General features: G+C 29.7%; 54 protein-coding genes, 2 tRNA genes, 1 rRNA gene and 1 pseudogene (1 of these 58 running past the window's edge). 15 read left to right on the top strand and 43 right to left on the bottom strand.

Going from position 1 to position 57,671, the window contains the following annotated elements:
• Positions 1-2,342 carry the 5' portion of a pyruvate, phosphate dikinase gene (ppdK, locus tag B5F09_RS07495; RefSeq protein WP_087300157.1) on the bottom strand. It extends 325 nt beyond the left edge of the window, so the window shows 2,342 of its 2,667 coding nt (coding positions 1-2,342); it begins with the start codon at positions 2,340-2,342; the stop codon falls past the left edge of the window.
• A 130-nt stretch (positions 2,343-2,472) separates the two neighbouring features.
• Complete coding sequence (locus B5F09_RS07490; RefSeq protein ID WP_087373317.1) at positions 2,473-4,074, bottom strand: DEAD/DEAH box helicase; 1,602 nt, start codon at positions 4,072-4,074, stop codon at positions 2,473-2,475.
• A 130-nt stretch (positions 4,075-4,204) separates the two neighbouring features.
• Here B5F09_RS07490 and B5F09_RS07485 point away from each other — a divergent pair, with 130 nt between their 5' ends.
• Positions 4,205-4,585, top strand: a complete 381-nt coding sequence (locus B5F09_RS07485; RefSeq protein ID WP_087300161.1) for a PH domain-containing protein — start codon at positions 4,205-4,207, stop codon at positions 4,583-4,585.
• Positions 4,586-4,687: 102 nt separating this feature from the next.
• Here the strand turns inward: B5F09_RS07485 and B5F09_RS07480 are convergent, their stop codons facing one another.
• From B5F09_RS07480 to B5F09_RS07470, 3 genes are all read right to left on the bottom strand, one after another.
• Positions 4,688-5,512, bottom strand: coding sequence for a hypothetical protein (locus tag B5F09_RS07480; protein WP_087373314.1), 825 nt, complete (start codon positions 5,510-5,512; stop codon positions 4,688-4,690).
• A gap of 10 nt (positions 5,513-5,522) precedes the next feature.
• Entirely contained in the window at positions 5,523-6,314 is a 792-nt protein-coding gene (locus B5F09_RS07475; RefSeq protein ID WP_087373312.1) for a 3'-5' exonuclease, read from the bottom strand.
• 180 nt (positions 6,315-6,494) lie between these two features.
• Positions 6,495-7,769 carry a serine dehydratase subunit alpha family protein gene (locus B5F09_RS07470; RefSeq protein ID WP_087300166.1) on the bottom strand — a complete coding sequence of 425 codons (1,275 nt, stop codon included), beginning with the start codon at positions 7,767-7,769 and terminating at the stop codon, positions 6,495-6,497.
• Between the two features lie 146 nt (positions 7,770-7,915).
• On the opposite strand from B5F09_RS07470, the gene asnA reads away from it, so the two are divergent.
• The 3 genes from asnA (at position 7,916) to B5F09_RS07455 (ending at position 12,280) form a co-directional block, all read left to right on the top strand.
• Positions 7,916-8,923 carry an aspartate--ammonia ligase gene (gene asnA, locus B5F09_RS07465; protein ID WP_087300168.1) on the top strand — a complete coding sequence of 336 codons (1,008 nt, stop codon included), beginning with the start codon at positions 7,916-7,918 and terminating at the stop codon, positions 8,921-8,923.
• A 228-nt stretch (positions 8,924-9,151) separates the two neighbouring features.
• Positions 9,152-11,191 carry a polyphosphate kinase 1 gene (gene ppk1, locus B5F09_RS07460; protein WP_087373310.1) on the top strand — a complete coding sequence of 680 codons (2,040 nt, stop codon included), beginning with the start codon at positions 9,152-9,154 and terminating at the stop codon, positions 11,189-11,191.
• A gap of 21 nt (positions 11,192-11,212) precedes the next feature.
• Entirely contained in the window at positions 11,213-12,280 is a 1,068-nt protein-coding gene (locus B5F09_RS07455; RefSeq protein WP_087373308.1) for a 6-phosphofructokinase, read from the top strand.
• Positions 12,281-12,316: 36 nt separating this feature from the next.
• Here B5F09_RS07455 and B5F09_RS07450 read toward each other — a convergent pair whose 3' ends face one another.
• Complete coding sequence (locus B5F09_RS07450) at positions 12,317-12,598, bottom strand: thioredoxin family protein (protein WP_087300172.1); 282 nt, start codon at positions 12,596-12,598, stop codon at positions 12,317-12,319.
• 142 nt (positions 12,599-12,740) lie between these two features.
• Here B5F09_RS07450 and B5F09_RS07445 point away from each other — a divergent pair, with 142 nt between their 5' ends.
• The 3 genes and pseudogenes from B5F09_RS07445 (at position 12,741) to B5F09_RS07435 (ending at position 14,646) form a co-directional block, all read left to right on the top strand.
• Positions 12,741-13,571, top strand: coding sequence for an alpha/beta hydrolase family protein (locus B5F09_RS07445; RefSeq protein ID WP_087373306.1), 831 nt, complete (start codon positions 12,741-12,743; stop codon positions 13,569-13,571).
• Between the two features lie 155 nt (positions 13,572-13,726).
• Positions 13,727-14,104: pseudogene (locus tag B5F09_RS07440) on the top strand (GNAT family N-acetyltransferase); the annotation flags it as partial.
• A 65-nt stretch (positions 14,105-14,169) separates the two neighbouring features.
• A complete protein-coding gene (locus B5F09_RS07435; protein WP_087373303.1) occupies positions 14,170-14,646 on the top strand; it encodes a flavodoxin in 477 nt (158 codons plus the stop codon).
• A 9-nt stretch (positions 14,647-14,655) separates the two neighbouring features.
• Here the strand turns inward: B5F09_RS07435 and B5F09_RS07430 are convergent, their stop codons facing one another.
• From B5F09_RS07430 to B5F09_RS07310, 25 genes are all read right to left on the bottom strand, one after another.
• Positions 14,656-16,266 carry an amidohydrolase gene (locus tag B5F09_RS07430; RefSeq protein WP_087373299.1) on the bottom strand — a complete coding sequence of 537 codons (1,611 nt, stop codon included), beginning with the start codon at positions 16,264-16,266 and terminating at the stop codon, positions 14,656-14,658.
• A gap of 74 nt (positions 16,267-16,340) precedes the next feature.
• A complete protein-coding gene (murI, locus tag B5F09_RS07425) occupies positions 16,341-17,117 on the bottom strand; it encodes a glutamate racemase (protein WP_204215259.1) in 777 nt (258 codons plus the stop codon).
• A 72-nt stretch (positions 17,118-17,189) separates the two neighbouring features.
• Positions 17,190-17,882: a DUF5714 domain-containing protein gene (locus B5F09_RS07420; RefSeq protein WP_087300180.1), complete on the bottom strand. Its 693-nt coding sequence runs from the start codon at positions 17,880-17,882 to the stop codon at positions 17,190-17,192.
• Positions 17,883-17,910: 28 nt separating this feature from the next.
• Entirely contained in the window at positions 17,911-18,708 is a 798-nt protein-coding gene (gene ucpA / locus B5F09_RS07415) for an SDR family oxidoreductase UcpA (protein WP_087373295.1), read from the bottom strand.
• Between the two features lie 81 nt (positions 18,709-18,789).
• Positions 18,790-19,344, bottom strand: a complete 555-nt coding sequence (locus tag B5F09_RS07410) for a sugar O-acetyltransferase (RefSeq protein WP_087300184.1) — start codon at positions 19,342-19,344, stop codon at positions 18,790-18,792.
• A gap of 114 nt (positions 19,345-19,458) precedes the next feature.
• The gene (gene rlmD / locus B5F09_RS07405; protein WP_087373291.1) at positions 19,459-20,808 is read right to left on the bottom strand and encodes a 23S rRNA (uracil(1939)-C(5))-methyltransferase RlmD; all 1,350 of its coding nucleotides are present in this window, start codon (positions 20,806-20,808) and stop codon (positions 19,459-19,461) included.
• Positions 20,809-20,914: 106 nt separating this feature from the next.
• Positions 20,915-21,607, bottom strand: a complete 693-nt coding sequence (locus B5F09_RS07400; RefSeq protein WP_087373288.1) for a hypothetical protein — start codon at positions 21,605-21,607, stop codon at positions 20,915-20,917.
• A gap of 48 nt (positions 21,608-21,655) precedes the next feature.
• Positions 21,656-23,089 carry an Asp-tRNA(Asn)/Glu-tRNA(Gln) amidotransferase subunit GatB gene (gene gatB / locus B5F09_RS07395; RefSeq protein ID WP_087300190.1) on the bottom strand — a complete coding sequence of 478 codons (1,434 nt, stop codon included), beginning with the start codon at positions 23,087-23,089 and terminating at the stop codon, positions 21,656-21,658.
• A 6-nt stretch (positions 23,090-23,095) separates the two neighbouring features.
• Positions 23,096-24,544 (bottom strand): Asp-tRNA(Asn)/Glu-tRNA(Gln) amidotransferase subunit GatA, encoded by a 1,449-nt coding sequence (gatA, locus tag B5F09_RS07390; protein WP_087300192.1) that lies wholly within the window; start codon positions 24,542-24,544, stop codon positions 23,096-23,098.
• Positions 24,544-24,834 carry an Asp-tRNA(Asn)/Glu-tRNA(Gln) amidotransferase subunit GatC gene (gene gatC / locus B5F09_RS07385; protein WP_087373285.1) on the bottom strand — a complete coding sequence of 97 codons (291 nt, stop codon included), beginning with the start codon at positions 24,832-24,834 and terminating at the stop codon, positions 24,544-24,546. The genes gatA and gatC overlap by 1 nt, the downstream gene beginning before the upstream one ends.
• A gap of 9 nt (positions 24,835-24,843) precedes the next feature.
• Positions 24,844-25,956 carry a CamS family sex pheromone protein gene (locus B5F09_RS07380; protein ID WP_087373283.1) on the bottom strand — a complete coding sequence of 371 codons (1,113 nt, stop codon included), beginning with the start codon at positions 25,954-25,956 and terminating at the stop codon, positions 24,844-24,846.
• Positions 25,957-26,002: 46 nt separating this feature from the next.
• Complete coding sequence (gene ligA / locus B5F09_RS07375; RefSeq protein ID WP_087373281.1) at positions 26,003-27,997, bottom strand: NAD-dependent DNA ligase LigA; 1,995 nt, start codon at positions 27,995-27,997, stop codon at positions 26,003-26,005.
• A 118-nt stretch (positions 27,998-28,115) separates the two neighbouring features.
• Entirely contained in the window at positions 28,116-29,048 is a 933-nt protein-coding gene (locus tag B5F09_RS07370) for an HAD domain-containing protein (RefSeq protein ID WP_087373278.1), read from the bottom strand.
• A 48-nt stretch (positions 29,049-29,096) separates the two neighbouring features.
• A complete protein-coding gene (locus tag B5F09_RS07365; RefSeq protein WP_087373275.1) occupies positions 29,097-31,241 on the bottom strand; it encodes an ATP-dependent helicase in 2,145 nt (714 codons plus the stop codon).
• Positions 31,242-31,354: 113 nt separating this feature from the next.
• Positions 31,355-32,272 (bottom strand): dihydroorotate dehydrogenase, encoded by a 918-nt coding sequence (locus tag B5F09_RS07360; RefSeq protein WP_087300204.1) that lies wholly within the window; start codon positions 32,270-32,272, stop codon positions 31,355-31,357.
• Entirely contained in the window at positions 32,265-33,020 is a 756-nt protein-coding gene (locus tag B5F09_RS07355; protein ID WP_087373272.1) for a dihydroorotate dehydrogenase electron transfer subunit, read from the bottom strand. Before B5F09_RS07355 ends, B5F09_RS07360 begins: the two co-directional genes overlap by 8 nt.
• Before the next feature lie 9 nt (positions 33,021-33,029).
• Positions 33,030-34,298, bottom strand: coding sequence for a dihydroorotase (locus tag B5F09_RS07350; RefSeq protein WP_087300208.1), 1,269 nt, complete (start codon positions 34,296-34,298; stop codon positions 33,030-33,032).
• A complete protein-coding gene (locus tag B5F09_RS07345; RefSeq protein WP_087300210.1) occupies positions 34,291-35,163 on the bottom strand; it encodes an aspartate carbamoyltransferase catalytic subunit in 873 nt (290 codons plus the stop codon). The genes B5F09_RS07350 and B5F09_RS07345 overlap by 8 nt, the downstream gene beginning before the upstream one ends.
• A 161-nt stretch (positions 35,164-35,324) precedes the next feature.
• Entirely contained in the window at positions 35,325-35,807 is a 483-nt protein-coding gene (gene coaD / locus B5F09_RS07340) for a pantetheine-phosphate adenylyltransferase (protein WP_087300212.1), read from the bottom strand.
• Entirely contained in the window at positions 35,807-36,358 is a 552-nt protein-coding gene (gene rsmD, locus B5F09_RS07335) for a 16S rRNA (guanine(966)-N(2))-methyltransferase RsmD (protein ID WP_087373269.1), read from the bottom strand. The genes coaD and rsmD overlap by 1 nt, the downstream gene beginning before the upstream one ends.
• Positions 36,359-36,361: 3 nt before the next feature.
• Entirely contained in the window at positions 36,362-36,709 is a 348-nt protein-coding gene (locus tag B5F09_RS07330; RefSeq protein ID WP_087300216.1) for a YlbF family regulator, read from the bottom strand.
• 1 nt (position 36,710) lies between these two features.
• The gene (locus B5F09_RS07325; RefSeq protein WP_239404279.1) at positions 36,711-36,908 is read right to left on the bottom strand and encodes a YlbE-like family protein; all 198 of its coding nucleotides are present in this window, start codon (positions 36,906-36,908) and stop codon (positions 36,711-36,713) included.
• Positions 36,883-37,185 (bottom strand): spore coat protein YlbD, encoded by a 303-nt coding sequence (gene ylbD / locus B5F09_RS07320; protein ID WP_087300218.1) that lies wholly within the window; start codon positions 37,183-37,185, stop codon positions 36,883-36,885. Before ylbD ends, B5F09_RS07325 begins: the two co-directional genes overlap by 26 nt.
• A 26-nt stretch (positions 37,186-37,211) precedes the next feature.
• Positions 37,212-38,438 (bottom strand): FtsW/RodA/SpoVE family cell cycle protein, encoded by a 1,227-nt coding sequence (locus tag B5F09_RS07315; RefSeq protein WP_087300220.1) that lies wholly within the window; start codon positions 38,436-38,438, stop codon positions 37,212-37,214.
• 1 nt (position 38,439) lies between these two features.
• On the bottom strand, positions 38,440-38,706 hold the full coding sequence (locus B5F09_RS07310) for a UPF0223 family protein (RefSeq protein ID WP_087300222.1): 267 nt from the start codon (positions 38,704-38,706) through the stop codon (positions 38,440-38,442).
• A gap of 109 nt (positions 38,707-38,815) precedes the next feature.
• On the opposite strand from B5F09_RS07310, the gene B5F09_RS07305 reads away from it, so the two are divergent.
• Both B5F09_RS07305 and def read left to right on the top strand, forming a co-directional pair.
• Positions 38,816-39,043, top strand: coding sequence for a hypothetical protein (locus tag B5F09_RS07305; protein WP_087373267.1), 228 nt, complete (start codon positions 38,816-38,818; stop codon positions 39,041-39,043).
• Positions 39,044-39,105: 62 nt separating this feature from the next.
• The gene (gene def, locus B5F09_RS07300; RefSeq protein WP_087300226.1) at positions 39,106-39,675 is read left to right on the top strand and encodes a peptide deformylase; all 570 of its coding nucleotides are present in this window, start codon (positions 39,106-39,108) and stop codon (positions 39,673-39,675) included.
• A 33-nt stretch (positions 39,676-39,708) separates the two neighbouring features.
• Here the strand turns inward: def and B5F09_RS07295 are convergent, their stop codons facing one another.
• On the bottom strand, positions 39,709-40,992 hold the full coding sequence (locus B5F09_RS07295; RefSeq protein WP_087300228.1) for an O-acetylhomoserine aminocarboxypropyltransferase/cysteine synthase family protein: 1,284 nt from the start codon (positions 40,990-40,992) through the stop codon (positions 39,709-39,711).
• A 136-nt stretch (positions 40,993-41,128) separates the two neighbouring features.
• Positions 41,129-41,551: a hypothetical protein gene (locus tag B5F09_RS07290; protein ID WP_087373264.1), complete on the bottom strand. Its 423-nt coding sequence runs from the start codon at positions 41,549-41,551 to the stop codon at positions 41,129-41,131.
• 142 nt (positions 41,552-41,693) lie between these two features.
• Here B5F09_RS07290 and B5F09_RS07285 point away from each other — a divergent pair, with 142 nt between their 5' ends.
• A complete protein-coding gene (locus B5F09_RS07285; RefSeq protein ID WP_087300232.1) occupies positions 41,694-42,353 on the top strand; it encodes a hypothetical protein in 660 nt (219 codons plus the stop codon).
• A gap of 57 nt (positions 42,354-42,410) precedes the next feature.
• A complete protein-coding gene (locus tag B5F09_RS07280) occupies positions 42,411-43,649 on the top strand; it encodes a 6-phosphofructokinase (protein WP_087373262.1) in 1,239 nt (412 codons plus the stop codon).
• 20 nt (positions 43,650-43,669) lie between these two features.
• On the opposite strand, the gene B5F09_RS07275 is transcribed toward B5F09_RS07280, so the two are convergent.
• Complete coding sequence (locus tag B5F09_RS07275; protein WP_087373259.1) at positions 43,670-44,992, bottom strand: PLP-dependent aminotransferase family protein; 1,323 nt, start codon at positions 44,990-44,992, stop codon at positions 43,670-43,672.
• Positions 44,993-45,112: 120 nt separating this feature from the next.
• Between B5F09_RS07275 and cysK the strand changes: the two genes are divergently transcribed.
• Positions 45,113-46,027 carry a cysteine synthase A gene (cysK, locus tag B5F09_RS07270; protein WP_087373256.1) on the top strand — a complete coding sequence of 305 codons (915 nt, stop codon included), beginning with the start codon at positions 45,113-45,115 and terminating at the stop codon, positions 46,025-46,027.
• Positions 46,028-46,049: 22 nt separating this feature from the next.
• On the opposite strand, the gene B5F09_RS07265 is transcribed toward cysK, so the two are convergent.
• From B5F09_RS07265 to B5F09_RS07255, 3 genes are all read right to left on the bottom strand, one after another.
• A complete protein-coding gene (locus B5F09_RS07265; protein WP_087373253.1) occupies positions 46,050-46,787 on the bottom strand; it encodes a YiiX/YebB-like N1pC/P60 family cysteine hydrolase in 738 nt (245 codons plus the stop codon).
• A gap of 11 nt (positions 46,788-46,798) precedes the next feature.
• Positions 46,799-48,943: a Tex family protein gene (locus B5F09_RS07260; protein WP_087373250.1), complete on the bottom strand. Its 2,145-nt coding sequence runs from the start codon at positions 48,941-48,943 to the stop codon at positions 46,799-46,801.
• 66 nt (positions 48,944-49,009) lie between these two features.
• The gene (locus tag B5F09_RS07255; RefSeq protein ID WP_087373247.1) at positions 49,010-49,444 is read right to left on the bottom strand and encodes an NUDIX domain-containing protein; all 435 of its coding nucleotides are present in this window, start codon (positions 49,442-49,444) and stop codon (positions 49,010-49,012) included.
• A 100-nt stretch (positions 49,445-49,544) separates the two neighbouring features.
• Between B5F09_RS07255 and pepV the strand changes: the two genes are divergently transcribed.
• Together pepV and B5F09_RS07245 are read left to right on the top strand one after the other, a co-directional pair.
• The gene (gene pepV, locus B5F09_RS07250; protein ID WP_087373244.1) at positions 49,545-50,915 is read left to right on the top strand and encodes a dipeptidase PepV; all 1,371 of its coding nucleotides are present in this window, start codon (positions 49,545-49,547) and stop codon (positions 50,913-50,915) included.
• Between the two features lie 46 nt (positions 50,916-50,961).
• Positions 50,962-52,023: an HD domain-containing protein gene (locus B5F09_RS07245; protein WP_087373240.1), complete on the top strand. Its 1,062-nt coding sequence runs from the start codon at positions 50,962-50,964 to the stop codon at positions 52,021-52,023.
• A gap of 72 nt (positions 52,024-52,095) precedes the next feature.
• On the opposite strand, the gene B5F09_RS07240 is transcribed toward B5F09_RS07245, so the two are convergent.
• The 5 genes from B5F09_RS07240 to nagB all read right to left on the bottom strand — a co-directional run bounded on the left by B5F09_RS07240 (position 52,096) and on the right by nagB (position 55,423).
• Positions 52,096-52,169: transfer RNA gene (locus B5F09_RS07240), tRNA-Thr, on the bottom strand.
• Between the two features lies 1 nt (position 52,170).
• Positions 52,171-52,257 (bottom strand) — tRNA-Leu (locus tag B5F09_RS07235).
• A 69-nt stretch (positions 52,258-52,326) separates the two neighbouring features.
• The gene (gene metA / locus B5F09_RS07230) at positions 52,327-53,274 is read right to left on the bottom strand and encodes a homoserine O-succinyltransferase (RefSeq protein WP_087302327.1); all 948 of its coding nucleotides are present in this window, start codon (positions 53,272-53,274) and stop codon (positions 52,327-52,329) included.
• A gap of 56 nt (positions 53,275-53,330) precedes the next feature.
• Complete coding sequence (locus tag B5F09_RS07225) at positions 53,331-54,575, bottom strand: deoxyguanosinetriphosphate triphosphohydrolase family protein (protein ID WP_087373235.1); 1,245 nt, start codon at positions 54,573-54,575, stop codon at positions 53,331-53,333.
• A 116-nt stretch (positions 54,576-54,691) separates the two neighbouring features.
• A complete protein-coding gene (nagB, locus tag B5F09_RS07220) occupies positions 54,692-55,423 on the bottom strand; it encodes a glucosamine-6-phosphate deaminase (RefSeq protein WP_087373232.1) in 732 nt (243 codons plus the stop codon).
• Positions 55,424-55,636: 213 nt separating this feature from the next.
• Between nagB and ptsP the strand changes: the two genes are divergently transcribed.
• Complete coding sequence (ptsP, locus tag B5F09_RS07215) at positions 55,637-57,346, top strand: phosphoenolpyruvate--protein phosphotransferase (protein ID WP_087373228.1); 1,710 nt, start codon at positions 55,637-55,639, stop codon at positions 57,344-57,346.
• A gap of 233 nt (positions 57,347-57,579) precedes the next feature.
• Here the strand turns inward: ptsP and rrf are convergent.
• Positions 57,580-57,671 (bottom strand): 5S ribosomal RNA (rrf, locus tag B5F09_RS07210); the annotation flags it as partial.

Genomic DNA, 57,671 nt, shown 5'->3' with positions numbered 1-57,671 from the left:
TCATCACGAGAGAATCCAAATGTCATTTGAGTTAAGTCGTTTGTACCAAATGAGAAGAATTCTGCATGTTTAGCGATTTGATCAGCAGTTAAAGCAGCTCTAGGAATTTCAATCATAGTACCAATCTTATATTGGATATCAGAGTTTTTAGCTTCTTTAGCAGCTTCAATAGCTTTTACTACATTATTTTTAACATATACAATTTCAGCTTCACTACCAATTAATGGTAACATGATTTCTGGAACAATTGTACATCCTAATTCTCTTTCAACATCAATTGCAGCATCAACAATTGCTTTTACTTGCATATTGTAGATTTCTGGATAAGTTACTGCTAAACGAGATCCACGATGTCCTAACATTGGGTTCATTTCTTTTAATGAAGCACCTTTAATTTTAACTTCTTCTAAAGTCTTACCTAATTTATCAGCAACTGCTTGATATTCTTCATCAGTATGTGGTAAGAATTCATGAAGAGGTGGATCTAATAAACGTACTGTTACTGGTAAACCTACCATAGCACGGTAAATTCCTCTAAAGTCTTCTACTTGGAATTTATATAATTCATCTAATGCTTTAATTCTTTCTTCAACTGTATCAGATAGAATCATTTGTCTTACATATTCAATTCTATCTCCTTCAAAGAACATATGTTCTGTACGGCATAATCCAATACCTTCAGCACCAAATTTAATTGCTACTTCAGCATCTCTAGGACTATCAGCATTTGCACGAACTGCTAAAGTTTTAACTTCATCAGCCCAGCTCATTAATTCAGCAAAGTCACCAGTTAATTCTGATTCTTGTACTTCTAAGACACCTTCGTATACTTTACCAGTAGTACCATCTAATGATAATTCAGTTCCTTCTGGATAAGTTACACCATCAATTGTAAATGTTCTTGCATCATAATCAATTGATAATGCTTTAGCACCTACGATACAGCATTTACCCATACCACGAGCAACTACAGCTGCATGGCTAGTCATACCACCAGTAGAAGTTAAGATACCTTCGCAGTCAACCATACCTTGGATATCTTCTGGTGAAGTTTCATGTCTTACTAATAAAACATTTTCTCCAGCTTCTTTCATTTCATGAACTTTATCAGCTGTTAAATATACTTTACCTGATCCAGCACCTGGTGAAGCAGGTAAACCTTCTGCTAATTCTTTACCATTTTTCAAAGCTTCTTCAGTGAAGTTTGGATGTAATAATTGAGATACTTGATCAGCTTCAATTCTAGTTAAAGCTTCTTGTTTTGTAATTAATCCTTCATGTACTAAATCTACTGCAATTTTTAAAGCTGCTTGACCTGTACGTTTACCATTACGAGTTTGTAAAATGAATAATTTTCCATTTTCAACTGTAAATTCACAGTCTTGCATATCACGATAATGAGTTTCTAAGCCCTTAACAATTTTTACTAATTGAGCATAGATTTCTGGCATATCTTCTTCTAATTTAGCGATTTTTTGAGGTGTTCTAATACCAGCAACAACGTCTTCACCTTGTGCGTTAATTAAATATTCACCATAAATATGATTATCCCCATTAGCAGCATTACGAGTAAATAATACCCCAGTTCCTGAGTCATTACCCATATTACCAAATACCATTTGTTGAACGTTTACTGCAGTACCTAAATCATGAGAAATACCGTTTAAATTACGATAGATAATAGCACGTTCATTATTCCAAGATCTAAATACAGCTAGAACAGCCCCCATTAATTGTTCTTTAGCATCTTGTGGAAAATCTCTTCCTAATTCTGTTTTGAAAATTTCTTTATATTGAGGAATAATAATATTTTCAAAATCATCTGCAGTGATATCCAAATCACTTTCATATCCATTTTTAGTTTTTAATTCAGTTAATTTTTCTTCAAATTTTTCTTTGTCGATTTCACAAACGACATCACTGTACATTTGAATAAAACGACGATAACTGTCATAAGCAAATCTTCTATTGTTTGATTGTTTTGCTACTACTTCAACAGTTTGATCATTTAAACCTAGGTTAAGAATTGTATCCATCATACCTGGCATAGAGAATTTTGCCCCAGAACGTACAGAAACTAATAATGGGTTTTCCATATCTCCTAATTTTTTACCAGCTAATTTTTCAAGTCTTTCTAAGCATTCATCAATTTGTTTTTTCATTTCATCATTGATGATTTGTCCATCAGCATAATATTCATTACATGCTTCTGTTGTAACAGTGAAACCTTGAGGTACAGGTAATCCTAAATTAACCATAGCAGCTAAGTTAGCACCTTTACCACCAAGAAGGTCACGCATCATTTCGTTCCCTTCACTAAACATATAAACATATTTTTTCATCTAATCTAATCCTCCTTAGAATTAATCCATGAGTATATTATACACATCTTATTCAATCGGTTCAAGTGTAAGCGGTTTAAAAATTATTTTTTCCAAAAAAAAGATTGCGCTTTCACACAATCTTTCTATCTTACTTTTGGTTTGCAATTTCTATTTCAATTCGACGATTATTGATCTTTTGACGATTACATTTTTTTAACACCTTACTAATTACCTGTTCATTAATATCGACAAAAGTAAATTTTCTTTTAATATCAATATCACCAATATCATCTTTTCTAATTCCAGCTTTAGAAACAAAGAAATTAATAATATTACTTGCTTTAATGCGATCCATACTACCAGCAGTTATAAAAATTCTTACATAACCATCTTCATTTCTTTGCCGTTGTTTTTTAGAATTAGTTATCTCTTGAATTTCATCACGTTTATAATCATATCCTAATTGTTGACGATATAACATATGTAATAATGCTGCAGCAAAATCTGGTAATAATGTTGGATCTAATTCATTGATAATTGATTTAAATTTCTTATGATTTCCAGCTAAAATTTCATCTTCGACCTGACTTACTAATGTTCCAATCTTATTTTCAGAAATTTCTTGAAGAGTAGGTATTTTAGCTTTAGAAATAGTTGTTTTAGTTACTCGTTCGATTTGTCTTAAAAAGCTTTTTTCGCGTGGCGTAATGATAGTATAAGCCTGTCCTTCTTTATTAGCACGACCAGTACGTCCAATTCGATGAACATAAGATTCGATATCTTGTGGTAACTCGTAATTAATTACGTGGGTTACGTTTTCAACATCGATTCCTCGAGCAGCTACATCAGTAGCAACTAAAAAATTAATAGTTCCATTTTTAAACTTTCTTAACGTATTCAAACGATGATTTTGTGATAAATCACCATGCATAGCTTCAACATTATATTTTGCCTGTTGCATTTTTTCTGTAACTTCATCAACACTTCTTTTAGTACGGCAAAAAATAATACCGGTTTTAATATCAGCAGCATCGATTAATCTACACATCGCTTCAAAACGATCTTTATGCTTTACTTCATAATAATATTGTTTAACTGAAGTTGCTGTAGTTTGTTTGGAAATTACCGCAACGTGTTTAAAATCATCATGCATATAATTTTGAGCAATTTTTTTAATTCCTGTCGGCATTGTTGCTGAAAATAAAATCGTTTGACGATCATCATCGACTTTTTCAAGGATCGTTTCAATATCTTCAACAAATCCCATATTTAACATTTCATCAGCTTCATCTAATACAACATACTTGATATTGTCTAATTTTAAAACATTACGGCGCATTAAATCCATAACCCGTCCTGGTGTTCCAACAATAATATCAACACCTTTTTTAATATTACGAATCTGTCGTTCAATTTCACTGCCTCCATACACACAAGTAATTCGACAATCACTGAATTTACCAATTCGTCCCAATTCTTCATGAATCTGCATTGCCAATTCACGAGTTGGTGATAAAACAATTGCCTGTGGCAATATATCATTACCAGCTTTTAACTTTGATAATAAAACACTTCCAAATGCTAATGTTTTTCCAGTTCCCGTTTGAGCCTGCCCAATTACATCAACACCTGTTAATAATACTGGTATTGCCTCTTCTTGAATCCGTGAAGGGTTAGAAAATCCCATTGCTGCAATTGCTTTTAATACATTTTTACTTAATCCTAATTCATTAAATTTATTTTCAATCATTCTACATACCTTTCTAAATATTTCTGTGAGAGTATATCATATAATTTTATCTTATACAATTTAATTTTTTATTTTAAAACACCAAAATTATTGATATAATTTTTAAAAGCAAATAAAGGTGGTGAACTTTATGAATAACAATACTGTTTGGAAAGATCGAAAACATTTTATGTGGTTTCCAATTAGTTTCACTAAATATGAAATTAAAAATGAACGTTTATATCAAGAAACCGGTCTTTTTAATACTCACTATGATGAATTACTTTTATACCGAATCACAGATCTATGTCTTAAAAGATCATTAGCACAAAAAATCTTTGGTACTGGTACAATTGTTTTATCTACTAAAGCAGATAGTGATAAAGAAGTTTTATTAAAAAATGTAAAAAATCCAAAAGAAGTAAAAGATCTAATTTCACATCTTGTTGAAGAAGCTAGAGATCGTAAAAAAGTAGTTGGCAAAGAATTCTTTGATGATAGTAGTGATGATTTAGATGATTTTGATTTATAAAAATAAAGCTATTGGTTAAGCAAAGTTACCAATAGCTTTATTTGTTAATTTATCGACAATCAATTATATCTATCCTTTAGTTTTCATTAATATTAAACATTTTTATTTTAGCACTTGTTCAGTTACAAAATCATATACTAAAAAATTTTCATGATTTTTAAATAATATATCACTATCAACAGTAGTTAACATATATGTAATTCGATTCAAAATATTAAATACATTTTCAAAATCACTATTTTTTAAAGTATTATCACGATGCAAGACAAAAATATTACGATGGCTGCCTTGATATCCTTTAAAATAAGCTCGATCCTCACGGTAAAAAGTTATCAAATACTCATAATCATCATTTTCTTTATCATCTAAATTATTATAAATCCATAATTCGTATTTATCATCTAAAATATAATAAATAAGCTTAACAACTGAATAATTTTCATTATTTTTCAACAAATGAAAATTATAAATACCACTAAAATCCAAATCCTTTAAGACACCATAGCAATCATATAAAGCTTTATCAATAAAATTCTGTTTTTTTACCGATAAATAATATTTTTGTTTAGGTTTGATTGCTTCTAAATGCTTAGCCATCTGGATAAATTTTTCCATTGTTTTATTATCTGATTCAATAATATAATCCCAAACAATTACTTTAATACTATATATACGCTTATTATCACTAACAGTATATAATAATTTATCTTCTAATTTTAAATTTCCAGCCAGCTGCCAAAAACGAGTATCCAAGTTATTGGCAGCTAATACAGTTTTTCCTTTTAAAAAAGTATAATCGTGATATTTTTTAATTCCCACCATAGTATTAATAATATCACTTAGTTCTTCAAATGATTTATCTTGTTCAATATCAAAAACTTCATTTATATCTTTATATATAATTTTTAATCGATATTTATTTGCCATAATTCCTCCACTACTCATTGATTTTCATCAATAAAGCTGCCATATGCTTACATTTATTACCACGCATTGCATAAGGACAATTACATGCCATCTTTTTTATTTTACCCTGTTCAACAATAATTGACACTAAATAATCTTGACTACCTTTAACACTAGCTACAATCTGTTGTTTTTCTTGATATATAATATCTACACTGTTATTGTCATATATTTGTTGTCCATTATTTATTATCTGTTTTCTAAATAAACTTTGCCAATTATCAATTGTTGCTTCTTGCAATTGTTTTTTATGATTTTTTAATTCCTGAATCTTATCAAAACAATAACGAGTAGCTTTTACATCTTCTAAAGCATCATGTGCTTTAAACTCAAAACCAAAGTACTGAGCGCAAACAGTCAGTGATTTCCATTTATAACCACCACGATAACTTTTTTCTCCATAAATTGGAGCAAACTCTTTCATTGGATCACGAAACTGGTATTTTGAAACATCAATACCATAATTTTCCAACATTCCTTTTTCAAAAGCAATATTGTAACAAACAATAAAATCATAATCTTCAAATATACTAATAATCTGTTCTAAATAATGTTCAAAAGGCATTTTATTTTTTACCATGGCTGGTGTAATCCCATGAACTTTTTGAGCATCTACCCAAGAAAAATGATGCTTAGGGCAACACAACTCATGTAATAAAATTTCATCATCTTGATTAATAATAGCTACTTGTACTACTTCATCATCATGATATTTATTGATTCCGGTAGTTTCAAAATCCATTACAACATAACGCGCGCTCATTATTTCACCTCACATATGACTAGTTTATCATAATAATTAATCTAAAGCCAATAATAAGTATTTATTTAAAAAATAAAAAAATAGTTGTTTATTTTAAAATATTTTATCTTTACAATCTATTTTTACTAGTTTTCAAATTTTCTAATAAAAAAGCCATCTAATAGTCTAGACAGCTTTTAACTAACAATTTGTCATAATCTTGATTATTTCTTTATCAGTTTCTTTCATGCCTTCTTTACCAAGTCTAACAACATTAGCGATAGTATTTTCGACTCCTTTTTTAACGATACCGTCACCATCTTTAAACTGCTGTCCTTCAATATACATTCGATATCCTAAAATCCCAGCATCAACACTTGCAGCAATTTTAGCTGCACAAGAAGACTTTGCTCCATCACAAATAATTCCTGAAGTTATCGCCAATGAATTTACAATAGTGTGAGCAATACATTTATAATCGCCACCATATAAATAAGCAATTCCACAGCCAGCAGCACAACCAGCACTTACTGCCCCACAATATGCTGATAAACGACCCATTCCGGATTTTTGATGAATTGCAATTAAATTAGCTAGTACTAAAGCCCGATATAATTTTGTTTGACTAACTTTTAATTCTTTAGCATATTCGATTACCGGCAATGAAACAGTCAACCCTTGATTACCACTTCCAGAATTGATTACAACTGGTAATTCACATCCACTCATTCTAGCGTCGCTACCAGCAGCGGCCATAGCTTTAGCTTTGATTGCAATATCATCACCAGTCTTTAATAATACACTACCAATATTAGCACCATAATCATTTTCTAATCCTTCTTTAGCTATAGCACTATTATAGTTTATTTGTCGTTCAATCGTTGCTTTGATATCATCTATCTTTACAGTATTTGCAAATTCATATATATCAGCAACATTTAAACAATCACGATTATTATTTTCTTTTTGACATTTGCAATTTTCATCTTTTACAAATATTTTTTCATCATTTTTTTCAATTAAGATAATATTAGTATGTTGATCAACAATTCTAACTACTACCTTATCATTATTATTGAACAATGTAATTTTAATATCTAAAATATGATCACTATCCAACGGTTTAATTTCGATACAATCTTTAGCTAAATATTCTTCTATTTTACTAATCTGTTCCTTTTTTACATCTGCAATTACCTCTAGGATTCGATCTGTTTTACCAGCAATTATTCCAGCTGCAACAGCTGCTTCAATTCCTTTTAAAGAATGGGTATTGGGAACAATTACACTTTTAACGTTTTTAATAATATTCCCACTAACTTCTACTAAACAATGCGTAGGAACAGCATTTAAAACATCACGCGCTTTACTTGCACAATAAGCTAATGCAATTGGTTCCGTACAACCCATTGCCGGTACCAATTCTTCTTTTAAAATTTGCAAATAAGTCTGATACTTTTTATTATCGATTACCATTTTTATTACACTCCTTTATCACACACGTACAATATTAGCGGTTTTTTTAGTCTTTTACAATAAAAATCCACTATTTTAGTGTTGTAACCTTGTCTTTATACATGTTACAATGGATAAAAATTAATCAAAGGAGAGTTAATACTACAATGAAACTGATTTTACCAGAAAACTATGATCCTGTTTTAGACTTGCGTCAAACACAGGAAGCAATTAAATACATTCGTGACACATTTCAAAAAGAAATAGGAAAAGTTTTAGGAGTATCAAGAATTTCTGCTCCATTATTCGTACCTAGAAACAGTGGTTTAAATGATAACTTAAATGGCTTTGAATCTCCGGTTTCTTTTGAAATTAAAGAAATTCCTGGACAAACAATTGAAGTTGTTCATTCCCTTGCAAAATGGAAAAGAATGGCATTAAAAAAATATAACTTTAAAATGCATGAAGGTTTATATACTAACATGAATGCCATTAGAAAAGATGAAGAAGTCGATAATTTACATTCATACTATGTAGATCAATGGGATTGGGAAAAAATCATTGCTAAAGAAGAACGAAATGAAGAAACTTTAAAACATCATGTACGTGAAATCTTTAAAGTAATAAAACATATGGAACACGAAGTTTGGTATAAATACCCTCAAGCTGTTAATCCATTACCTGATCAAATACATTTCATCACTTCTCAAGAACTTGAAGATCGTTATCCTGATTTGGTTCCTACAGAAAGAGAAAACAGAATCTGTAAAGAATTAGGTTGCGTTTTTGTAATGGGAGTTGGAAAGAAATTAAAAAGCGGTATTAAACATGATGGTCGCGCTCCTGATTATGATGATTGGGATTTGAATGGTGATATTTTATTCTGGTTTGAACCATTACAATGTGCTTTAGAAATATCTTCAATGGGAATTCGTGTTGATGAAGACACTTTAGTTAAACAATTAAAAGCAGAAAATTGTTTGGAACGATTAGAATTACCATTCCACAAACAAATTTTAAATAAAGAATTACCATATACAATTGGTGGTGGTATTGGTCAATCACGTTTATGTATGTTATTATTAAATAAAGTTCATGTTGGCGAAGTACAAGCTAGTATCTGGCCTCAAGAAATGATTGAAGAATGCGAAAAGCATAATATCCATTTATTATAGAAATAACACCGTTTTAAATTACGGTGTTTTTTTAATAAATTAAGTTGTCATCTAATAAAATCAAAGTATAATTAAAATAGACAGTGGCATATTATGGTAGAAATTCATGTCAAAATGTTAAGGTTATCTAAAGAATTGGTTATGGTTTTGTAAGATAGTCTTTTTTACTTGAATAATTTCTAAAATAATATTATGTTATTTCTAAGAAAAATTAGGAGGAATTTTTTTATGGATATATGCATGGAAAACAGAGAGTTATCTTGGCTAAAATTTAATAATCGTGTTTTATTGCAAGCCAAAGATAAAGATGTTCCATTAGGAGAAAAATTAAGTTTTATTTCAATATTTCAATCTAATTTAGATGAATTTTTTATGGTTAGAATTGGATCATTATATGATCAAATGTTATTCTATCCAGCATCTAAAGATAATAAAACAGGAATGACTGCCCAACAACAGCTAAGCGCCTGTTTAAAAAGAATTACATATTTAAATAAGAAAAAAGACCAGATTTATCAACATATTTTAGATGAATTAAATGTTTTAGGTTGGGGAATTGTTAAATATAAAGATTTAAAAAACAAAGAAGATCGCAAATATTTTGGAGATTATTTTGAAAGAGAAATCTTGCCTTTAGTTTCTCCACAAGTTATTTCTAAAAGACAACCTTTCCCTTTTTTAAAAAATCGTGAATTATATATTGTTGTTCAATTAGAATCTAAAAAAGGAAAACGTAAAATGGGAATTGTTTCTTGTTCTAATGCTATGGATCAAAGATTAATTGCTATTCCTAGTATGCAAGGAAAATTTATTTTAGTAGAAGATATTATTTTACATTTTGTTTCTAAGATTTTTTCTAAATACAAAATTAAAAATAAAGCATTTATTCGCGTTACTCGTAGTGCTGATATTGATGAAGATGATCATTCTTTAGAGGGACATGAAGATTATCGAGAAATGATGGAGACATTAATTAAACAAAGACGAAAATTAAATCCAATGCGTTTAGAAATGTCACCAGGATTAGAAGATTTAGAAGTCTTAATGCTAATGAATTTCTTGAATTTAAAGAAAAATCAAGTATTTACTAGTAATGCACCATTAGATTTATCCTTTACAAGCAAACTTCGTGATTATTTACGCTTTATTCATCCTGAAATTTTTTATAAACGTTTGGAAGCTCAAAATAGTCTATTAGTTGAAAATAGAGTGCCAATGATTAAACAGATTTTAAAGAAAGATATTTTACTGGCATATCCATTTGAATCAATGTCACCATTTTTACGATTACTTGATGAAGCTAGTCGTGATCCAAATGTTGCTAGTATTAAAATGACTTTATATCGGGTAGCTAAAAAATCTAAAATTATTAAATCATTAATTGAAGCAGCTGAAAACGGTAAAGAAGTCGTTGTATTAGTAGAGTTACGTGCAAGATTTGATGAAGAAAATAATATTGACTGGTCAAAACGATTAGAAGAATCTGGTTGTCGTGTTATCTATGGTTTAGATGGTTTAAAAGTTCATTCAAAATTATGTTTAATAACATATAAAAACAATCAAGGGGTTCAATATATTTGTCAAATTGGTACTGGTAATTACAATGAAAATACTGCAAAATTATATACCGATTTATCTTTAATGACTTCTAATCATGAAATTGGTGAGGAAATGAATACTATTTTCAATCATTTATCACTTGGAGAAACTGATAATGATGAAAAATTATTAATGGTTGCTCCAAATTGTATGATTTCTAAGATTTTTGAACGAATTGATAAACAAATTGCCTTAGCAAAAGAAGGAAAAGAAGCATATGTTGGTTTTAAATGTAATTCAGTTACTTCAAAAGAAATGATTGATAAATTAATAGAAGCTAGTCAAGCTGGTGTAAAAATTGATATGATTGTTCGTGGTATTTGTTGTATTCTTCCAGGTGTTCCTGGACTAACTGAAAATATTAATATTATCTCTATTGTTGGTCGTTATCTTGAACATTCAAGAATCTATATTTTTGGAACTGGTGAAGATCAAGAAGTATTTATTTCTTCTGCTGATTTGATGACTCGTAATCTAGAAAGACGTGTTGAAGTTGCAGCTCCAGTTCTAGATGAGAAATTAAAGAAAAGAGTTGTAGGTATGTTTGAAACTATGCTTCAAGATAATGTTAAAGCTAGTCGACTTTTAAGCGATGGTACTTATAAAAGAGTTAAAAATAAAAAGCCGCCATTAAACAGCCAAGAATATTTTTTCAAAGAACGTCAATAAAATAAAAGAAGGAGTGATAAAATGCGTGTTGGATTATTAACAAGCGGAGGCGATTGTCAAGCCTTAAACGTAACTATGCGCGGCTTAGCAAAAACATTATATCGTAATGTAGAAGATGTAGAAATTATCGGTTTTTTACATGGTTATAAAGGTCTAATGTATGGTGATTATCAAAAAATGAAACCAAAAGACTTTTCAGGAATAATAAATGTTGGTGGTACTATTTTAGGTACTTCAAGATGTCCATTTAAAAAGATGCGCGTAATTGAAGATGGTTTTGATAAAGTAGCAGCCATGAAAAAAACATATCAGGATTTAAAACTAGATTGTCTTGTAGTATTAGGTGGTAATGGTTCTATTAAATCTGCAAATCTACTATCTGAAGAAGGATTAAATGTCATTGCCTTACCTAAAACAATTGATAATGATACTTGGGGAACTGATTATACATTTGGCTATCAATCAGCAATAAATATTGCTACTAATTATTTAGATCAAATTCATACTACTGCTGCTAGTCACAATCGTGTCTTTATAATCGAAGTAATGGGTCATAAAGTTGGACATATTTGTTTATCAGCAGGTATCGCTTCAGGTGCTGATGTTATTTTATTACCAGAAATTCCTTACGATATTAAAAAAGTAAGTAAAGCAATCAAACAAAGAGAAAAAGATGGTAAAAAATTTAGTATTATTGCTTGTGCTGAAGGAGCTATTTCTAAAGAAGATGCTCGTCTTACAAAAAAAGAATATAAAGCAATTGTTCAAGCTCGTAATGGCCGTTCAGTAGCTTATGAAGTAGCTGAAGAATTAGCACAATATATTGATAGTGAAATCCGTGTTTCTTGTATTGGCCATGCACAACGTGGTGGTCAGCCTTGCCCTTATGACCGTCAAATTTCCACAAGATTTGGTATCGAAGGAGCAAGACTAGTTATGGCTAATGACTATGGAAAATTAGTGGTATTGAAAAATAACGAAATATCTGCTATTCCGTTAAATGAATCAGCAGGTAAATTAAAATTTGTTGACCCTAATGGTCCTGAAGTTACTGATGCAAAATTACTAGGTATTTCATTTGGAAATTAAAAAATAGTCTCTTGAATTATTTTCAAGAGACTATTTTTATCTAGCTAAAGCTTGATCTAAAACTCCTTTTACGTGAGCTTTACATTCTTCATAAGTTTCAAACAAATAAGCTTCATATAACTTTTCTTGACCAATAAACATACTAGGTGTTGCATAGTAATCATATTGATCAATAATTTCTGGATTTCTTGATTCTTCAATCCAATCTATTTCTACTTGACCATAATCAGGATTTTCATCAATCAATTCATCTAAGGCTTTTTTTGCTTGAATGCAATAAGGACATTTTTCTAAATAAAAACAAGTTACTTTTTTCATCTTAATTCTCCTCTATCTTCTATAAATTATTCTACAATGATTTTTGATTCCAAACAATTAATATGCTTATCTAAATATTTTCAGAGTATTTTTTTATCATCAATTTTATGATAAAATTTTAAATAGCAAAGGAGATTTTAATATGGCATTAATTAAAGTAGATTTTTTAAGTAAATATTTAATGAGAACAGTAAGTTTTCAAGCAATTATTCCCGTAGATAATTTCGATGAAACTACATATAATCAAGAAGTAAAACCTTTTAAAACATTATATTTGCTTCATGGTATCTTTGGTAATGATACTGATTGGGTTAGTGGTACAAGAATCCAGGCTTGGGCAAACGACTATAATTTAGCTGTTATTATGCCAGCTGGAGAAAACAAGTTTTATTTAGATAATAATTATAGTGGTGAAAGCTGGAGTAAATTTATTGGTGAAGAGTTAGTAACTTTTACCCGTAAATTATTTCCATTATCAAATAAAAGAGAAGATACTTTTATAGCTGGACTTTCAATGGGTGGTTATGGTGCTTTAATCAACGGATTAAAATATCATGAAACTTTTGGTTATATTGCTGCACTTTCACCAGCATTAATGTTAGATGATTATCTTAACGGTACGCTTGAAATTCCTTTGATTCCTAAAGAGTCACATTATTTTGAATTTATATTTGGCAAAGCTGAAGATATTAAAGGTTCTGATAAAGATTACAAGCATTTAATAAAAACATTAGTTTCACAAAATGTAACTTTACCTGAATTATATATCTGTATAGGTAAAGATGATAGCTTATTAAAAAATGTAGATGATTTTGATGAATATTTAAATCAATTACAAGTAAAACATACATATGTTATTGATAGTGGTGGTCATGAATGGTACTTCTGGGACAAATATATTCATAAAATTCTAGACTGGTTACCACTTACAAGTAATAACATGGGAATTAATTCTGGAAATGTAACTAAATAATTAAATGGTCTATTTATAGACCATTTATTGTGTAGAAAGGATAAAACTATAATGATAATAAGAAATGCAAAAATAAGTGATTTAGATCGAATAACCGAAATTGGAAAAAATGTTATCCTCCAAATGAAGCAGCTACTAAAGAAGAATATTATTATCGCTTATTAAGCTACCCTGATCATTTTTGGTTATTGCGAGATGGAAATAATATTACTGCATTTATTAATGAATCAGTTACTAATTATGACACTATTTATGATGAAATGAATCATGATCCTTCTTTTCATCATGAAGATGGCTTATACCAAGCTATTTTAGGGGTAAATACTGACCCTCTTTATCAAAATCAAGGCTACGCTTCAAAAATTATGAAACAGGTTATTAGTGATGCTAAAAAGCAAGGTCGTAAAGGTTGTATATTAACATGTAAAAAAGAACTAATTGCTTATTATCAAAAATTTGGTTTTAAAAATTACGGCATTTCTAAATCATCTTTAGCTAATCAAACATGGTATGATTTAAAGTTATTATTTTAAATAAATTGTATTGACTTATAGTATACTTTAACATTTAAAATAATAATATATTGGAGGTAAAAAATATGGATAAAAAGATTTTAGTTGCTTATTTTTCATGTACTGGCACTACTAAAAAAGTAGCAAGTGATATCGCTAAAGCTACAAACGGAACACTTTTTGAAATTAAGCCAGAAATACCATATACTTATGCTGATTTAAACTGGATGGACAAAAAAAGTCGTAGTACGATCGAAATGAAGGACCCTGCTTCACGCCCTGCTATCGCTAATAAAATTGAAAACTTTGCAGATTATAATTATATATTTATCGGTTTTCCTATTTGGTGGTATGTTGCACCAACAATAATTAATACTTTCATTGAAAGCTATAATTTTGCTGGTAAAACCATTATTCCATTTTGCACATCTGGTGGTAGTGGTGTTGGCAAAACAGATGAAATTTTACATTCATTATGTGATGATTCTGTTAATTGGCGACCATGTAAACTTTTAAATAGTAATTACGACTTAGACAGTTATATCAGTGATTTAAATCTATAATAAAAAATCTTACTCACCAGTAAGATTTTTTTCACTTTTATAAACAGTTTGTCCATCTTTAATAGTTTCAACTACTTTAATTTTATCTAAATTTAAAGGCTCTGTTTTTAATGGGTTTTGATTTAAAATTACTAAATCAGCTTTTTTACCAGCCACTAAACTTCCTTTAATATTTTCCTCATGATACATATATGCACCATTTATCGTAATAGCCTGTAAAGCTTGATATACAGTTACAGTTTCTTCTTTGCCTAAATCGATACCAGATTTAGTTTTTCGATTAACAGCACACCAGATTGTTTTCATCAAATCGCATGAAATTACAGGACTATCATTATGAAAAGTTACTTTTAATCCTTGGTTAAAAGCCGTTTTTGCTGGGGAAATTTGACTAGCTCTTTGATAACCTAGATTTTCAATATGTACATCACCCCAATAAAAAGTATGAGCGATAAAAAACGATGGAATCATTTGAATTTTCTTCATTTTAACTAATTGTTCTTTAGTAACTAATTGAGCATGTATCATTACAGGATCATAAGTTTTAGCACCTTGATAATTATTTAAATATCGCTCAAATTGACTAATATATTGTTGGCAGGCTCTATCACCATTGCAATGTGCTAATAGTTGTTGATGGTCTTCTATTGCTTGAGCTATCAGCTGATATAATTGATCGTCACTAAATTGAGGATAACCACAATATCCCTGACTATTTAAATACGGTTTTATCATCCAGGCAGTTCTTCCTTGAGGAGATCCATCTAAAAAAATTTTATAGCCCCCTATTCGAAAATGATTATGATAATCTTTATTTTCAATATTATCTATTAACAAATCACGATCCTTTAACAAATCAATATAACCGATTAAATCAAGCTTAAATATTTTTTTACTCGCAGCTAATTTAAGCAATTGAAACAGTTGTCTATTTACCATACCCTCTTGAACAGTTGTTATACCATTAGAACTATATAAATCCTGCGCTTTTTTCATCAAATCTAATAGCTTTTCAATTGGCAACATTCCTCGCTGTTTATTAAATTCAATAAATGCTTCTTCTTCAAGATACCCATTTAACTCACCACTATTTACATCTCGACCATAATGTCCACCTTCTGGATCAGATATATCATTAGTAATATTCATTTTTTTCAATGCTAATGTGTTAACTACACCCATATGTGAAGAAACATGAATCAAAATAATTGGATGTTTAGTTGAAATGGTATCTAAAAAGAAACGATCAGGATGACAATGCTCTTGTAGATTATTATGATCATAATTAAATGCACAAACCCAATCGTTTTCTTTAATCTTATTTATCTTAATAAAATCAATGATTTTTTCTTTTATTTGCATAAATGATTTAGCGTCTTTTAAATCACACTGTCCAAGCGAATTAGCAACACCAGTAAAATGACTATGACTATCAATAAATCCAGGTAACATAGTTTTACCTTCTAAATCAACCATTTCAACATCTTCATTAGCTATTTTTATTGCTTTTGATAATTCACCTGTAAAAATAATACTATCATCTTCAATTAAAATAGCTGAAACTGTTTCATTAATATCATTCATTGTAATAATGTCGCCATTATAATATATTTTTTGCATTTAATCATCCCTTTTATTTTTAATCTTGGCAATTAATTAAATATTTATACAAATTAAAAATATTTATCAATAATTTAAATTTCTTGATTATAAAACCATTTATATAACTGTAACTCCTCTACATTATTTTTTGATGATTGAAACTCAATTATTCCATTATTATGATTATTTGTTAAAAGGCCATTGATTTCTAACCGTCTTTTTAACTCCATTACGGTTCCATGATTTCCATCATAAAAAGGAACATCTCCCAAAACTTTACGAATCTGTTTTTTTATAAATGGATAATGTGTACATCCTAAAACAACACAATCTATTTTACCTATGTATTGTGATAACAGATCATTTAACAATTGATACATATCATCATCATCTAAATTTCCTTGTTCAATTCTTTTAGCCAATCCTGTACAAGCCACCGGAATAAATTTAGAAATCTCTTGTAACTTATTAGATAATTGTTGATATTTATCTAATCTTAAAGTAACAGGTGTTGCCATAACTAAAATATTATGATGAGGTTGTTCCATGGCTGCTAATTTAATTGCCGGTTCCATTCCAATAATAGGAATATTAGGATATGTAGCTCTTAATTGACTAATAGCAACACTTGTTGCAGTATTACAAGCAACTACAATTGCCTTGACTCCCTGATTAACTAAATCATCAGCAATTCTAGTTACTAAAGTGCTCACCTCTTCCGTTGATTTTTCCCCATAAGGTGCATTAGCTGAATCACCAAAAAAAATAAAGTTTTCATTTGGTAAAATTTTTGTCAATTCTTTTAATACACTTATTCCACCAACACCAGAGTCAAAGACTCCTATATAATCCTTATATTTATTTAACACAATCTATTCTCCTTTATACAATCTATTTTTATAATACTACTTTTTAGAACCGATTTAAAGAAAAAGAACAGCTTAAACTGTTCTTTGATTAAATGGACATCTTTGTTTAATACATTGATTATTAGAACTTGAATGTGTGCACTTAATTGAACTTGATTCCATCACAATTCCTAAATTTTCTTTTACAAATTCTATCGCTGATGTCATTGCCAAAAAAGAATTACGTTTGCAACATCTAGGTCCACCAATTCTACCTATTTCACCTAATGATTTAGCCGTCATTAAATTAGATAATCCCCACTCTTTTACTTTTAATGGTGTCGATCCAGTAATAATAGATATAAATATTCCAGAACTAATAGCCGCTCCACAAGCACCCCAAAATCCACATGTTCCTCCTGGAACTTGTTTTCCTCGAGATTGCATTTCAATTAATGCTTTTTTTAATTCAATATCTCCACCAGAATTTTTATATGCAGTCAACAAAGCAGAACCAACTATTATATGATGTTCCGGTCCATGCATATGACAAAATGGCAATGATACTAATTGTTCAAATATATCATAAGGATTTTTACTTGTTTGATGTAAGCAAGAATCAATAATTATATCAATACCAGCACTATGACACTCATTACAAACATAATGTCCATTAACACATTTAGTTTTACTTAACTCTTTTTTATGGCAAAACTCACACTCCATCATTTCATCTTCTTCTAGATAAATAAGTGGTGCTTTACAAATTAAACATTCTTCTTTCATAACTTTTTTGACCTTCTCATTTATTTAATTAGTTAGTTCCGATACTCATTGTTTCTGGAAGAGTACTTCCGCCATCAATTACAATCTGTGAACCAGTAAGATAACTAGATTCATCACTACCTAAAAAAGCAAATAATTCGCCTACTTCAGTTGGTTTAGCAAGACGGTTCATTGGTACCCCTTTAGCAATATTATTAATTGCACTTTCAGGATCATCTGGATTAGATTCAATAGCCATTTTTTCAACCATTGGAGTACGAGCATATCCTAATTGTGAACAATTTACACGAATATTTCTACTAGCATATTCAACTGCTAAAGACTTTGTAAGACCTACTAAAGCTGATTTAGTCATTGCATAAGCTGCTTCACCAGCATCAGCAACAATATCACCTGTAACACTAGAAGCAATTACAATACTACCGCCACCATTTTTTAACATATATGGAATTACCGCCTGACAAGTATTCCAAACTCCTTTAATATTTACATCGATATGAAAATCCCGAATTTCATCACTCATCTGCTCAAACGGTGCTAAACGACAAACTCCTGCATTACAACAAGCTATATTAATTTTGCCAAATTTTTCAACTGTTATTTTTGCTGCTTCTTGCATTTGTTCTTTATTGGCTACACTACCAACATAACTAATTATTTCTGTTTGAAATTTTTCTTGTAATTGTTTAGCAGTATTTACAACTTCCTTATCAATATCAATTAAACACATCTTAGCTCCATACTTTGCATAAACTGTCGCAATTCCTTTACCAAGTCCAGCAGCTGCCCCAGTTATAATTGCAACTTTTCCATCTAATTTAGCCATATGCTTTCCTCCTCTTTGAAACATTATATTTATATTCTATCCTATTTAATACTAAGATTCAAATTGGATAAAATCATAATACTAATCACTATTTTTTCTAATTACTTTACATGGATTACCAACCGCTACTACATTTTCAGGTATATCTTTTGTAACTACACTACCAGCACCAATGATAGTATTATCACCTATTGTTATACCTGGCAATATACAACAATTTCCACCAATCCATACATTTTTACCGATAATAACCGGTTTTCCCCACTCAATATCAGCTTTACGTTCCATAGCATTTAAAGAGTGACACGCTGTATAAATATGGGTTCCCGGTCCAATTAATGTATGATCTCCAATTCTAACTGGACAAACATCTAATATAACACATCCATAATTCAACATTACATTTTTACCAAGAAAAACATTATAGCCATAATCAACATAAAATGGTGGTTTGATCCAAAAATTACCAGTAGTATTTAACAGCTTTTTCATCTTTCTTGAGCGCATATTAATTTCATTAAAAGCACGTCGATTATATTTAGTACAAATACGGTTGGCTTTTGCCCTATCTAATACTAATTTCCAATTAGCAGGATTATATTTTAGACCATTAATCATTTTTTCTTTTTCAGTCATAGAAGTTCCTCCTAATAATATTATATATTTTACTATAAATAAGTAAAAAGTTGTTTTTAATAAATAAAAAAACTTAAGATAGCTAAATAGCTATTAGCATCTTAAGTTAATCTTCTAAACACGATTTAAACGTACAATATTTTCAATATGAGTTGTATGTGGGAACATATCCACCGGCTGACAAAGATCTACAAAATAATTATGTTCTTGTAAATATTTAATATCACGTGCCTGTGTTGCTACATCACAAGAAATATATATGATTTTTTTTGGATTAGCTTTAATTAAATAGTCTAAAAATTCAGTTGAACAACCTTTTCGTGGTGGATCAACAAAAACTACATCTAAATGTTGTCCTCTATTCACTAATTCAACCATATATTTTCCTGCATCATCACATTTAAATTCAACATTATCAATATTATTTAATTTTGCATTATTATTAGCATCATTAATTGCAGCTTCGACTATCTCTACACCATAAACTTTTTTTACATATTTTGCCAAAGAAAGTGTTATTGTTCCAATTCCACAATAAGCATCTAAAACAATATCATCGTTAGTTAATTGAGCAAATTCTATTGCTTTGCTATATAGTTTTTCTACTTGGATTGGATTAATCTGATAAAATGATTTTAACGAAATCTTATATTTATTATCTAGCAAATAATCATAAATATAACCTTTACCATAAAGAATAACTTCTTGATCACCTAAGATAACATTATCTACACGAGGATTAATGTTTTGGACTACTGTTTTAATCATTGGATATTCTTTGGTGATTGTATTGACTAGTTTTTCAATATTATTGATCTTATTTTGAAAACTTATTAAAACTAACATTATTTCGTTAGTGTGATAACCATGTTTTGTTAAAATATGCTTAATATTCCCTTGACGAGCCATTTTATCATAAGGGTGAATTTGTAATTCTTCCATCAACTCCCTTACTCGATTAGTTATAGCATTAGATAATTTATTTTGAATTAAACAATTATCACAAGGAATAATCTGGTTAGACTTTTGTTTATAAAATCCTGTAACTAAATGTCCATCTTTTATTCCTATTGGCATTTGGACTTTGTTTCGATAATACCATGGATCATCCATCATAATACAATCATTTACTAAAACATGACAATTACCAATTCTTTCTAAGCAATCACGAACCCTTTTAGTCTTGAACTTTCTTTGTCCACCAATATTGATATGCTGTAATTGGCACCCACCACAAGCTTTAAACACCGAACATTGTGGTTCAGTTCGATACTTAGAAACCTGATCTAATTCAATCAAGCGAGCAATTGCGTAATTTTTTAAGACTTTAATAACTTTTAATTTACCAGTTTCACCAACTAACATTCCTTTTACAAAATAAGTAAAATTATCAACTTTTACGATACCCTGACCATCATATGTTAAATCTACGCATTCGCCATAAAAATAATCATTTTTCTTCATAATTCCTCCCATCCATCCGCTTTTATTACTCGGATACAAACTTCATATTAAAAATACATCTTAATAATATCGCTTTTTTACTTTAAAAAAGACGAGCCTAGCTCGTCTATTGACCTGATTGATTTAGTGTACTATTAGCACGATCAGTAGCTGCCTGGTCAACCACATTAGCTCCTGTAAAAGTAATTTCATCACTGCTTGGATGTTTAGTACCAAACATTGGAAAATTACTATCACCATTACTTGTCAAAACAAATTCAACATTGTATTGACCACGACCATTTGCAGTACCAAATAAATTACTATATACACTACCTTCTTCTTTTGTTTCACCTAACGAATCATCTAAAGTATGTAAGGCATTTGTTGCTAGTTGAATAGCAGTATCTGAAGTTGTATTATCAATAAAATCCATTGATATTTTAATGATTCGGCAATCAACTTCAATATTAACACTATTAATATTGCCATCTGCTTCAATTGTATCTTCAATACCATCAAACTTCGTTTCATCTATTGCAATTAACGAAGCACAACGATCACCATAAACCGGTCCCTCGTTGCTACCAGCTACAAATACATAAACAATAAAGATAATTATCAACAAAAGAAAGATAATCAATGCAATTTGCCATTTCTTTATTTTAAATTTTCCTTTTTTCTTTTTTTTCATCTTATTTTTACCATTTTTTGAATTAGCTGTAACAGAGCGATCATTTAAAGAATCCTGACCTTGATAAACAGAAACATTACTTGTATTTTCAAAATCATCATCAAAGCTAAATCTTTTTTGAGACATACTTATCCCTCCTTTGATAATTGTACCAAATATCTTAATATTTGTACATTATGAAATTCTCTGTTTTAATAACTCTACTAATAATTTGTTACTAACTGCAGGATTTGCTTGACCACCTGTTTTTTTCATAATCTGACCAATTAAAAATCCAACTGCACGATCTTTACCATTTCGATAATCTTCAATTGATTGGCTATTAGCATCTAAAACTTCATTAATAATAACAGTTAATTCTTCTGGTGAAGATATCTGTTTCATATTATTTTCTTCAATAATAATTTCTGGATCTTTACCTTCTTTTATTAAAATCTCAAATACTTTTTTACCTTGTTTACTTGAAATTGTACCATCTTGAATATAATTGATCATTTTAGCTAAATATTCAGGTGCCATTTTAGTATCAGTAATAATTAAATTATTTTTATTTAGATATGCTTGCACTTCACCTAACATCCAGTTACAAGCAATTTTGTAGTATTTAGTATGTTTAACTACAGCTTCAAAAAAATCAGAGATTTCTTTAGTTTGAACAAGAATCAAGGCATCAGTTTTAGGAATTTTATACTCATTGATATAACGTTCTACTCGAGATTCTGGCATTTCTGGAATTCTAGCAATAATATCTTCAACCCATTGATGATCTAATCTAATTGGTAAAATATTTGGTTCTGGATAATATTTGTAATCTACAGCATCACCTTTAGCACGCATTACAACTGTTTCTTTTTTATCTTCATCATAACGACGTGTTTCTTGAAGTACTTCACCGCCGCTAATTAATACTTTTTCTTGACGTGCTACTTCGTATTCAATTGCTTTTTGTACATTAGAAATAGAATTTAGGTTTTTAATTTCTGTTCTAGTTCCAAATTTATCACTACCAAATGGACGAATTGAAACATTAACATCACAACGCATTGAACCTTCTTCCATCTTAGCATCACTGACATCAGTAAATAATAAAATTTGTCTTAATTTTTCTAAGTATGCTGCAGCTGCTGCACCGCTACGAATAGTAGGACGGGTAACTATTTCTATCAAAGGAATTCCAGCACGATTATAATCGATTAAAGAATAATCATCAAAATGTAATTGTTTTGCTGTATCTTCTTCCATATGTAAACGTTCAATTTCAATAACTTGCTTTTGACCATTTACCTCAATATTCATTGTTCCATTACGTCCTATTGGATGACGATCTTGAGTAATTTGGAAACCTTTAGGTAAATCTGAATAATAATAGTTTTTACGATCAAAACAAACTAATTCATCAATTTCCATATTTAAAGCACTACATACTCTAATAGCATATTCAACACCCGCTTTATTTAAAACCGGCATTGCTCCTGTCATTCCCAAATCAACAATGTTTACATTAGTGTTTGGTGCTTGACCAAATGTTACCGGGGCACCCGAAAACATTTTTGATTTTGTTTTAAGTTCACAATGGACTTCTAAACCAATAACTGTTTCAAAATTCATCTTTTCTTACCCCTCTCTTGAATATTGATTTGCAAAACCAAGTGCTTGTTCTAAAGCATATGCCGCATTTAATACAGTTTGTTCTTCAAAAACTCGCCCCATTAAATTAACTGCAATCGGCATTTTATCACTAAATCCAGAAGGAATAGAAATACTTGGTGTTCCTGCAAAATTTCCTAGTGCTAAATGATTTTCTAAAATAATATATTCATCTGACAAACGATCATCATTAGCTTCATCTAATTTTGGTGCTACACTACCACTATTAGGTGTTAAAATAATATCATATTCACTATAAATTTTATTTAATTCTTCAACAATTAAACGACGTACTCGTTGTGCTTTTCTAAACATTCTTTCTTGATTTTCTGTTGCTAAAGCTAGGTTTCCTAGAATAAAACGACGTTTGATATGAGCCCCAAAACCATCAGTTCTTGAATTAATCATTACTTCATCTGTTGAACTTCCAGGCTGGCGATCACCATATTTAATACCATCTAAACAAGAATGATTACTTGTTGCCTCACTATTTGCAATAATTGTATATGTTGGTAAGATTGCTCTAGCTAAATATTGAGGAATAGTTACTTCACCAACTTCAGCTCCTAATTCTTTTAAAGTTGCAATGACATGTTCAAAATTTTCTTTAATATCTTTATTTCTAATTTCATCGCTAACTGTTGTTAAAACAGCAATCTTCATTCCTTTAATATCACTAGTTAAATTTTCTAAATAATGAGGTACTGGTAGATTACTAGAAGTCATATCACGATCATCACGACCTGCTAATGCTTCAGTTACAATAGCCATATCACGAACATTTCTTGTAAATGCTCCCACATGATCTAAACTTGAAGCATAAGGGATTACTCCAAAACGAGAAATTCTACCCCATGTTGGTTTAAAACCAACTACACCGCAAAAACCAGCTGGTTTACGAATTGAATCACCAGTATCACTACCTAAAGCAAATGGTACAACACCACTTCCTACTAAAGCCGCACTTCCACCTGAAGAACCACCGGCAATTCTTGATGAATCCCATGGATTGAAAACTGGCCCTGTTAAAGCTGATTTATTAGTACCACCCATAGCTAATTCATCCATACTTGATTTCCCAATTAAACTAATTCCTGCTTCATATAATTTATCAACAACAGTTGCGTTATAAACTGGAACATAATCTTCAAGCATTTTACTAGATGCTGTTGTCTTAATTCCTTTAGTATTATAATTATCTTTAAACACACCAGGAATTCCTTTTAAAATTTCATTTTCTTTTACATCTAAATTTTCAATATTTTTCAATGCTTCATCTTTAGTAACTGTTACAAAAGCATTAAGTCTTTTTTGTTGAAAATCTACTTCTTCAAATAATTCTTGATAATATTCTTTTACATCAATTTCATGATTAACAAGTTTTTGATGCAATTCTTCAATTGACATTACTTTCATTATTTTACCACCTTTGGAACTTTAATTTGATTATCTTCAACGCATTTAGCATTCTTTAAAACATCTTCACGACTAATAATATCTACTGGTTCATCCTCACGTAAAAAAGTTGTTTCAATTTCATAAGGATAAGCCAACGGGTCAACACCCTCTGTATCAATTTTTTCCAATACAGCAACATGGTTCATGAAGATATCATACTCTTCTATTAACTCAGGCATTTCTTCATCACTGATATTAAACATTGTCTTAAGTCCCAGCTTTTTTAACATTGCTTCTTTATTTTCCATACTTTCCTCCTAATATAATAAGATACTTCTAGCATCTTCACCCTGATCTTTAATAATAATCGCTTCTAATTGATCTTGCGAACTAACTTGTACTGTTATATCAAAGTCATTACTAAACTGTGAATTAACCTCATCAGCAGCCGTTTCAACTAAATAAACCAATTCAGTATAGGTTTTAACATTTACATTAATATTAATTCTCATTGACTGAATTTCACCATCTTTATAACGACCATAACCAACTACACCAACAGCTTCAAATGAAGCGTTCTTCATATTATTTTTAAATATTTCAAACTGTGAATATGTTTCTTCATCAGCTTGTGAAGCTTCGCTGCTTGTAAATAAGTAAGTATGGTAGTCTAATGTTTCAATATCGCCAAGGCTTCCATCACAATAACTTTTTAAAATATATCTTCCATCAATATCACTTTCATTAGTATTGGTTGCATAATAAACAGTTATAAGAAGCGGTTGATTTTTTAATTCTTTAAAACCACTAATAGCATTTTCATCATCTTCATTGTAATTTTGAATTTCTTCATAAAGATTTCTAATTGTCTGTTGTCCAAATTCAACTACCGCAGATTCATCCATATAACTTAATAAAGCATCACCACTAGCATCTGTTGGATCAAGAACAATTGCTAGACTAGCACCTTTTAAAACATAATCATCACCAGATTTTTGATAAAAATCTTGTTCATAGATAGTTGTAATCATATTAGGACTATCGATACCCCCAATAGCTGTTCCAGCTTGATTTTCTAATGTATGAGGATATTTATCAGGATTACTGTCATCACGCTCTACTAATTGAGCAACATTTGAACGAGTTAAATTTTGTCCTTCAGACATATAATAATCATCAGTAGAAAAATACTCGGTTGAAATTGTCTGTAATTCTCGTCCTATCGTTTGAAAATCATCAGTATTTCCAAATGAGTTATAATAATCATCGCGCTTTTCATATCTATCTAATTTTACAATTCGGTAAAAATCTTCATCTAAACTATCAGCCGATGAAACATCATTAGCTGTTTGAGTTTCTACTGTTTCTTTAGCATCACTACATCCCGCTAACAACAAAACTAATACTAATAAAGTAATCAATTTTTTCATATTGGCAGTTTCCTCCTTTATAGAGTGCATTATAACACTATTTTAACTACTTCACCATTTCTAGTAAAGTTTCTTCATTAATTACATCAATTCCCAAACTTTGGGCTTTAGTAAGTTTACTCCCGGCATTTTCCCCTGCTAATAGATAATCTGTTTTTTTAGAGACTGAACCAGCTACTTTACCACCATGTTTTTCAATCAAAGCAGCTGCTTCTTTTCTAGATAAATTTGGTAAAGTTCCTGTTACTACAAATGTTTTTCCATCAAAACGATCATCACTATCTTCATCTTCGATTATTTCCATATTAACCCCATAATCTTTTAATCGCTGAATAACTTCCTGGTTATAAGGATTTTTGAAATAATCAATGATTGCCATGGCACTAATATCTCCAATATCATTAACTTCAATCAACTGAGCATAAGATGCATTCATTAAGTTATCAATACTTTTAAACTTCTTCATTAAGCTTTTAGCAGCCGCTTTACCGACATTACTAATTCCAAAGCTAGTTAATAATTTAGTAGCATCATTATTTTTGCTACCTTCAATAGCATTCAATAAATTATCAGTACTTTTTACCAAACCAATAATTTTTTTATCCAGCAATTCTTGTCGTTTATCGATTAGTCCATAAATATCACTAATATCTTTAATATAGCCATGATTTACTAAAGTTTCAACATAAGCTAGTCCAAAACCTTTAATATCCATAGCATCACGACCAACAAAATTAACGATATTCTTTACTAATTTACTTGGACAATTATCATTAGTACATTTAATATCGGCGTTATCACCATAACGAACAGCTGGAGCTCCACAAACTGGACAAGTATTTCCAATATGATATGGAACACTATCTGCAGGTCTTTTTTCTTTGATAACTCGTTTTACTTTAGGAATAATTTCACCTGATTTATAAACAACAATAGTATCACCTATTCTAATATCTAAATCATCAATAAAATCCTGATTATGCAAAGTAGCTCGAGAAACTGTAGTACCACATAAACGAACTGGTTCAAAAATAGCTGTTGGCGTAATTCTACCAGTTCTCCCTACCGATAATTCTATGTCTAATAATTTAGTTTCTTTTTCTTCGGGAGGATATTTATAAGCAATTGCCCATCGTGGTACTTTTGAAGTTGAACCTAATTTTTGACGATCTGCAAAACTATCAATTTTAACTACTGCTCCATCAATATCATATTTTAATTTATCACGATTTTCACCAATAGCCTCGATGGCCTTCCAAACTTCATCAGCAGTTTTACAAATATAATAATCTTCAATTATTTTAATTCCTTGTTGTTTTAAATATTCATATCCTTCACTATGACTGACAAACTGGCGTCCACGGGCATCTTGAATATTGAAAACAAACATTGATAAATTACGTTGTTTAGTTATGGCACTATCAAGCTGTCTTAATGTTCCAGCAGCACAATTTCGTGGGTTAGCAAATAATTTTTTACCCTTAATTTCCTGCATTTCATTTACTTTTTCAAATGCTTCATTAGTCATATAGACTTCACCACGAACCTCAAGATATTCAATTGGATCTTTTAATTTCTTTTTTACATCCTTGATTACTCGAGCATTAGCGGTTACATCTTCTCCTTGAAGAACACCATCACCACGAGTTACCGCTAAATTTAATTTTCCATCTACATATCTTAAAGCCATTGATAAACCATCTATTTTATATTCAACAACAAATGTTGGATCATCAAGCTGTTCTTGCATTTGTTCAACAAATTCATAAACTTCTTCTTTAGAAAAAACATCTTGTAAAGATAACATTGGTACATTGTGACGAACTAATACCCCGGCTTCTCTTTTTGCGCTTCCCCCAACTTTTTGAGTAGGTGAATCACTAGTAATATATTCAGGATGTTTTTTTTCAAGCTCTTTTAATTCTTGCATCATCATATCATATTCATGATCACTTATTTCCGGATCATCTTGATTATAATAACGATCATTATGATATAAAATCTGCTTTTTCAATTCTTCGTATCTATTTAGATCATTCATTATCTCACTCCTAATTAAATCTTTACCATTATACCAAATTACTTTACAGGATAAAACAATAAAAATTCTATATTTACTTAAAAAATCTAAATAATTAGCTTACAACAATAAAATGAGGCTAAAACCTCATTTTCTCCCACAATTCAATTTTCTCTAATGGACTATATTCACTATGAACCATAACTGCCTCATTTATATTTGTTAAAAATTCACCATTAATATTTACCCTTTGATAGCCAATGACAAACCAAAAATCAGTTTTTATTCTCTTAAAATATTCTCTATTAGCAACAAGAACAAATCCATCATCACAATTTAAATCATATGCATATTTAGTTAACTGTTTGATCAATATTCTAATTGCTGGTTTTATCATTTGCTTATTAAATATTCTTACTTGGTAGACTAATAATAGTTTTCCTCTTGAACTATGACTATATCGATATTTACTAGCTAATATTTTCTTATCATCATACCATAAATAAATATCATTATCTAAAATAGTAAATCGATACCGTCTTTGTAAAATATCTTTAGCCATTAAACAATCTTCATCACTAATTACATCATTACTCTGGACTAAATAAAAACCATAATTTTGAGCCAGATACCAATAATCCTCATCGTCAATAATAACAAAATCAGTTACTTCTGGATGATTATTTAAATATTTAATAATTCCATCTAATTTATCCTTACCATAAGCAATATCTAAATAAAAATCTTTTAATCCCGCCATTGCCAATAATCCAGGCATATTTTTTTCATTATATGAATGAATCCATGAGCTTTCCATTACGATTTTACTATCAGTAGCAAGTAATAAATTCTTTATTTTTTGCATGGCTAAAGTAGACCAGCACGTATCTACTACATACATATCATAGCTATCTAAATAACTCATATTATATTTCTGTCTATGTTTTTTTGCAGCTTCCAGGTAATATTGCTCGTCATAATGTCCAATTCTTTCAGGATGTAATACCTCATGACCATTATTTTCTGTTGGCGAAATAACACCATCGATATCTAAAAAAACTATTTTAGTCATTGCAAGACCTCCTTTTTTTAATTATAACAAAAAAAGCACGCTTAGTGCTTAATTTGTTAGCTTCTTTAATGCCTTATGATTAGACATCAACGTCTTTAAACCAGCTGGCAATTCAAAAGCAATATCTAATGTTCGGTCGTTGACTTTAACAACAACACCTTTTCCAAAGGTATCATGAACAACAAAATCACCAATTGCCCAATCACTAACTTCATTATTTCCAATTAGTTCTTCTTTACTACTTGCTGTATTGATATAATTAGAAGTCTTAAATCTTGCTTTAGTTCCAACGTGTTTAACCCCTTCAACACCCATTTCATCAATGAAACGACTAGCCATTTTAGGTGAATCAGTTACAAAACTAAAACCTTCACTATCTGTCAAAAATAATTGTTTTTTAGCTCTAGTAAAAGCTACATAAGCTAAACGCCGTTCTTCTTCTAAACCATCATTAGACTCACTTAATGTTCTAAAACTAGGGAAAATACCTTCTGATAATCCTAAGACAAATACATAGTCAAATTCAAGACCCTTAGCCATATGAATCGACATTAAGCTTACATATTGACCATCATCTAATTTATCATTATCAGTATATAAAGATATTTCTTGTAAATAGTTTTCAATTGTCGCTAATTCTGGATTTTGATTAACAAATGTATAAATTGAGTTTTGTAATTCTTGAATATTATTAATTCGGTTATCTTCTAAATCTCTTTTTAACATATCAATATATCCAACATCTTCAATCAAATTTTCAAACATTTGATGTAATGGTAATTTTGATTGTTTTGCATTTTCAATCGCTTTAACAAATTTTACGATTTCTTTTTTAGCTTTACCTGATAATTTAATTTGATCACTAAATAATGTTAATGCTTCATATAAACTAACCTGGTTATTTAAAGCTACTAACTGAATATTTTCTAGTGTTTTTTTACCAATACCACGAGCAGGAACATTGATGATTCTTTCAAAAGCTAGATCTTCATCATTACATACTAATTGTAAATAACTTAAAGCATCTTTTACTTCTTTACGGCTAAAGAATTTTAAACCACCAAAAATTCGATAGTCAATACCATGTGATATTAGTGATTGTTCTATTGTTCGTGATAAATAATTTGCCCGGTATAATATAGCAAAATTACGATAATTAACACCATCGACTTCACTAATTATTTTTTCAATTTGACCACAAATATAATCCGCTTCATCCTGTTCATTTTTTCCAGTATAATGAATAACTTCAGCGCCACCAGTTTCTTGGGTATAAAGATCTTTTTTTAAACGATTTTGATTTTTTCTAATCAAATTATTAGAAACATTCAAGATATTTCCAGTAGAACGATAGTTTTGATCTAAAATAACTGTTTTACATGGTTTAAAATCTTTATCAAAATCCAATATATAATTAACATCAGCCCCTCTAAAGGAATAGATAGTCTGATCAGGATCTCCAACAACACAAGTAATTGCATATTTTGACATTAATTTAACAAGGCGATATTCAATGTTTCCAACATCTTGAAACTCATCAACATGAATATATTGAAATTTACGTTGCCATTTTTCTAATACATCAGGGTAATTTTCAAATATATATACTGTTTTTAATAACAAATCATCAAAATCAAGCATAAAATGATTTTCTTGATAATCAACATATTCCTGATAAATCTTAGCCTTTTTTATCTCACCTTCAAATTGACCAGCTAATTCTAAGGCTCTTTGTGGTGAAACATTAGCCATTTTATAATTTGAAATAGTTGTTAACATACTTTTTAAACTGATTGCTTTAGAATCAATTGTCAATTTATTATAAATCTTTTTTAACAAAGCTTTTTGGTCTTCTTCATCCATTATCATAAAATTACTTGGATAATTAATAACATTAATATGCTGTCTTAAAATTCTTACACATAATGAATGAATAGTACAAATCAAAGTTCCCATACTATGAGGACCTAATAAATTAGCAACCCTTTCTTTCATCTCATTAGCTGCTTTATTTGTAAAAGTTATTGCTAAAATCTTGTAAGGAGCAACACCAATTTCATCAATTAAATAAGCAATCCGGTAAGTTACTACCCTAGTTTTACCAGAGCCAGCACCTGCAATTATTCTAAGATTACTATCTAGATAAACAGCTGCTTCTTTTTGATTTTTATTTAATAATTTATCTAAATCCATTTAACCACCACCATTTTTACATTATATAATATCTTTAAAATAAATGATATATCTTAATTTTCATTTTATTTTAAAATAAAGAGAGAATTGGAAAAGCCAATTCTCTTTATTTATTAAAACTGATGTGAACGTCCGACAATTTCGTTAATATCATCAACACCAAGTTCTACTAGTAAATCTTCTAATTCTTCAATAATTTTTTTACAAGCATACGGATCAATTAAATTTTGGCAACCAATTGCTACAGCACTAGCTCCAGCAGACATCATTTCAATAACATCACGACCGCTTCTAATACCACCCATACCGATTACTGGAATTTTAACTGCTTGACTAACCTGATAAACCATTCGTAAAGCAACTGGGAAAATTGCTGGACCAGAATATCCTCCGGTTTTATTAGCAATAATTGGTTTACCAGTTTTAAAATCAAATCTCATTCCAACTAAAGTATTAATCATCGTAATTCCATCAGCACCAGCACTTTCTACTGCTTTTGCCATTTCAACAATATCAGTTACATTAGGTGATAACTTAACATAAACTGGTACTTTTGAAACCTCTTTTACTCGTCTAGTTAAATCTGCAGCCATTTCAGGATTAGTACCAAATTGAATTCCACCACTATGAACATTTGGACAAGAAATATTTAATTCTAAAGCCCCTACCATGTCATGAGTTGAAATTAATCTAGCTGTTTCAACATAATCCTCAGGTGCACTACCACCGATATTAGCAATTACTTTATCTTGATAAAGCGGTCTAAGTTGTTCTAACTCTTCATTCATTACCGCTTTAACACCAGGATTTTGTAAACCGATGGCATTAAGCATACCGCTAGGTCCTTCTGCAATTCTTGGTAAAGGATTACCATAACGAGGTTCTAATGTAGTTCCTTTAAGCATTATCGATCCTAAAATATTAATATCATAAAATTTTGTAAATTCATAACCAAAACCAAAAGTTCCACTAGCTGGAATTACTGGATTTTTCATTTCTAATCCTGGCAATGATACTTTTAAATTAACCATTAACAATCACCTCATTACTTTCTAGAATTGGTCCTTCAACACAAATTCGTTTATATGGCTTAGTTTTTACTTTACATGAACACCCCATACAAGCACCAAATCCACATCCCATTCTAGCTTCAAATGATAATTGTCCATTTTCTGGATAATTTAATGCTAATGCATCCAACATTGGTTCTGGTCCACATGTATAATATTGATCAAATGTCAAATTTTCATTTTTTATTACATCAACTACAGTTCCTTTTGTACCAACACTACCATCCATAGTAGCAATATATACTTTAGAAAATTCTGCAAATTTTTCTTGATAAAAAACATCTTTAGCACTATTAAAACCTAAAACAGTAACTACTTCATGACCAGCTGCAGCTAGTTTTTTACCTAAATTATATAGAGGTGGTGTTCCTAATCCACCGCCAATAAGCAATGCTTTACCATCACGGATTGTAAAACCATTTCCTAAACCAATTAAACAATCTAATTGGCTACCAATTTCCTTATCTTTTAAAATCGTTGTCCCTTCACCAACAACTTTAAAAACAATTACGATATGATTATCATCATAATCACTTATTGACATTGGACGTCGTAAATATGGTTGCAAACTATCGTTTATTTTAATATTAATAAACTGACCTGGGGCACTAATATATTTAGCTCCATCACCCTCTAAAACCATTTCATAGACATCATCAGCAATATTATTAATTGCTGTAATTTTCATCATTCCTTGAAAGTTCGCCATAATTTCCTCCTAAATTTTAGTTATCTTACCATCTAAAACATGATACTTCAATGCCCCAAAACATTTTGTTTGTAAAAATGGTGTATTGGTTGATTTTGACTTAATACTTTCTTTTGTAATTAAATATTCTTCATCAAGATCAAAAACTGCTAGATTAGCCTTATATCCAACCTCTAAATCATGTTTAATTCCAATTACCTTAGCCGGATTAATACTCATACATGCTAATACTGTTTCTAAAGGAATAAGACCTTTTTTTACTAGATAAGTATACATTAAACTAAATGCATGCTGGCTACCAATAATTCCAAAAGGTGCCTTAGAGATATGCTGTTGTTTTTCATTTTCAGCATGAGGAGCATGATCAGTAGAAATTACTGTTACAACTCCTTCATTAATTCCTTCAATTAAAGCTTCAAGATCTTCTTTGCTTCTAAGAGGTGGATTCATTTTATAATTTGGATTTAAATCTTTAATATTTTCATCTGTTAAAATTAAATGATGCGGACAAGCTTCCCCACTTACAAGCGGATTAGTTTGACGCGCTTTTTTTAAAGCTGCAACAGTTTCTTTAGTCGAAATATGACAAATATGATAACGATTTCCTATTTCGTTTGCTAACTGTAAATCACGCATCGCATGTTTATATTCAGAAGCATTATTAATACCAACAAGATTGTTTTCTTTAGAAAAATCTCCTAAATTAACACACGCTCCTGGCTGTAGTTCACTTTCATCTTCACAATGAGCAACAATAATGCTATTAACTGATTTGGCTGCTTTCATTGCTGCTTCCATCATTTCTGTAGACTGAACTCCTCTACCATCATCAGAAAAACCAGCGACGATATCTTCTTGGCTATTTGCTTTAAAATCTACTAATTCTTGACCTTTTAAATCAGTAGTAATTGCACTATATGTATAAGTATGAATCTTAGCATCTTTTTTTACCCGATTAGCAAAATCTCTAATTGTTTCAACATCATCCATACAAGGTTTAGTATTAGCCATTGCTACAATATGACTATAACCACCATATTTAGCACTATTTGTTCCTGTTGCAATTGTTTCTTTGTGTTCAAAGCCCGGTTCTCTTAAATGAACATGAAGATCTACAAAACCTGGTGTTAATAGTTTTCCTTGTAAATCAATTACTTGATCACCTTCATCAATTGATTTTGCAACTTTTGAAATTAATTCATCTTCAATTAATACATCCAATTTTTGTAATTTCCCATGGTAAAATACATTACCATTTTTAAATAATGTCTTAGTCATTGCTTAAAACCCGATTTAATAATGCCATCCGTACATATACACCATTTGTCATTTGTTTAAAAATACGACTCTTTGAACATTCAACAATATCATCAGCAATTTCTACATTGCGATTAAATGGTGCTGGATGCATTATTATTGCTCCTTTCTTCATTTTATCAACTCGTTTTTGATTTAATCCAAACATATCATGATATTGTTCAGTTGTTAAACGCATTAATTCATGATGACGTTCATGTTGAACTCGTAATAACATTACAATATCTACTTCTGGTAATATCTTATCAAAATCAACATAGTTGTATCCTGGTTCTTCAAATTGTTTAGGTCCACTTGTATATACTTCCATTCCTAAACGTTTCATAATTTCATAGTTACTATGAGCAACTCGTGAATGAACTATATCACCAACAATTACGATCTTTAAACCTTCAAAATGTCCAAATTCTTCACGAATTGTCATTAAGTCCAATAAAGATTGACTAGGATGATTTCCAGTTCCGTCACCACCACTTACAACTGGTATGCTAATTCGTCCTACTAAATCATTATAATAATTTTCTTTAGGGTGTCTAATTACAACAGCATCACATCCAATTGATTCAAAAAATTTAACAGTGTCATAAAGGCTTTCTCCTTTTTGAACACTAGAATTTGCTGCTTCAAAATTTTGAGTTCGACAGCCAAGATTAAAAGCAGCTTTATCAAAACTATAATGAGTTCTTGTTGATGGTTCAAAAAATAAGTTTGCAACAACTTTTTGACCCTTAAAGTCAACTTTCTTCCCTGCTTTAAATTCTTCTGCTTCATCTAAAATCTGATTGATTTCATCAACCGAGAAATCTTTTAATGTAAATACGTTCATCTGTTTGCCTCCATAAAAAATACCTCTTGCGAGGTATAATTGGGAAATAATATTCATTATACCCCAGTTGCCTTATTTCTTTTTTCATCATATCAAATTAATGTTCATTTGACAATTAATATCCATCAAAAATAAGTTTAATTAAAACAACTAAAGTATTATTATTCATATTTTTTTTGTAGCGCTGCTTCCACACATGGTGGCACTAGTCCAGCGACACTACGATGATGACTAACCATTTCTTTAACCGCTGATGACGAAATAAAAGAATGTGATGGTTTAGTCATTAAAAAAACCATATCTACTTCTTTATCTAAATATTGATTAGAAAAAGCTAATTGTAATTCATATTCAAAATCCATAGTAGCCCGAATACCACGAACTAAAATTTTTGAACCAACATCACGAGCATATTCTACTGATAATTTATCTGAAGCATCAATAATTACATTTTCAAAATCTTTACACGCTTCTTTTAATAATTCTTTACGTTCTGCAACTGTAAATAATCCCTGTTTATTAGGGTTAATACAAATTGTTACATATAAAGTATCAAACATCCTGCTAGCTCTTTCAATAATATCAAGATGCCCGTTAGTAACTGGATCAAAAGTTCCCACATATACTGCAATATTTTTTTTCATTATCTTACCCCGTATTTAAAAATATTTAAAGCAGTAATTCCATATTGATATTTTTTTACTAATTGTAAATTATCAAAGGCTGGAAAAACTACTTCCTTTAACTCTTCAACAACAACTATACAATTATCTTGCAACATTTTTTTATCAATCAAAAATTCTAAAATCCCATTTACCATATTTTTACCATATGGTGGATCTAAAATAACTAAATCAAATTTAATTTTCTCATCAGCAAATTTATGCAATGCCTTTTGATAATCAAGTTTAAATACTTTAGCATTATCAAGTTTCAATAACTCAAAGTTTTCCTTTATAACTTTAAAAGCAGCATATTGTTTATCAACACTATATAATTGATGACACCCTCTTGATAAAGCTTCAATTCCTAAACCACCACTACCAGCAAATAAATCTAAAACTACCCCTCCATCAAAATAAGGACCAATAATATTAAACATATTTTCTTTATTTCGATCAGTTGTTGGTCTAGTCAAATTAGATTTAACTGTCTTTAATTGTCTACTTCGATATTTACCTGCTATAACTCTCATATCTTAAAATTCATATGGTGATAAGTCTAATTGCTTGGAAATATTACCAAAAACAATTTTTGTGATTTGTTCTAGAAAATCATTTAAATTATGATATTTTTGATAATAATCAATAATGACCGGATTTTCACCAATCTCCTTTTTTAATTTTCTAATTTCATTTTTTATCTCTTGATTATCTATATATTGCTCATATTTTTTTAAATCTTCATATTCACTTAATTTATCTTGATATTCCTTCAATAATGATTCAATATCATCATCATGCAATTTCTTTTCAGCTTCAATATAATCAAGATAACGCTGATCTAATTTAATTTGTTCAATTAATCTATCTAATATCTCTTCCACTTTACATCATCATTTCTATCATATTTATTAACATTGATACTTGTTCAATTTTATCAATAAATGCTTTATTCTTACCATCTTTGTACTCTTGAACTAAACGTGAATACTCTTTAGGATATCTAGATAAGATAAGATACCATTTAGGATTATACCGTAAATAGTATCTTATCTGATCATTCATCGTACCATTTTCTTTCATGCTCTGGCTCTTTTCTTTCAATAAAAGTATTAACTACATTCAATACTTTTTCTAAAGAAGTTAAACTGTTAGATAAAGCATTTAAATCAATGTTTTTAATAACATCAATAAGTACATTTAAATTTAAATTACCATTTGTTTTATATGGTTGCCAGAATTTATCATCTTTTCCATACATTACATAAATTTCATACAATTGCTGCCATGTATAGCGGCCATTTAATACATCCTGTTTTATACTAGGGATTGTTTTTAAAAACTCTTTAAACTCATCCATAAAATCACCTAGTATATTATATGTATCTACATTGATTCGGTGTCTAATTTTTGACGATTATAACGAGCGATAATCGCTTGAGCAATTCCGATAGCTACAAATGCTGTAACAGTTGATGATCCCCCTGAAGAAATAAATAATAAAGGAACCCCTGTCATTGGAATCAAACCAGAAACACCACCTAAATTAATTAATAAATGTAAGAAAAAATAAGATGCTATTCCTAATAAAATAATTCTAGATTTATTTTCTTTTATTTTTTGTGAATAATTTAATAATTTAAAAATAATAATACATGTTGGAATTATAATTAGTCCTAACCCGATTATTCCTAATTCTTCATAAATTATTGCTCCAATAAAGTCATTATGGGCTTCAGGGATGTACCCAAATTTTTGAGTCGAATTTCCTAACCCTAACCCAAATAAACCACCATTTTTAAAAGCAATCAAAGCATTAACTAGCTGTTGACTAGTGTTATAAGGATCAGATAGCGGATCTAGCCAGGCAGTAATTCTGCTTACCTGGTACCCTTTTAATACTGTTGTTCCCACAATTAATAAAATAACCGCACATAAAGCAATAAAAGCCCAAACCATTCGTTTATACTTTTTAAAATACTTACGCGGGGTAGCAATAAAACAAACAAAACAAATCCCAACAATTATTACCGTTGTTCCAAAGTCATTTTGGATAATTAACCCTACTAAAGCAGTAATTATTACTAACATCATTGGTAAAAAGACACAATTTAAAAACTTCTGTTTATAAAAAGCACTTTTTACTTCCTGATTTTTAAATCTTCCTTTAACAACAAAAGCTTTATCACTTTCTGTTAAAAAATAACTCATAATTAAGATCATTGCAATTTTCATAAATTCAGCCGGTTGAATACTAAACAAACTGCCAAATTTGATCCAAGCATGTGATCCTTTTGAATCACTCCAAAAAATACAAATAAGCATTAGGAAAATTCCTAATAAAAATAAACGCATTGACGAACTATATGTTATATACCTTGTCTTAAAAACTCGGGCAATAAAAATCATTACCCCCGCTCCGGCAATTACGAAAACAGTTTGACTAATCATATTCTTCAATGCATAAGTCACACCATATCTAGTTACACTTCCTACTGAAGCTGAACCAATCATAATAATACCAAATACTGCTAAAATAAAAGTGCTCAAATAAATACTCTTATCAACACCACGGCTTTTAAATAATTCTTTAATTTTTCTAATTCCAGCCATTTTATTTACCTAAACGAATAAAATCTTGTTCTTTTGCCGCTTTAACAACCTGGTAAATTGAATAATGAGACACTTCATAAAATTCCTTATCAATTTGTTTTTCAGCACTTTTACTATCAACAATTTTTTTAAACTTTTGATATGCAGCCATAAATTCTTTTTTACTAATTCCACTTTCATACGCTTTTTCAACTGCATTATATAATCCAATAACATCGATTATCTCTTCAGTTGACCATGTATAATCTAACGGATAGTTATATTCCATATTCTCACCTCTTAATGTTTTATATTATAACTGAAAATTTATCGATTATCTACAATAACCCAAACAAAAGATAAATATTAGAATAGGATATACTAAAGGAGGCGATAATATGAACTGCGGATTTAATTATTCTGGTTGCGGATGCAATAGCTATAATCCTTTTGTTACTAACCCATTTAGTTGTTGTGGATGCAATAGCTGCTCAACTGGTTTTTCTAATTGCGGTTGTAGCTGTGGTAGTTGCGGTGGTTTTGGTTCTACAAACTGGTTTGCAATTGTATTAGTAGTATTTTTATTATTAATCATTTGCGGAAATTCTAGAATTAGAGTCGGATAACTATTTATTTCACCTCATTTTGTGATATAATACTATCAGAATTTTAAATGAGGTGAAAATTTATGATAACAATGCAGGATATAATCGATGATAAAAATAAATTAATTCGTGAAGTTTCTAAAGAAGTAGAATTACCTCTTAGCGATGAAGATCGTAAACTGCTTTTAGATATGCATGAGTTTTTAGTCAATTCTCAAGATCCTGAAACATCTGAAAAATATGATTTGCGACCTGCAGTCGGAATCGCTGCTATTCAGTTAGGAATTCCTAAACGTATGTTAGCTGTTCACGTCTTAGATTTTGATGAAGAAGGAAATGTTACTAAAGCTGATGATTATGCTTTGGTAAATCCAAAAATCGTTTCTTACACTGAAAAAAAATCTTATTTAAAAGATGGTGAAGGTTGTTTATCAGTCAATTATGATGTTCAAGGATACGTACCACGCTACGCCAAAGTTACTGTTAAAGGTTACGATGTTTTAACTGATCAAGAGGTAAAAATTGTAGCTAGAGGCTTTTTATCTATTTGTTTACAACATGAACTAGATCATTTTGAAGGCGTTTTATTCTATGATCGAATTGATAAAGATAATCCATTAATGCCAATTGAAAATGCATTGATTATAAAATAAATACTGATATCATTTTGATATCAGTATTTTTTATTATTGAATTTTAGCAAAAGCTTGTTTTAAATCAGTGATTAAATCTTCAACATCTTCCAAACCAACTGACATTCTAATAGTTTCTTGTTTTACTCCACCAGCTAATCGTTCTTCTTCAGACATTTGAGCATGTGTAGTACTTGCAGGATGAGTAAGTAATGAACGTGAATCAGCAAAATTAGTTACATGAATAAATAATTTAATATTATTAATAACTGTTTTACCACCTTCAACGCCACCTTTAACACCGAATGTATATAATCCACCAAAACCATTAGGGAAATATTTTTTAGCTAATTCATAATTAGGATTATCAGGTAATTCAGCATAGCTAACCCATTCAACATCAGGACATTCATTTAAAAATTTAGCAAGAGTTCGTGAATTTTCAACATGTTTTTTCATTCGAAGTGATAATGTTTCTAACCCTAATAATGTCATATAAGCATTAAATGGTGACATACATCCACCTAAATCACGTAAAGTTTTTGCTACTGCTTTAGTACAAAATGCTCCTTGTCCTAAATTAGCATAAACGATATCATGATATGCTTTATCTGGTGTATTAAATAATGGATAACGTGGATTATCTTTCCAGTTAAAATTACCAGAATCTACAACAATACCACCCATTACATTACCATGACCTGCTAAATATTTAGTAGTTGAATAAACTACCAAATCAGCCCCATGTTCGATTGGTCTAAATAAATATGGTGTTGGTGTTGTATTATCGACAACAAATAAAATTCCATATTTTTTAGCAATGGCACTAATGGCATCAAAATCAAGCATATCACCATTTGGATTTCCTACAGACTCAACAAAAATAATTTTAGTTTTATCATTAATCAATTCTTCAAGAGCTGTTAAGTCTTTAGGATCTACAAAATGTGATTTAAATCCCATTCCCGTCATTGTTCCTGATAAAGATCCAATTGTTCCCCCATATAAGTTGTTAGCAGCAATAATTTCATCACCACTTTGACAAACTGTCATGATCATTCCCATGATGGCTGCTGTTCCAGAAGCAAAAGCTACTGCATCAACACCACCATCTAATGCTGCCATTCTTTTTTGTAAAGCATCAACAGTAGGATTTGATAATCGTGAATAAAAATATCCCCCTTCTTCTAATGCAAAAATTCTAGCTGCTTGATCAGCATCTTCGAATGTAAAAGCATTTGATAAATATAGTGGCAATCCTGTTGCTTTTGTTACTGGGTCAGGTTGTTGCCCGGCATGTATTTGTAGTGTTTCAAAACCATATTCTTTATTATCCATAATAATTCCTCCTAAAATTGATAAAATTGTATCATAGATATTATCATTTTTCTATATATAATCTTGGATTTAATTATTTATCTACAAATTAAAAAAGACAATAAATCCAGTTAGCTAATCAACTGAATTATTGCCTTTAATAATAATCACGTACTATATTAACCATATCTTCTATATATAATCGAGCCCCATCAATTACACATTGATCAATTTCTTTTAACTGCTTAAATGTTAATTTAAATGAATATTGTTCTCTCATCAGTGGTAAATTAGTTTCCTGACATAATTTAATCATATTGGTCATTTTATGATCATTTAAATAGAAAGCATTAAATAGTGCAATATTATGGACATTTTTTCGATCTAAATTTTTAATAAAATTTTCTAATTCACTATCTTTTCTTACTGAATCATCAAAACCAATCAGTAATAAATCAATAGTAGCATTTTTATCAAAATCATTAATTGATTTAGCATATGTTTTAACCCAGCGAGCCATCGCTTCGGCCACTGGTTTAATATGTTTGGATTTATTCGTATATATTACTTCTACTCTCATCGATATCACCATTTTTATTTTAAATTGCTAATGTGAACTATATGTTAACCATATTAAAATTATAAACAATAAATTTTTTCAAATCTATATTTTAATTATATAAATCAAAGAATGTGGCACAATATTATTTGAGGTGTAAATCATGGTCAAAAAAATCATTTTAATTGTTTTTTCACTCCTTTTCCTTAGCGGCTGTGTCAAAGGAGATGTAAATATTAAATATACTAATCTAGAAAAAGCTAATTTAATTATTGAATTATTATGCCAGAAAGAAATACTTTCTACATATGATACAACATTAGAAGATATTCAAAATAAACTTGCAGTAAACCAGTTAAAAAACTGGCAAATTAAAGAATTAAACGAATCAATCAATGGTGTAAGTTATGTCGGTTTTGCTCTTAATGCCCCAGATAATATTAATAACATGCTATTAAATTATATTAGTTATGATCAAGAAAATAATACCTATCAAGTACTATTTCCTAAAGATCTTATTGACAGTTTATTAAATAGCAGTGAGTTACAAGATATCAATAATTCATCTCTTTTATCTTTAGAAAATATGGGATTAGAAATTAATTTAAAAATTTCTCTACCGGGTAAAATCACGGAAACTAATTACGGTAACATAAACAACAATGAAGTTAAAATCAATTTATTAGATTTTATTACGCAAAAACAAACAACCGAAATTAAAATCACCTCTAGTAAACAAAATTTTGATAGTCGCCTAATAAATATTCTTTTAATTATTATTTTAGTAACATCTTTATATTTCTTATTACGAAAAAAGCATTAACTACTTTTTTTTAATGTCTAAAAATGTTAGAATGTGTTCGTAATAAAGGAGAATAAAATGAAAAAGAGAAATTGTATTATTGGACAATCTGGAGGACCCACAATAGCAATTAATGCAAGCTTAGCTGGTATCATCCATAAAGCAAAATCAACAGCAGAATATGAAAATGTCTATGGAATGATCAATGGTATTAAAGGACTTTTAGAAGGCCGTTATATGGACTTATTAAAAGAGTTTGATACCGGAGAAAAAATTAATGCTTTAAAACAGACTCCAGCGATGTATTTAGGATCTTGTCGTTTTAAATTACCTACATATAAAGAAAACGAAGAAACTTATGTCAAATTATTTGAAATCTTAGGAAAATTAGAAATTACTGATTTTTTCTATATTGGTGGTAATGATTCTATGGATACTGTTATGAAATTAGATGATTACGCCCAATCAATCAATAGCCCAATTAAATTTATCGGTATTCCTAAAACTATTGATAATGATTTAATGGGAACTGATCATACCCCTGGTTTTGGTTCAGCAGCTAAATATGTTGCTTCATCAATTCTAGAAGTAGTTCATGATAGTTTAATTTATCAATTACAATCAGTTACGATCATTGAAATCATGGGACGTAATGCTGGCTGGTTAACTGCAGCAGCAGCATTAGCTCGAAATGAATATAATGATGCCCCTGATTTAATTTATCTACCTGAAGTTGTCTTTGATAAAGATAAATTCTTAGATGATATCCGTGAAGTATTTAAACGTAAACGTTGTGTTGTTATCGCTGTTAGTGAAGGAATTAAAGACAAAGATGGTCATTTCCTTGATGATAATTCAAAATACGCTAAAAAAGATGCTTTCGGTCATGTTCTTCACTCAGGAACTGGTAAAATGCTTGAATCATTAGTATTTAAAGAATTCCAATGTAAAGTACGTAGTATTGAATTAAATGTTCTACAAAGATGTGCTATGCATATTGGAAGTAAAACTGATTTAAATGAATCTTTTGTAATTGGTCAAAAAGCAGTAGAAACTGCAATGACTAAAAAATCTGGTCAAGTAATGGGATTTAAACGAATTTCTAATAACCCATATGTTATTGACTATATTTCTACTGATGTTCGTGAAGTAGCTAATTTAGAACAAAAGATTCCTACTGAATGGATCAATGATGATCATAATGGTATTACTAAAGAACTATATGATTATTTATTCCCATTAATTCAAGGTGAAGTTCATATTACTTATAAAAATGGTATTCCAGCTTATTATAGCTGCAAACATTTAAATCATTAAAATAGTGGTTAATGCAACCACTATTTTTTTGACCATATTTTTTTTAATAAACTTACCGCTTCATCAATATCACTTTCTAGGATTCCAGAAAATGAAAGTGCTAATTGATTACTACTGTTTTTAGTAACATTTATATTATTCCTTTTAGCAGTTTCAATATAATAATCTATTAAATCATCTTCTATTGCCATTGTGATTTTAAGAGCTGTTTCATATAATTCAAAATGATGATTAGGAAAAGCTTTCTTCAATTCATTTAATAAATGATTTCCTTTAAAACGATAGTGCTTACGCAAACGTTTTAAATGCCTAGCTAATTGACCATCTTCAATATACATTGCTAAAGCTAATTGTTCTAGTTTTGAAGCAGTTTGATGATAATCATTAACTTTTAAAAGAAAATCACTTACTAAATTATTTGGTAAAACCATATAACTAATTCTAATTGATGGTAACAACAATTTAGAAAAAGAACCAATATAAAATATCCGATCATTCTCTAATTTAGACATCGCATCAATTGGTTTGCTATTAAACTTCAATTCACCATTATGATCATCTTCAATTATATAAACATTATTAGCACGAGCATAATTAATAATTTCTAATCGTCGCTGTTGTTTAATAGGATGACCATGATATCCCCCTGAAGAACTATTTAAATAAAGCAGTTTTAAATTAGTCCGCTGCAATCCTTCGATCGTTATTCCCTGATCATCAACTGGTAGTTTAACAACTTGCATATGGCAGTCATGAAAAACCGCTTCAGCCTGTTTAAAACCGCCTTCTTCTATACCTACTAAATTATCTTTTTTAAATAAACTGCAAATATGATATAAAAGAATTTGAAAACCAGCTCCAATGATATAATGGTCAACTGGTCGACTCAATCCTCTAAATTCATGACAATATTGCTGTAAAGCTGCTCTTAAAGCCTTTTCCCCTAGAGGATCGCCATAGCACATTAAATCATCAGTTTGATTCAAAGCTTTTTTTATGTATTTTTTCCAAATATCTAAATTAAAACTTTCATTATCGACTAAACGTCCACTAAAATCATAACGATAGGTATGATTATCTAATGCTAATGAATTTTCTGCTTTAACTGTTTTTTTTGATTGATTTTGATATTGAACATCAACAAAATAACCAACTTTTTCTTTAGCAAAAATATATCCTTCGACCAATAATTGTAAATATGCGCTTTCTACCGTTGTCCTGCTTACATCTAAACGTTTAGCCATTTGTCTAATTGATGGTATTTTTTCCTGATATTTTAAATAACCATTTTCGATATCATCGATGATTGTTTGATAAACTTGTAAATATTTATAATCTTTCATAATCAGTCCCCTTTAAAATTATTATAAATAACAATTTTTTCCATGACAATGAAATAAATTTATTATTTCTCTACCATCTTTTCATAAATAGTGGTATAACTAAAAAAAGGATGTGAATTTATGAGTATTAAAAAAAGTGTTTTAGAAACAATCGGAAAAACACCATTAATTGAAATAGAACGTTATAAAGCAGCAAAAAAAATCAATAATAACCTATTTGCGAAAGTAGAATTTTTCAATCCTGGTGGCAGTGTTAAAGATCGTGTTGGTCTAAAATTAATTAAACAAGCTTATCAAGATGGATTAATTAATGAAAAAACTACTATTATTGAACCAACTAGCGGAAATACTGGCATTGGTTTAGCAATTGCTTGTGCCATCTATGGTAATGAGTTAATTTTAACTATGCCAGAAACGATGTCAATTGAAAGACAAAAATTATTAAAAGCTTATGGTGCTAAAATCGTACTGACTTCAGCCAAAAAAGGAATGCAAGGTTCGGTTGATAAAGCTAACGAATTAGCTGATAAAATTGAAAACAGTTATATTCCTGGTCAATTTGTCAATCCTAATAATCCTCTAGCTCATCAAGAAAGCACTGCTTTAGAAATCATAGAAGATTTTAATGATGACATTGATTATTTTGTTGCTGGTATTGGTACTGGTGGAACTATTACTGGAATTGCTCGGGTTTTAAAAGAAAAGTATCCAGATATTAAAATAGTTGGAATTGAACCTGAAGATTCGCCATTAATTTCTAAAGGAAAAGCTGGTCCTCATGATTTACAAGGGATTGGAGCAAATTTTATTCCTGATATTTTAGATTTAGATTTAATCGATAGTATTATTACCGTTTCTAGTGAAGATGCATATCAAGCCTCAAGATTATTAGCTAAAAAAGAAGGTTTATTAGTGGGTATTACTGCTGGAGCTGCTTTACATGGTGCTAGTAAATTACCTGGTGAAGATAAAAATATTGTTGTTTTATTACCAGATACTGGTGAACGTTATTTATCAACTGAATTATTTAAATAAAAAAGATGCCACGGCATCTTTTTTATGTTATTACTATTTGTTCATTATTTTTTTCTAATAGATAGACATGCTCTATATCATCTAATGTTTCTAAAAAATCACTTAAATCCGTCGGAGTAATAACTATATGATCAACTATAGTACTTGTTTTATTTATCTCGATATCATTAGCTAACAAGGCATAATAGACTAATTCACTGCAATATAAAGCACTATCATCATAAGTTGTCATACTATAATCATAAGGCGTATCTAAATAATCTAAAGCTCGATTTAAATAATTTTTTATGAAATTTTTATCTTCATTAAAACGATATCCGGTTAACGCTTTTAAATAAGATTCTTTTTTTAAATTAGCCATCTGATCAAGAGTCCTGATTTTCACCCCGGTAGAGTTGCTATCTAAAACCAAAATTTCATCTTTAGTTTGATAATGATTATTTATCTCTTGATAATATTTATCATCAACAGTAAATACTTCATTGAACTGCTGATATGTCCCTAAATAAAATATTGAATGTTTCCAACGGCCTGGAATAGCATATGAACTTAAATAATTAGAATTTTCAATATTAATAATATCCCCCGTTTTAAATAGTTCAATATAGCTAGTTAGTTCGTCATATTCAATTACTTCAGGTTCTAAAGTTGTTGTCTTAGGTAAAGCAACTTCTTGATCCTGGTTTGATTTTAAATTTGATAAACTAACTACACTTAACAACAAAACAACTATTCCTAGTAGAAACAATCTTTTTTTCATCAACTCATCCTTTAATTTTTAATCATACTTAAGGCAACACGATGTTTTTTTACATCAACATCAATGACATATACTTCAACAATGTCACCTATGCTTAGTTTATCCAAAGGATGTCTAATTCTTTCATTAGAAATCTTAGAAATATGGACTAAACCATCATTTTTTAACCCGATGTCAACAAATGCTCCAAAATCAACAACATTTCTAACTGTTCCTTCTAATTGCATTCCTGGTTTTAAATCTTCAATTTTTAAAATGTCTTTTTTCAATAATGGTGTTGGATAAGCATCTCTTGGTGAACGATTAGGTTTAATAAAGCTATCAATAATATCATCTAAAGTATAAGAATCAATTCCTAAATCATTAATTACTTTTTCTTTATCAATTGTTTCTAATTTTTCACTAATTTCTTTAGAACCAAGCATACTTGTATCAGCGTTGATTAGCTTTAACAATGCTTTAGCTTGATTATAGTTTTCAGGATGAATAGCTGTAGCATCAAAAGGTTCATTAGCACCTGGTATTCTTAAAAAACCAATTGCCTGCTGATATGTTTTAGCACCTAACTTACTAACATTTTTTATTTCCTTACGATTAGTAAATTTACCATGTTCATCGCGATATTTGATAATATTTTTAGCTACACCACTATTTAAACCTGAAACATATTGTAATAATGAAGCAGAAGCAGTATTAATATCAACACCGACACTATTTACCGCCTTTTCAACAACAAAATCTAGCTGTTCTTCTAATAGCTTAGGATTAATATCATGTTGATATTGACCAACACTGATTGCTTTAGGTTCGATTTTAACAAGCTCAGCTAAAGGATCTTGTAATCTTCTTGCAATCGATACTGCTGAACGTTCTTCAACTTGAAAATCTGGAAATTCCTCTTTAGCAAGTTTGCTTGCAGAGTATACTGAAGCACCAGCTTCAGAAATTATCGCATAATCTACATCAAGATGATTATCTTTAATTAATTTAGAAATAAAAGCTTCACTTTCACGGCTAGCTGTTCCATTACCAATAGCAATAATTTCAATCTGATATTTTTTAATTATATCTAATAAAATTTTCTTTTCTTTATCGTAATTATCTTTAGGAATCGTAATAAATACTTTATCAATTTTTAATACTTTTCCGGTTTGATCAACTACTGCTAATTTACAGCCAGTTCGATATGCTGGATCGACTCCTAAAACCATCTTATCTTTAAGCGGTGCTTGCATTAATAATTTTTCTAAGTTTACTGAAAAAACTTTAAGCGCCTGTTCACTAGCTTTTTCTGTTAATTCATGACGAACTTCACGTTCAATTGATGGTAATAATAATCGATTCAAACTATCTTCAACAGCTTTTAAAATATATTCATTAACGCTGCTGGTTTTATTTCTAGTTACACCTCGATTTATATACTGAATCAAAAATTCTTTATCCATCACGATATTTACAGTAATAACCTTCTCTTTTTCAGCACGATTTATTGCTAAAATTCGATGTGAAACAATTCGATTTACTCGTTCATGGAAATCATAATACATTTCATATACTTTATCTTCATCAGGATTTTTCTTTTTTACTTTAGTTTCAATTGTTCCTGATTTATACATAATATCTTTAACAAATTTTCGATATTTAATATCGTCACTAATTACTTCAGCAATAATATCTAAAGCTCCCTGGATAGCTTCAGCTTCGCTTGTTACTTTATCATTTAAATATTTTTTTGCAACTTGTTCAATATCACCATTTGGTAAACTTAAGATCCATTTACTCAATGGCTCTAATCCCTTAGCTTTAGCTTCAGTTGCTTTAGTTTTTCTTTTTTCTTTATAAGGACGATATAAATCTTCAACGATATTTAATTTAGTTGCCTGTAAAATATCTTTTTTTAACTGGTCTGTTAACATTCCCTTTTCATCAATTAAACGAATAACATCTTCTTTTCGTTTCAATAAATTAACCTGATATTGATAATATTTATCAATGTCTCTGATTTGATCTTCGTTTAAACCACCAGTAGCTTCTTTACGATAACGTGCTATAAAAGGAACTGTATTTCCTTGCTGTAACAAAGACAATACTGCTTCAACTTGTTTTTTTGTTATCTCTAATTCGTTTACTACTAATCCAATAATTTCTTCGTTCATATAATCTCCTTTGAAAAATGTCTGACCACTCTATTTTACTTTAAAATTACAAATTATCAACCAAAATTATACGTTAGCTTTACTAAAATCACGCCCTAGATAATATTCTTCAATAGTATAAATAATATCATTATATATTTCTTTATCTAACAATTCTTTTGCTTTTTCTATCGTTACAAAACAATAATCAGTGTGTTCATCGGAAAGGCGAACATGATCATTTTTTGGAATACATAAAAAGCCGATTCCAACTGTCTGATAATCTTCTCTAATTTTTGTAAATGTGTAAGCTGGTTTAATTATTACAATATCTAATCCTGTTTCCTCCTTTAACTCTCTAATCAAAGCCTGATTAGGTGTTTCTCCATATTCTAGTCCACCTCCAGGCAATTCCCAAAAACCTAATCCATCTGTTGAGGGTTTAACTCTTTTTAATAATAAAATCTTATTATCTAATACGACAATACCTTTTACAGTTATGTGAAATTTTACATTTTTCATGCTCTACCTCCTAATTATTTACTATATCATAACACTATTATTATTAAAATTGTTAAAAAATACAACTAATAGTGTTATAATTATTTTCGAGGTGATTATAATGATAGATTTTAAATCGGAAGTACTAAAAATAAAAGATCAAATGCTTCAAGATATAAAAGATTTATGTGCTATTCCTTCAATGCAAGATGATAGCACGGTTGCTTTATTTGCACCTTATGGTGCTGCCAATCGTAAAGCGCTCGATGCCATGTTAGAAATTGGACGCCGTGACGGTTTTGAAGTTCAAGATGTAGATGGACATGCGGGTCATATTGATATTGGTAGTGGTGAAGAAACTCTAGGAATTTTAGGACACCTGGATGTTGTTCCAGTAAATGAAGCTGGTTGGGATACTAATCCTTTTGAAGTAGTTATTAAAGATGGTAAATTATATGGCCGTGGTGTAGCTGATGATAAAGGACCTTTAATTGCTAGTTACTATGCTGCTAAAATTGTTAACTCATTAAACATTCCAACTAAAATGAAAACTAGAGTTATTTTTGGATGTAACGAAGAATTAGGTAGCAGCTGTGTCAAATATTATTTTACTAAAATGCCTTATCCAACAATGGGATTTACCCCTGATGCTGGTTTCCCAGTTGTTTATGGTGAAAAAGCTGGTTGCAGTTTTGAAATAACTGGTAATGTTGAAAAAAATGGTTTAATTTATCTATGTGCAGGATCACGACCTAATATTGTTCCAGAAACTTGTGAAGCAATAATCGAAGGAAATCATAAACAATATGTTGATTCTTTCCAAAAATTTCTAAGTAGTAATAATTTAACTGGAACTATCGAAGAAGAAGGAAATCATACTAAACTGGTTTTAAAAGGAAAATCAGCTCATGCTAGTACCCCTGAAGAAGGTATTAATGCTGTAGTTTATTTATGCAAATATTTAGCTACTGTAGTTGATAATAAAGTAGTTGATTTTGTATTGGAATATCTTGATGATTACCATGGTAAAAAATTAGGAATTGATTTTAATGGGGCTATGGGACCTTTAACTATGAATCTTGGTGTTATTTCTTATTGCAAAGAAAATTTAAAAATAACTTTAGATTTACGTTGTCCTCATGATATGGATTTTGATAAGATGATTGAAAAATTCCAAACAGCCTGCAGTAATTATCAATTAAACGAAAATCATGATATTGGTAAAGCTTTATATATTGATCCTAAATCTAAATTAGTTTCTACCCTACATCAAGCATATGTTGATGTTTCAGGTGATACTAATTCTAAACCACAAGCAATTGGTGGCGGAACTTATGCTAAATCAATGCCAAACTGTGTTGCTTTCGGCGCTGAATTTGAAGGTGAAGATAATTTTATTCATGGAAATAATGAAAATATTAAAATTGATTCGTTACTTAAAGCAACTGAAATTTATTGCCATGCAATTTATAATTTAATAAAAGCTGATTAAAATCTCGTTACGAGATTTTTTTCAATTATATAAACGGAGTATATTAATGAACAACTATATAAATAATTTGCATCCTGAAATCAAAGAATATTTTAAAATCTTATCACCAGAATTTCCAGATTGGTTAGTTGATTACATCGATACACTGCCAATGCAAAGATTGAAGGATATTAGTATGAACTGCGGTTTAGATTATTGTAAACTTTTTAATATCCAATACTGGTATTCAACCCTTGACCATAGTGTAGCAGTAGCATTAATTATCTGGCATTTTACTCATGATAAAAAACAAACTTTAGCTGGCTTATTCCACGATATTACTACTCCGGCTTTTAAACATTGTATTGATTTTTTATACGGTGATACGCTAGTACAAGAGGCAACTGAAGAAAAAACAGCGCTAATGATTTCAAATTCAAAAGAAATCTGCACATTATTAAAAAAAGATAATATTAAAATTGAAGATGTTATTGATTATCATATATATCCAATTGCTGATAATGATACTCCTAGATTAAGTGCAGATCGCTTTGAGTATAATTTTTCTAGCGGTCTTAGTTTTTACCGGATTTGGCAATTAGATACAATTAAGGAAATCTATCAAAATATTGAAATACTTGTTAATGAAGATAATATAATTGAGTTAGGATTTACTGATTTAAAAGTTGCCAAAAAATACATAGATACTGTTTGTAAATTATGGCCTCAATGGATAAGTGATAAAGATCGAACAGCAATGCAGTTTATAGCAGATATAATAAAATCAATGAATTTTAGTGACTATTTAACTATCGATGATCTTTATACGCTTTCAGAAAGAAAAATAATCGAGAAGATTTTAAATTGTAAAGATGATTATCTTAAAAATAATTTTATTAGATTTCAAAAAACGATTTCATTTTATGGCAGCAATTCTTTTCAAAAAGATAAGTATTGTATTAATATCGATGTTAAAAAAAGATATATTACTCCACTAGTTAAACATAATGGTAAAATATATCGTATCAATGATATTTCATTAAAAGCCTCAAGAGATATTGAACAATATTTAAATCTAAAGCATTTTAAATATACTGGCTTTAATTTTGATTTTAAACCCTATAAATGATTTAAAAGACTACAAATATTGTAGTCTTTTAATAACGTTAGAAAATAAATGCTCTATCAATTAACTTTAAAATGGTGCCGGAGCCAAGAATCGAACTTGAATTTCATGATTACCATTCATGCGTTCTGCCATTGAACTACACCGGCATGGTGCAGACAGCGAGAGTTGAACTCGCACGAGCTAATGCCCACTACCCCCTCAAGATAGCGCGTATACCAGTTTCGCCATGTCTGCATTTGGCCTTCTTGCCGTAAGTAGATTCTATCAAATTATCAAAAAAAAATAAAGACTAGAATGCAAATTCTAATCTTTTTTTCCTGTCTTAATTGATTCTAAATCATTTAAGTCATATGGTGTTAATTGATAAACATAATAATTTAACCAGTTACTAAATAATAAATAAGCATGAGAACGCCATTTAACCAATATTTCATTATTTATATCATCATTACGATAATAATTTTTAGGCATCGTAGCATCACTAGAAATTGCTAAATCCCTTTTATATTCTTTATCTAATGTATCAGGATCGTATTCTGGATGACCGGTAACAAAAAAACGTGATCCATCCTTTTCAGCAATTAAATAAACACCAGCTTCTTTGCTTTGAGCTAAGATATCTAAACTAGCAACTTTTTCAATATCTTTTGCTAAAACAGTTGTATATCTTGAATGAGGTGCATAAAATTGATAGTCAAAGCCTCTTAATATCTTACGTTTCATCTTTTCAATATTAGTACTATGGAAATATACTCCGGTCAATTTTTCATCTAATTTATGTTTTGGAATCCCATAATAATGATACAATGCCGCTTGCGATGACCAGCAAATGAAAAAAGAACTGAAGACATGTGTTTTGGCCCACTCTAAAATTTCTACCATTTCTTGCCAATAATCAACTTCTTCAAATGGCAATTTTTCTACTGGGGCTCCAGTAATAATCAAACCATCATAACTTTTATCTTTTATATCTTTGAAAGTTTTATAAAAAGCCAATAAATGCTCTTGTGAAGTATTTTTAGATTCATGACTGGCCATATGAATCCAGTCAACTTCTATTTGCAAAGGTGTATTTGAAAGCATTCTTAATAATTGCGTTTCAGTTACAATCTTAGTTGGCATAATATTCAATATTAAAAGCTGTAACGGGCGAATTTCTTGCGATAAAGCCCTATTTTCATCCATAACAAAAATATTTTCTTCTCTTAATATTTTACTAGCTGGTAAATCATTAGGTATTTTAATAGGCATAAGCTAACCTCCTAACATAAACATTAGTTTACCATAACTTAATAAATATTTTAAGACTAAAACGCAATTAATTCATTAAAAATCTGAATAATATAAGCATCACTCATTCCTGATAAATAATCAATTATACTTTTAATCATCGCTTGATCATCATTAATAAAATCATATATTACTTTATTTTGATATATTTCATTACGTTTAAAATATTTCATATTACTATATTTTTCTAACCAATGAACAAAACCATTAATAGTATTAGGAAACTGTTCTTTATCTTTAAGTAACTCATTAATTAAGTTAGTATTTAAATCCTTAGCTATTAAATCATACTTATAATAAAAATCAAAAATTGAATGTAACATTAAACTAACATAATCACTATGGATTTTAACACGATCAATTTTATATATATTTTGATAATTAAATTTCATAATAGTTTTCATTATTTCAAATGCTGTTTTAGATAATGCAATTCCATCATCAGGATTACTATTTTTGCATACATCCTGAATGAAATAATTAACTATCGTTCCATTATTGATTGCATTGAATTGATAGTCTTCAGAAAGCTGATTCAATGACATTCTTAAGACTTCAACTTTATTTTCTTTTAAAACTTTTAATCGCAACGCATCTTCAATATCACGAGCTAAATATGCTATTTTATCAGCAACCTTAACAACACAGCCTTCCCATGTAAAAGGATTATATTGACCGGGTGTTAAATAATCGTTTAAATCTATCGCTTGATCACGTTTTTTTATTTTCATTTGCTGCATCTCACCACAGTGTGAAATAATACCATCTCTAACAGCATAAGTTAAATTTAGATTATGACGTACATGTTCATCATCCTCTAATGTTTCAATATTGTCAATAAAATGCAGACTATTACGTTCATGCCAAAATGAATCTAACCCATTACTTTTAGCAATATCATTAATGATTGTTTCACCACCATGCCCAAAAGGTGCATGACCCAAATCATGGCCAACAGCAATAGCTTTAGTTAATTCTGTATTTAAACCTAAATAATTTGCAATAGTATAACTAATTGATTCTACTAAATTTACATGTTCACTACGTGTACAAACATGGTCGTCTTTAACTGCGAAAAAAACTTGAGTTTTATGTTTAAGACGACGATACGCTTGAGAAAAAATTATTCTAGTATAATCACGACCAAACTCACTACGTAAATCACTATCACGCTGATAAATCGGTGATACTCGTTTTATTGATAATGAATAATTTTTATTGTTTTCATTCATAGCCTCATTAATAAATAAATTTTTTGTCATTTTAATACCCCTTTTTTATTATATATTTTATGTAATAATAGTACAAATCAAGAGCGTATTTTAAAGTTAAAAAAAGGGTTTTAAAAAAGGAAAGAATAACATCTTTCCTTTAAAATCTATTTAGTTAATAAACTAGCTGCTGCTTTATCAATAATAACTGTAACATCATCATGATCTTGTAAAGCACTTGCAGGTACATCTACAGTTTTTTCACCTTCTACTAATACTTTAATTGGTACAGCTTTATTTTCACCACAAGCAACTAATAATAATTTTTTAGCAGCTAAAATATTAGAGATACCCATTGTAATTGCATGAGTTGGTACTTCATCAATATTACCATTAAAGAATAAACGAGCGTTATCTTGACGAGTACTTTCTTTTAATTCAATCATATGAGTTACTGAATCAAAAGCAGTTCCTGGTTCATTGAATCCAATATGACCATTTGATCCAATTCCTAATAATTGGATATCCAATTGATTGTTAGCTAATAATTCGTTATAGTCATCACAGCTTTTTTGAATTTCACCAGCACCATTTGGTACATGAACATTTTCAGGATTGATATCAATATCTTTAAATAAATGTTGTTCCATAAAGTAATGATAACTTTGAGGATGTGTTGGTTCTAAACCAAAATATTCATCTAAGTTAAATGTTTTAATGTCTTTATAAGAAGTCCCGTTCTTCTTATGATCTTCAATCATCAATTCATATAAACGAATTGGAGTTGATCCTGTTGCTAATCCTAAATTTGCAGTTGGATTATTTTTTACTACTTCCAACATTACTTTTGCAGCTTCTACGCTTGCTTCTTCATAATTTTCTACTATAATTACTTTCATTTTACGTCCCTCCGCATATATGATACTATTTTAAAGCATTTTGTTCAAGCTAATAGACAGAAAATCAGCTCTTTTTTATCTATAATCATTAATAGTTTATTACTATTCTAAACAATAAATTATAATTAAAAATAAGTTAAAAGTAAAACCAATAATTCTTTATTTTTTTCTATAAATAAGGTAAAATGAATATATATATGGAGGTGTTTTTATATGATAAAAGGTATTGGGGCTTCTAGTGGTATTGCGATAGCAAAAGCCTATAAACTAGTTATGCCAGATTTAACAGTAACTAAAGTTACTGTAGAAGATGTAGATGCTGAAATCAAAAAATTTGATGACGCTATGTCACAAACTGCAAAAGAGTTAGAATCAATTAAGGAAGCCGCATCAAAAAATCTTTCTGCTGAAGAAGCTGCAGTATTTGATGCACATGCATTAGTACTTCAAGATCCTGAATTAAAAACTCAAGTTGAAGACAAAATTAAAAATGAAAAAATTAATGCTGATGCAGCATTAGATGAAGTTGCAAATACTTTCATCATGATGTTTGAAAGTATGGATGATCCATACTTTAAAGAAAGAGCTGCTGATATTAAAGACGTTTCACGTCGTTTATTAGCTAATTTATTAGGAAAATCATTACCTAATCCAGCGTTAATTGATGAAGAAGTTGTAATCATTGCTGATGATTTAACTCCATCTGATACAGCTCAATTAAATAAAAATTTAGTTAAAGGTTTTGCTACTAACATTGGTGGAAGAACTTCTCACTCTGCAATCATGGCTCGTTCATTAGAAATTCCTGCAGTTGTTTCTTGTAAAACAATTACAGAAGAAGCTAATGATGATGATATGATTATCTTAGATGGAGAAGCTGGTGTTGTAATTATCAACCCAACTGATGATGAAATCAAAGAATATGAAGCAAAACGTGAAGCATTCATTGCATATAAAGAAGAATTAAAACAATTAAAGAATGAAAAATCAGTTACTGTTGATGGACATCAAGTTGAATTAGTAGCTAATATTGGTTCTCCTAAAGATATTCAAGGTGTTCTTGATAACGGTGGTGAAGGTGTCGGATTATTTAGAACTGAATTCTTATACATGGAATCAGCTGAATTACCTACTGAAGAACAACAATTTAACGTTTATAAAGAAGTATTAGAAGGAATGAACGGTAAACCAGTTGTTGTACGTACATTAGATATCGGTGGAGATAAGAAAATCGAAGCTCTTCCATTACCTGAAGAAATGAATCCATTCTTAGGAGTACGTGCGGTTCGTTTATGCTTCCAAAGAGAAGATATCTTCAGAGTACAATTAAGAGCATTATTAAGAGCATCAGTATATGGTGACTTAAGAATTATGTTCCCTATGATTGCTACATTAGATGAATTTAGAAAAGCTAAAGGAATCTTAATGGAAGAAAAAGAAAAATTAGTTAACGAAGGTATTGAAGTTTCTGATACATTCCAAGTTGGTATTATGATTGAAATCCCTGCAGCAGCAGTATTAGCTGATCAATTAGCTAAAGAAGTTGATTTCTTCTCAATTGGAACTAATGACTTAGTTCAATATACATTTGCAGCTGACAGAATGTCTTCTGGTGTATCTTACTTATATCAACCATTCCATCCATCAATTTTACGTTTAGTTAAACACGTAATTGAATCAGCTCATGCTGAAGGAAAATGGACTGGTATGTGTGGAGAAATGGCTGGAGAAGCTATCGCAGCCCCATTACTAATTGGTTTAGGATTAGATGAATTCTCTATGTCTGCTACTTCTATTTTATCTCAAAGAAAATTAATCAGATCAATGAAAAAATCTGAAATGGAAGAATTAGCAGCTAAAGCAATTAACTGCGGAACTATGGATGAAGTAGTTGCTCTAGTTAAAGAAGCAGTTGATTTATAATAAGTAAAAAGTCTCGCAAGAGACTTTTTCTTTTTGTTAAAATAATATAATGCATTAATATTCTTTAAAGCTGATTTTTATAGTGAGAATCCACTAAAATTCCCCCTAAAAAATTTTGTAATCTACCTAAATTATTTATCTTTCAAATAAAAAAAGGCCCTAGAAGGGCAAAATGGATACATTGTAAAAAGCATATATCGTTTGATAAAGAATTCTAGATAATAAAAAAGAAGAACCGGCAGCTAGCTATTGTTGCACGTAAGTACTATCGTCGCCGTTATGATGCTTAACTTCTGTGTTCGGAATGGGTACAGGTGTGTCCATC

The sequence above is a fragment of the Erysipelatoclostridium sp. An173 genome (assembly GCF_002160495.1).
In the GTDB taxonomy this organism is placed as follows: Bacteria; Bacillota_I; Bacilli_A; order Erysipelotrichales; family Coprobacillaceae; genus Thomasclavelia; species Thomasclavelia merdavium.
The sequence above is the reverse complement of the archived record's forward strand: the minus strand, read 5'-3'. Positions and strand labels throughout refer to the sequence as shown.

What these genes read in the sequence shown, in the direction of transcription:
- B5F09_RS07490 (WP_087373317.1), bottom strand. Translation starts at nt 4,074, where the DNA reads ATGATTGAAAATAAATTTAATGAATTAGGATTAAGTAAAAATGTATTA.
- B5F09_RS07485 (WP_087300161.1), top strand. Translation starts at nt 4,205, where the DNA reads ATGAATAACAATACTGTTTGGAAAGATCGAAAACATTTTATGTGGTTT.
- B5F09_RS07480 (WP_087373314.1), bottom strand. Translation starts at nt 5,512, where the DNA reads ATGGCAAATAAATATCGATTAAAAATTATATATAAAGATATAAATGAA.
- B5F09_RS07475 (WP_087373312.1), bottom strand. Translation starts at nt 6,314, where the DNA reads ATGAGCGCGCGTTATGTTGTAATGGATTTTGAAACTACCGGAATCAAT.
- B5F09_RS07470 (WP_087300166.1), bottom strand. Translation starts at nt 7,769, where the DNA reads ATGGTAATCGATAATAAAAAGTATCAGACTTATTTGCAAATTTTAAAA.
- asnA (WP_087300168.1), top strand. Translation starts at nt 7,916, where the DNA reads ATGAAACTGATTTTACCAGAAAACTATGATCCTGTTTTAGACTTGCGT.
- ppk1 (WP_087373310.1), top strand. Translation starts at nt 9,152, where the DNA reads ATGGATATATGCATGGAAAACAGAGAGTTATCTTGGCTAAAATTTAAT.
- B5F09_RS07455 (WP_087373308.1), top strand. Translation starts at nt 11,213, where the DNA reads ATGCGTGTTGGATTATTAACAAGCGGAGGCGATTGTCAAGCCTTAAAC.
- B5F09_RS07450 (WP_087300172.1), bottom strand. Translation starts at nt 12,598, where the DNA reads ATGAAAAAAGTAACTTGTTTTTATTTAGAAAAATGTCCTTATTGCATT.
- B5F09_RS07445 (WP_087373306.1), top strand. Translation starts at nt 12,741, where the DNA reads ATGGCATTAATTAAAGTAGATTTTTTAAGTAAATATTTAATGAGAACA.
- B5F09_RS07435 (WP_087373303.1), top strand. Translation starts at nt 14,170, where the DNA reads ATGGATAAAAAGATTTTAGTTGCTTATTTTTCATGTACTGGCACTACT.
- B5F09_RS07430 (WP_087373299.1), bottom strand. Translation starts at nt 16,266, where the DNA reads ATGCAAAAAATATATTATAATGGCGACATTATTACAATGAATGATATT.
- B5F09_RS07420 (WP_087300180.1), bottom strand. Translation starts at nt 17,882, where the DNA reads ATGAAAGAAGAATGTTTAATTTGTAAAGCACCACTTATTTATCTAGAA.
- ucpA (WP_087373295.1), bottom strand. Translation starts at nt 18,708, where the DNA reads ATGGCTAAATTAGATGGAAAAGTTGCAATTATAACTGGGGCAGCTGCT.
- B5F09_RS07410 (WP_087300184.1), bottom strand. Translation starts at nt 19,344, where the DNA reads ATGACTGAAAAAGAAAAAATGATTAATGGTCTAAAATATAATCCTGCT.
- rlmD (WP_087373291.1), bottom strand. Translation starts at nt 20,808, where the DNA reads ATGAAGAAAAATGATTATTTTTATGGCGAATGCGTAGATTTAACATAT.
- B5F09_RS07400 (WP_087373288.1), bottom strand. Translation starts at nt 21,607, where the DNA reads ATGTCTCAAAAAAGATTTAGCTTTGATGATGATTTTGAAAATACAAGT.
- gatB (WP_087300190.1), bottom strand. Translation starts at nt 23,089, where the DNA reads ATGAATTTTGAAACAGTTATTGGTTTAGAAGTCCATTGTGAACTTAAA.
- gatA (WP_087300192.1), bottom strand. Translation starts at nt 24,544, where the DNA reads ATGAAAGTAATGTCAATTGAAGAATTGCATCAAAAACTTGTTAATCAT.
- gatC (WP_087373285.1), bottom strand. Translation starts at nt 24,834, where the DNA reads ATGGAAAATAAAGAAGCAATGTTAAAAAAGCTGGGACTTAAGACAATG.
- B5F09_RS07380 (WP_087373283.1), bottom strand. Translation starts at nt 25,956, where the DNA reads ATGAAAAAATTGATTACTTTATTAGTATTAGTTTTGTTGTTAGCGGGA.
- ligA (WP_087373281.1), bottom strand. Translation starts at nt 27,997, where the DNA reads ATGAATGATCTAAATAGATACGAAGAATTGAAAAAGCAGATTTTATAT.
- B5F09_RS07370 (WP_087373278.1), bottom strand. Translation starts at nt 29,048, where the DNA reads ATGACTAAAATAGTTTTTTTAGATATCGATGGTGTTATTTCGCCAACA.
- B5F09_RS07365 (WP_087373275.1), bottom strand. Translation starts at nt 31,241, where the DNA reads ATGGATTTAGATAAATTATTAAATAAAAATCAAAAAGAAGCAGCTGTT.
- B5F09_RS07360 (WP_087300204.1), bottom strand. Translation starts at nt 32,272, where the DNA reads ATGGTTAATTTAAAAGTATCATTGCCAGGATTAGAAATGAAAAATCCA.
- B5F09_RS07355 (WP_087373272.1), bottom strand. Translation starts at nt 33,020, where the DNA reads ATGGCGAACTTTCAAGGAATGATGAAAATTACAGCAATTAATAATATT.
- B5F09_RS07350 (WP_087300208.1), bottom strand. Translation starts at nt 34,298, where the DNA reads ATGACTAAGACATTATTTAAAAATGGTAATGTATTTTACCATGGGAAA.
- B5F09_RS07345 (WP_087300210.1), bottom strand. Translation starts at nt 35,163, where the DNA reads ATGAACGTATTTACATTAAAAGATTTCTCGGTTGATGAAATCAATCAG.
- coaD (WP_087300212.1), bottom strand. Translation starts at nt 35,807, where the DNA reads ATGAAAAAAAATATTGCAGTATATGTGGGAACTTTTGATCCAGTTACT.
- rsmD (WP_087373269.1), bottom strand. Translation starts at nt 36,358, where the DNA reads ATGAGAGTTATAGCAGGTAAATATCGAAGTAGACAATTAAAGACAGTT.
- B5F09_RS07325 (WP_239404279.1), bottom strand. Translation starts at nt 36,908, where the DNA reads ATGAAAGAAAATGGTACGATGAATGATCAGATAAGATACTATTTACGG.
- ylbD (WP_087300218.1), bottom strand. Translation starts at nt 37,185, where the DNA reads ATGGATGAGTTTAAAGAGTTTTTAAAAACAATCCCTAGTATAAAACAG.
- B5F09_RS07315 (WP_087300220.1), bottom strand. Translation starts at nt 38,438, where the DNA reads ATGGCTGGAATTAGAAAAATTAAAGAATTATTTAAAAGCCGTGGTGTT.
- B5F09_RS07310 (WP_087300222.1), bottom strand. Translation starts at nt 38,706, where the DNA reads ATGGAATATAACTATCCGTTAGATTATACATGGTCAACTGAAGAGATA.
- B5F09_RS07305 (WP_087373267.1), top strand. Translation starts at nt 38,816, where the DNA reads ATGAACTGCGGATTTAATTATTCTGGTTGCGGATGCAATAGCTATAAT.
- def (WP_087300226.1), top strand. Translation starts at nt 39,106, where the DNA reads ATGATAACAATGCAGGATATAATCGATGATAAAAATAAATTAATTCGT.
- B5F09_RS07295 (WP_087300228.1), bottom strand. Translation starts at nt 40,992, where the DNA reads ATGGATAATAAAGAATATGGTTTTGAAACACTACAAATACATGCCGGG.
- B5F09_RS07290 (WP_087373264.1), bottom strand. Translation starts at nt 41,551, where the DNA reads ATGAGAGTAGAAGTAATATATACGAATAAATCCAAACATATTAAACCA.
- B5F09_RS07285 (WP_087300232.1), top strand. Translation starts at nt 41,694, where the DNA reads ATGGTCAAAAAAATCATTTTAATTGTTTTTTCACTCCTTTTCCTTAGC.
- B5F09_RS07280 (WP_087373262.1), top strand. Translation starts at nt 42,411, where the DNA reads ATGAAAAAGAGAAATTGTATTATTGGACAATCTGGAGGACCCACAATA.
- B5F09_RS07275 (WP_087373259.1), bottom strand. Translation starts at nt 44,992, where the DNA reads ATGAAAGATTATAAATATTTACAAGTTTATCAAACAATCATCGATGAT.
- cysK (WP_087373256.1), top strand. Translation starts at nt 45,113, where the DNA reads ATGAGTATTAAAAAAAGTGTTTTAGAAACAATCGGAAAAACACCATTA.
- B5F09_RS07265 (WP_087373253.1), bottom strand. Translation starts at nt 46,787, where the DNA reads ATGAAAAAAAGATTGTTTCTACTAGGAATAGTTGTTTTGTTGTTAAGT.
- B5F09_RS07260 (WP_087373250.1), bottom strand. Translation starts at nt 48,943, where the DNA reads ATGAACGAAGAAATTATTGGATTAGTAGTAAACGAATTAGAGATAACA.
- B5F09_RS07255 (WP_087373247.1), bottom strand. Translation starts at nt 49,444, where the DNA reads ATGAAAAATGTAAAATTTCACATAACTGTAAAAGGTATTGTCGTATTA.
- pepV (WP_087373244.1), top strand. Translation starts at nt 49,545, where the DNA reads ATGATAGATTTTAAATCGGAAGTACTAAAAATAAAAGATCAAATGCTT.
- B5F09_RS07245 (WP_087373240.1), top strand. Translation starts at nt 50,962, where the DNA reads ATGAACAACTATATAAATAATTTGCATCCTGAAATCAAAGAATATTTT.
- metA (WP_087302327.1), bottom strand. Translation starts at nt 53,274, where the DNA reads ATGCCTATTAAAATACCTAATGATTTACCAGCTAGTAAAATATTAAGA.
- B5F09_RS07225 (WP_087373235.1), bottom strand. Translation starts at nt 54,575, where the DNA reads ATGACAAAAAATTTATTTATTAATGAGGCTATGAATGAAAACAATAAA.
- nagB (WP_087373232.1), bottom strand. Translation starts at nt 55,423, where the DNA reads ATGAAAGTAATTATAGTAGAAAATTATGAAGAAGCAAGCGTAGAAGCT.
- ptsP (WP_087373228.1), top strand. Translation starts at nt 55,637, where the DNA reads ATGATAAAAGGTATTGGGGCTTCTAGTGGTATTGCGATAGCAAAAGCC.